The organism is Deltaproteobacteria bacterium (assembly GCA_016183235.1).
In the GTDB taxonomy this organism is placed as follows: domain Bacteria; phylum UBA10199; class UBA10199; order DSSB01; family JACPFA01; genus JACPFA01.
This window is the reverse complement of sequence record JACPFA010000003.1, coordinates 1-57,671: the sequence shown is the minus strand read 5'-3', so window position 1 is coordinate 57,671 and position 57,671 is coordinate 1. Positions and strand designations below refer to the sequence as shown.

The window sequence follows — 57,671 nt, the reverse complement described above, 5'->3', positions numbered from 1 at the left end:
CAAAGATCGGTACGGCCAATACTGCCCAGAAACAGTGTATCACCGGTAAAAAGCAAAGGTTTATTTTCCGCGACTAAATAAAAAGTAATGCTACCTGGAGTATGGCCAGGGGTATGCAAGATTTCAATTTTATATTTTCCAAATTGTAAAGTGTCACCGTCTTCTACATATTGATTAACTTTGGTGATGGGAGGGGCGGGAAGAAAAAATAAAGAGGCTTGCATGGCCACATTGTCGTATAAAAATTGATCGTCACGGTGTAGGCAAATTTCCCCGCGGCATTGATCTTTAACCAGCTTGGTTGCGCCCACGTGATCAAGATGAGCGTGGGTGTGGAGTAAATATTTTGGTTTAAGGCCGTGCTTTTGAACCAAGGCGATAATCGTTTCTGCTTCATCACCGGGGTCAATAATGATCGCCTCTTTGGTTTTTTCACAGCCAATAATACTGCAATTACATTGAAAGGGCCCTACCGCCAATTGTTCGAAGATCATAGATTCCACTGGCCTTAATACATTGAAAACTTCAAGAAGAAATTTATCTATTTAGTATTTCTGAAAAATTCTTTTGCAAGCGGGAAGAGGCTACTCGAAACCCCTTTGCTCGGGGTTGAGAGAGCCTCTGCCGGATTGCAAAAGAATTTTTCAGAAATACTATTTACCTAAGCTGATTTTCTTCGGGGGCGGGAAGTACAAGATTAACTTGAAGATCAGGCTCTCCATTTTTCCCAGGAATCAACACAAAGAGCTTTTGATACCGCCATTGTTTGCCAACCTTCGTAGCGTTTAAGTAAATAGTGGCCTTGCCTTTAGGGCCTTTGATAGGAATTTCTAGATTGGCACTGCCACTACCGCTCGAAGAGGAAATCTTTCCTCCGGGGATACCGTTTTCTTCAATGGGTGTCCCTAATTTTTCAATAATCACAATCCGGCTTTTAACCTTGCGTAAGGCCTCTTGATAGACATCCGAGGATTTTATGGCATGGGTGACAGCCCAATAAATGATACCGCCTAAGGCGATAAAACTTAAGAGGCAAAGAGTTAAGAAAATGCCAATAATCCATCCCCAACGTATTTTTTTGGGTTTGGTAGGTTGAACGGGCGTGTCCATATTAGAACTCATTTTAAGGGAAAGGTGCCAGGTAATCTAGTCAAAAATAAGTCTTTGACTGGCTGATTTCCCTCAATGTGCTCTTGCATAATTCTTGCCACATCGGCCTTGGTTTTGACCGTATACCAAACACCCTCGGGGTAAATAACCACCGTAGGCCCACAAGCACATTGATCTAAACAGCCCGCCGCATTAGCGCGCACTCTGCCTTTTAAGCCACGCTTGTTGACCTCTTCTTTAAACCATTCGCGGATTTGCTCTGACCCTTTAGATTTACAACAACCTCGTGGATCTTTGGCACTGCGTTCGTTAATACAAATGAAGATGTGTTTTTCAAACATTGATTTTATCTCTCTCCGCACATTTATTACACTTTCCACAGGGTTGTAAACCCTTTGGATTGAGACACGAAAAACTTAGTTGAAGCGGTAGCCTATGAGCTAATTTAACTATTTCTTTTTTTGTTTTGTTGAAGAAAGGAGTCTTAATTTTGATTTTATATTGCAGCCCTTGGGCAATGAGCTTTTCATAAAGTTGAAAGAATTTTTGGGAGGCATCGGGGAAAGGATTCCCTTTTAAAGTTCCCAACCAAATTCCATGAATATTTTTTTGCCGACAAAATAAGGTCGCTTTAGCAAGCATGAGTAGATTTCTTCCCGGTATTTCGACTTGTTGATCGGCAGAAGTATAATTGGGGACCCCTTTGCCTCGATACATCCAGTGGTTAGGATAAAGGTCTTTCAATTCCTGTTTCAAAATCGTCAAAGGTTTGAGACGAGGAGATTTTAGGGCGCTTAAAAATCTTTTCAGCCAATAAATTTCAGCTTTCTCCCAACGCAAACCCTTTTGAATATAAACCGGCCATACTTGAAAACTTTTTTTGAGCGCACAACCGATGAGGATACAACTATCCATCCCACCACTTGCTAAAACGACAATTTTGGAATTCGTTGAGGTCATACCAAGCCCGGCACTTTCCACAAGAGGTTAAAAAATCGATTGATGGAAAGAACCCAAAGATCTTTTTTAATTTGTTTAAATATATGGGGTTCAGCAACTACCTGAAATTTTGCAAGAGGCCTAAGTTTCCCACCAAAATATTCAAGTTCTTTGGTATGCGAACTAGGTTTTATTTTTACTTCAACCAAAAAAACGGGTTTATGATTATTCGTAATAAGAAAATCAACCTCTTTCTTTTGTTTGTCTCTTACATAAAACAGATCAAGATTACCCCAACCTCCATCATTGATCATGTGACAAAAAGATATGAGTTGAATCGCTACAAAGTTTTCAAATCGCGCTCCCTCTTCAGGCACCAGAGTCCAATCGAGAAAGTATAATTTGCTTTCTTTACGTAAGGAATAGGGGATTCGTTTATGATAAGGGGGGATTAGAAGAATGATGTAGAGTTTTTCTAGGGCATGAATCATTGATTTTACGGTATCATGAGAACAGAGCAAATCTTCCCTCAGGGAATTTAGAGAAAGAGGAGAACCAACCTTATGGGGGAGAATTTCAATAAGGTGTTCTAGCTTTAGGAGGTCTGTGATACGACTCAAATCTCGTAAATCTTCTCGAATAAGTCTTTGTAAGTATTCCCGATGCCACAGGGTAAGAGAGCGTTCTGATTGTTTTAAAAAGATTTCTGGGAACCCTGAAAAGACAAGAAGATTTTTGATAGTTTCAATGCTGCAGGGAGTTGTTCCCAAAATTTCTTCATAGTGGGTGTTGAGTGTGGCAGGAGATACTACTTGAGTTTCTTTTTTTTCGGCCTCAAAGGGGTGAAGTGGGTAGAGGTGAAGCAGATGATAGCGGCCCAACATGCTATCCCCTGTTCTTTGTAGTATTTCAAGTCGAGCACTTCCTGTGACGAAAAAAGAGAACTGATCTCCCAAAGTATCAAAGTAACCCTTTAAAACAGTTTTCCATTGAGGAATTTTATGAATTTCATCTAAAATAATACGACAATTTCCCCCCTTTTCCCTTGCTTGTGACTCAAAAAATTTTGAATCTTTTCTGAAAGAACGTCGAGTTTTTTCGTCATCCCAATTGTAGTAAAGATAACCGTTAAGAGAGGCGTTTCCCCACTGTTTAGCTAGGGTTGTTTTCCCTACTTGTCTAGGGCCTGCCAAAATCATCATCTTTTCGGAGATGGTTGGGTCTGTTAAAAGGGAGTTTAGAGTTCTTGAAAGCATGTCTTATTTTATGGGTATGCCAAAAAAAGTAAATACTTTTTTTTGGGTATGCCAAAAAAAGTAAAATTAATCTGTTGTCATTATGGCGAGTACAATCCTTAAGGTCATTAGCTACCTTTGTTAAGGCCTTTGGGTTGGGGCAAATTTTAGCAGAGTGAATTATGTATAAAAATAAATCAAAATATACTTAATTATTTGAATTTATTGAAAAATCTTCAAGGTGTTTTAACAACTGGTTGTTGATTTGAGTCGATAATATATCCAATCAATGGGGGGGAGAAAAAGTAGATGGTATGGGTATCCGTCAAGTATGTTTGCCAGAGCTTGAGAAAGTTCAAGTTGATGCTGAAATCTTGAGAAACTCCACAATTCATTCCTTAGGTTGTGTGGAGTTTGAACTGCCACCAGTGAGGCAGCTAGATATTTATAGCTCTGAAGAAAATCATGCGGCCACTTTAAAAATTGAAGATTATCAAGATCGCTTGATCCAGCAATTTCCCAGGCAAGCAAATGAAATTTTATTGACCTCGAATTCTGCTGAAGAAAAACTATCCCAAGTAACTTCCCTTTATCATTTCTACCAACAAGCCTTATGGGCACCCCATGAACAAATCCTCCATGGGCTTACCTCTTTTTATCCAGCGGATGCCTTGAGATTTACCGAAGCAGAAGGGAATTATTCTAACCATGATTGGTTAAGTGGGGGAGGGGTTCAAGACCCCTTTGGCAAACCCTATGATCCAGGGATGTGCGGTGAAGATGAAATTTGTTCCGTGGGTCATTTTGCAAGCAACCAATCTATTCAAGCAAAAGTTGATTATTATTTTCAGTCATTATTAAACATTGCTGGTGAAGATCATGTGTTTACTTATGAAGATTACCAACGAGATCTGTTGTCTGAGCATTCAGTATTAAAACAAATCTTTGTTCAAGATTTTGGTTTAAGTGATATCCCTTCCTATCATAAAGTTGTAAATGTTATGCCATTACTGCAGAAATTAGCCAGTAACACCTACCCTTCAAATGTGTTGCGCCTTTATCTTCGTGCCTATCTAGACCCTCGAATGGATGAAGCCCATCTTGAAAAGTTATTACCTGTCTTTTCATGGGAACCCCAAGCCAGTTATTTTTTTACTGATTCTGATCTAAAAGAAAGAGACCCACACTTACAAAATCCATTTCATCATCAAGTATTGTATGCCGCTCCCAGTGCAGATGGAAAATTTATTGAGCTTTTTATGTTCATGGCCGATGCGGATGATGCCGAAATAACTAGCTTGGGTCACCGGTATTTTCCTTGCTATGTGCGATTGCCTTTAGATGGAGATTTGAATCATTTTTCGATAGCCGCGCCTTCTGATTTCAATGCCTATCGATCACATATTCTGGCGGCTTTGATGAATCATGGTTCTGGGGAGCTTCGGTTGGTAGCAACCAATTTATGGCAGGAATGGACAAAATATGCGCGAGCAATCGAGTTGGAGTTAATGGGTAATCCAACAAATTTTAAATCAAAAATTCATATGATCAGAGAAGACGGATTTGGAAGGGTTTTGAAAAGTATTCCAGATCATTTAGCCCTAGCTTTACCTAATTTGGCCCCATTACCCACTTTGGAAATTCAAGGTGCTTTGGAGGATAAATATCGTTTAAGGATCTTTATAACCCCTAAAAATAGGGCATTTCCTGGTAGGGAACGTTTGCGAGTCAGGATGGGGATTTATGAAGACGAGCCCTATTTTGTAACCAATCCCAATGGAAATCGGATCCCATTCCAAACGACTAAGGTCTATGAATCGCAGTCCTATGCCTATTCCATTTCCCGAGTGATCCATCGTGTGTTGACGCCCGTATTAGAGAGGAGCCCACTTTTAAAATTTGCCCTTAAAAAAAGTCGAATCAATATTCTAGTGGCTAAAAATAAAGATGAATGTGATGCCTTTGAACACCAAGTTAATTTATTTACTAGTGGGATTGAGTCGGATTGTAACCCAAGCACCACTTACTATCGCGGAGAATTTTATATCATTATTCCTGAAGCGGCTTTATATGGAGATGATGCCCATGTTATTTTTATTCACGAACTGGGTCATACACTCGATGAAGTCATTAAAGAACCTGATCAAGAAATCATAACTCCTTGGGTTGATAAAATTTTTTTTGAACATACTTACTGGGCTACAAATGCTGTTGCCTCTGATGAAGGTCATGTAGTTGCAGGCCTCCACCGGTTTTTGGTTGCCAATCCTAAGCAAGCCCCGTCGGTTTATGCCTTGGTTCATAGTAATGAATTGTGGCCAGAAATGATTACGGCCTATATTCGCAGCAAAGTTCCAACGTTCGTGGATCCTTACGAAGGATTTCGCACCAGCAAAGATAGTTTATTGAATTCCAAGGCAGGTAGACGCATTTATGTAACCTTGGCATTTTTCGAGCACCTTATTGAACACTATTCCTTACCGGCGCTTAATTCACAAAATGAAATAAGTGAAGAGCTAAGACAAGTTGCCACACGATGGCCCTACCAAGCTTTCAAGTCAGATATTTATTTGCGAATTGACCAATGGTTGAGTGAACATAATGAGGAGATTGATCATGATCAATTGGGGGACTTTTTTGAAACTCTAGCGAATGACAAATATTTGCCAGAATACGCCAATGCTTGGCCAGCCAGGTAGCCAGGCGATCCGGATGAAAAACCATTGCCCCCACTGGCTAGTACGACGGTTGATAGACAAGAAAGTTTCATGGTTAATTTAAAATAGATCGAATAACCCTATCGGCCGTTTTTTTAGAAACAGCACGTAATAATAGAATAACGTTGGGCCTCTCAACAAAGTAGAAAATGCGATAAGAATCGTTGGGTGTGTCTACACGTAAATGGTAGAGGGGTAGCTTTGTACCTTTAATTCTCTTAATGCGTTTCTTTTCAGGGAAAGGGTTCTGTTTTAGTTTCAAAATTTCTTTGGAAATCTTCTCAAAGCAAATTTGAGGGATGCGATCGAAATCTTTCTGAATAACTTTAGTCAGATGAAGTTCAAAGACCATGTGGGATTTTATTTACGTCTTTGCAAGTAGGTTTCGAAAGTGCTTGTTTTTTCCTTATGATATTCCTTCTTAGTCTTTTCTGCGAGGGTTTCCAAATCAAAATGTTTAGCCAAAATCAGATCTTCAAGTTCCTCACCCTCTATATCTAATATCAATTTCACGGGTTTACCATTTTTAGTGACAATGACCCAATCATGGATATTGACATATTTTGAAGTGTTCTGACTAAGTTCTTTAATGCCTACAAATTCCATAACATGCTTGCCTAACAAGAAGTATATACAATTATCCGTACCTTTGTCAAACTATACTAAAAAGTATACTAAAAAGTAACGAACTTTGGTTTGTGGACTCTATCTGATCATGCATCGTGTACAAATAACAGCCATAATATACTCAACTTAATGAATTTATTAAAAAATCTTTAATGAGTTTTAACAACTGGTCGTTGCTTTGAGTCGATATAAAAGTAGGGGGGTTAAAGGAGTATGGTTTATGGTTAAGGGATGTTCCCCCTCCAATGATATTCGGTACCAGAAGTGTGAAGTAGGTGGTCAGGTTTATGAAGTGCGCAACAATGCTGAGCTTAATGCCTGTCGCCCTGATGTAGAAGATCCTGCTTGTAGCATTTTAAGACAAGATGAAAGCCCTTTGGGGAGGCCAGATTTTTTACAAACTCTACAATATGGGGCAAGTGTTTCAAGTGTTTATGGTCAAGACCCTCATTGGCAAGATTACCGATTATTTAAAGGCGATAGACGAGAAGCAACTCCACAAGATTTAGAATCTATCGAAAAATACACGAAAGAAGCCATCGATGCTCTGAAAGATCCAAGTGCTGAAGGCGATCTTTTACGAGAGACCGCCTTAAATCACTTAATTAGTCATTTAAAAATTTACGATAGTTATGTTGTGACAGCCTATTTTAAAGCAGATCCTGATAAACATGACTTTGATGATGATGGCTATACAAGGTTTAGAAAGATTGATCCTCAGGTAGGATTTCTGCTTCATCACTTGGATGTGAAGCATCAATTGGATGGACTTTATCGGTCTTTATCAATTGGCGATATCGATATTACAAATCATGGAACTGATTTTGAGGGGCTTCTTGAATACGTCCAGCAAGAACGCTCAACGGTGGTTCGGGAAGCCGATATGCTTGATTTGAGAGCCTTAACTTCCCTTTACGATAAGGATGTTACAAACCTAACTTTTTTGGCGAAATTTCAAAAAGTTAGAGATCAAACCGTGACTCGTGAAAATGCAAGGGATCTGAAATGCACCCTAGCAGAGTTAGAGGGTCAATTAGATGTTTTACGAGGTTATGATAGCCCTCTGTCTTCTTCATTAAATAAAGTGAGCGAATTCATGGTTGCAAAAAGAAAAGAAGTTGATAGCTTGATTCAACAAATGGAAACTAAAAGTCGGCCCAAGCGTCGCAAATAGCCTTGAATGGCTTGAGGTCCCCTTGAATGAGTGACAAACCAAACCTTTGGGTATTATAGGCATCTCATGAAAATTTTAACAATGATAGGGGGGATTTTACTTCTTCTGCAAGTGAGGGTTTTAGCGACTCCGGTTGAAGATCCACAAGCCAAGGCCATGGTTACCACCATGATCGAGCACTTACGTGGGCAGATCAATGTTTCCCTTCATGAAATGACCGTGCAGCGCCCTACTTGGAGTCGTACCCTTAAAATTAAAAGTTGGGATGATCGAAAAAACAAAAAGGTTTTCCTTCGCATTTTGGGGCCAGCGCGAGACGAGGGCACTTGTTTTTTAAGGCTGGGCTACAACTTGTGGAGTTATTTGCCGAATGTTGAAAAGGTCATGAAGATTCCCCCTTCGATGATGCTGCAATCGTGGATGGGTAGTGATTTTACCAATGACGATCTAGTTAAAGAGTCCAGTTATATCGATGATTACACCCATCAAATTTTGAATGAAGAAAAAAAAGAGGGCAAAACCGTTTTGCAAATCGAGCTTTTACCCAAACCCAATGCACCCGTGGTTTGGGGTAAGGTGGTGTTTTGGATGTGGAAAGAAGAGTTGCTGCCCTTAGCGCAATCTTTTTATGATGAAAAAGGTAAGTTGATCAAACACATGAAGTTTACGGAGTTTAAAAAGATGGATGGAGTTTTACTGCCCACCGTTTGGGACATGGAAAATGTAGCCAAGGGGGGCGAAAAAACTTTATTAAAACTGCTGACTATTGATTTTAATCCCACACCGCCAATCGCCGATTGGATTTTTTCCCAGCAACATTTTACCAAAAAAGAGTGATGGTATTTCATGATTACTCTCAAAAACCTTTCTAAAACCTATCATTCCGATGGAATTGCGGTGGAAGCGCTCAAGAATATCAATTTGGAAATCAAGCAAGGTCAATTTGTAACCCTAGCAGGGCCCTCGGGTTCGGGCAAATCCACACTCTTGCATCTTTTAGGGGCGCTGGATCACCCTACCGAAGGCAAGATTTTGATTGATGGGCAGGATCTATCTTCTCTCAACAAAAACCAGTTGGCAGAATTTCGTTTGCACAAAATCGGTTTTGTTTTTCAGGCCTATAATTTAATTTCGGTGCTTACCGCTTATGAAAATGTTGAGTATGTGATGTTGCTGCAAGGGGTTGCGCTCAAGCAACGCAGACAAAGGGCTGAAGAATTACTCGTGCGGGTGGGGTTGGCTAATTATATTCATACTCGCCCTATTCATATGAGCGGAGGCCAACAACAGCGCGTGGCGGTAGCCCGGGCCATTGCCGCTAATCCAGCCCTTGTTTTAGCCGATGAACCCACGGCCAATCTCGACTCCAAAACCGGGGCAGATTTAATTTCTCTCTTTCGAGAATTGGGAGAATCTTTTGCCATGACCTTTGTGGTGGCCTCGCATGACCCGATGGTGATTGAAAAAACTCAAACCTTGATTCGTTTAAAAGACGGTGAAGTGGTGGAGGATCGGTGACGATTTTTTTTAAAATTGCTTGGCGTAATATCCTGCGCAACAAACGCAGATCTTTTATTACGATTAGCGCGGTTTCTTTTGGATTAGCGGCGGTAATTTTTTTGTGGAGTTTTGTAGATGGCTTTCAATATCAAATGAAAGAAGGGATTAAGAGCCTTATTACCGGCGACATTCAAATTTATCCCAAAGGTGCCGAAGGTCTTTACAATGTTAATATTTTTATCGAAGACCCCGCAGAAGTGCGAAAGATTTTAGCCGAAACCCCTGGCATTGAAAAATATGTTGAAAGAATTTTAACCTCAGGGATTATTTCTTCAGCCAATAATTCTATGATGACCTTTGTGGTGGGGGCGGATCCAGCGACCGAAAATAAATTTAACCCCAAAAATTATCTAACCGCAGGCCGCGATATTACGACCGCTGATGAGCATGAGACCGTGATTGGCGAACCCATGGCCAAACAGCTCGAAGTGGGTTTAGGCGATAAGGTCGTGGTGGTGATGCAAGATCGCTATGGGTCATTGGTGGGCGAATCTTTTCGGGTGGTGGGGATTTTTAAGACGGGTTCGGATCAAATTGACCATTCCACAGTTTATTTGAATCAACCCATTGTGCAACGCATGTTGGCCTTGGAGCAGCAAAAAACCAAGATCATCATTCGAACTTATCCCGATCTTCCCATCAAGCCCATTCTTGAAACACTTCGCGCAAAACTTGACCTTAGCAAATACAAAGTTTCGCCTTGGGAAGAGATTGCACCCATGCTTTCGCAATTAGTCGAATTTCAACAACGCATGATTTTTATTGTAGTGGTGATTGTGCTGAGTATTTTAGGGACCGGAGTTTTGAATACCCTCATGATGTCTTATATCGAGCGCATTCGAGAATTTGGTTTGATGAAGGCGCTTGGTACCAAAGACCCACAAGTGGCCTTATTACTTTTTCTAGAAACACTGTGGCTTACCTTTGTGGGTACAGTCATGGGAGCAGGCCTAGGCATGGGCATTGCCGCTATTTTGGCAAAAAGGGGGATCGATCTTTCTCGTTTTGGAGAAACCTTTTCTAACTTTTTTATTGGCACTACTATTTATCCAAAGATTCATTGGGAACACGTGGGGCTAGCCATTTTAGTTGTGCTTTGTGCTAATCTCTTAGCTGCTTTTTACCCAGCCTGGAAGGCCGCTAAGTTAGAACCGATGGAAGCCATGAGACAAGTGGGATGAAAAATTTATTTTTCTTCTTTTTGTTTTTTTTACCGCTTTCCTTGCAGGCCCGGCCCGTTATTGATCAAAAAGATTTTTCACTCTCTCTCAAAGGTTATTACAAAAATCTGTTTTTAAGTTCGCGCGGGCTTTTAGATGATGACCTATTTGTGGGGGATGTTAATCGCTTACGGCTGGAATGGGATAGTCAATTTTTAAAACATTTTTTCCTAAAAGTTATTTGGGATAACGAGTTAGTGGGTGGGGACTGGGTTAACAGTTTTCAATTCAATGCCCGTCAGGCCCTGCGAGAATCGGGATATTTAGACTTACATTGGGAGCCCAATCGAGAACCCAATTTTTCCTATAGCCAAAATCTTTATCGTGCTTATTTGAAAATGGATTTTGGAAAAACTTCTTTAACTGTAGGAAGACAAAAAATCGATTGGGGCTCGGCGAGGATTTTTTCGCCAGCAGATTTGTTTACCCCTTTAACCCTTTTTGACGTTGAAAAAGAAGAAAAACCCGGGGTGGATGCGGCCAACCTGCTCATCCGTATTGGCGACTCAACAAAACTCAATTTAGTTTATACCGCAGATAATAATTTTGATGAATCACGACTGGGTTTGCGGGTAACGCAAACCATTCGTCATTTCGATGTGGCTCTCTACGGGGGGCGATTTTTGCAAGATTATATCTTTGGCATAGACACGGCGGGAGAGATCAGTGGATTAGGCATTCGCGGGGAGTTAAATTATAATCAAGCCCAGTTTAGTAAAAATTTTATTCAAGCTAGTCTAGAAGTTGATTATGGGTTCCCCAATTCTTTTTATATATTAGGGGGATATTTTTATAATGGCCAGGCCACAAGCGTTATTAGACCGCTTTTTTTGTTTCATGAAAATTCGGCTCAACCCATCAAAACACAAAATCCACATTTTTTAGATGTTCAAATGCGCTATGACTTTACGCCCTTATGGAAAGGAAATATTTTAGTCGTCTATGACCTCGTGGGGACGTCTTTTTTTATCAACCCTGAAATTACTTATCAGACATTTTCTTGGTTAGACCTAAGCGCCGGGGCTTTTTTCCCCTTCGGGCGTGCAGTAGGCGAATTTACTCAACTCCCTAATCTTTACTATTTCGAAACCCAAGTGTCATTCTGAATAATAATGTCATTGTAATCCATGTCATTACCCGACTTGATCGGGTAACCCACGATAGCGTGGCAATCTTCATTTTCATTCTTCAATTCATTTACACATTGCCGCACCTAAAAAGTTTTACTGAAGTGGGCTAAAGGGTAATTTGAGAACTCGCACCCGTGAAGCCTACTCGGTCCAAAAAATCCTTTATTTTTATTGAATTAGAGTATTCCTCTGTCATCCTCTAATTCAAAAAAATAATAGGATTTTTTGAACCTCCTACGGCTTCACTCCTGTGCTAAAAGTTCTCAAATTACCCTCTAGCCCACTTCAGTAAAACCTTTTATATCTCTGCAAATATTTGAGAAATATAAAAAGAGAGCGAAGTGACTTTGAAGGTGAGGTGGTTTCGCCGACCCATCGCGGAAGCGGCGGGGCCCCCATGCGGGCTAGCCGGCATGGAAAGCCGAGGCCCCCGCCTCTGGCGGGGGAACGCGGAAGGATTCCATGCCGGCTAGCCCCATGAGGGTCGCCGCTGGAGCGCCGGGTCGGCGAAACCACCTCACCTTCAAAGTCACTTCACTCTCTTTTTAGGTACGGTGATTTGCAGATGAAATAGAGGATTCTTTACAATTCCTTGACCTCTTAATTCTAAGTGTGCTCATGGTTGGGTTATGCAATTAAAAGGTGTGAGAGTACTTATTACGGGGGCAGGTCGGCGAGTGGGGAAGGTCTTGGCTTTAACGTTGGCTCAATCGGGCGCTAGGCTTGTTGTTCATTATCATCGTAGTCGACATGAGGCTCAAATGTTGCGAAAGCAAATCCTTGCCCAAGGAGGCGAAGTTGTTTTGGTGCAAGGTGATTTGTCTAAAGAGGCAAGCCTGCAACTATTAGCCCAAAAGGCTTGGCAGGCGTTCGGTGGGCTGGATGTTTTGATTAACAATGCCTCCAATTTTTATCCGACTCCTTTGGGAAAAACAAAATTTTCGGAATGGGATGACCTTTTTGCCGTCAATGCCCGCGCTCCTTATTTTTTAAGTCAAAGTTTGGGGCTTAAAATGAAAAAGCGAGGTAGGGGGAAAATCATTAATATAGCAGATTGGGCGGCGTTAAGGCCTTATACAGGTTATATTCCTTATTGTGCGGCCAAAGCTGCTTTGGTAGGGTTGAGCCAAGGCCTGGCCAAAAGCTTGGCCCCTGAAGTGCAGGTGAATACGGTATTGCCGGGGCCCGTGATGTGGCCAGCCGATTTGGGTTCAAAGGTGAAAAAAGAGGTTTTGGCCAAAACTCCCTTGAAATGTATCGGTCGGCCAGAAGATATTGCTAACACGGTAAAGTTTTTAATTGAAGGAACGGATTATATGACAGGGGCGCTGGTTCATGTAGATGGAGGGAGGAGCATCCTTTAGCAAACGGGCCCGGCCCCGGGCCTTCCCCCAGCAGTGCTCGTCCACGAAACGTGGACTCCGCGCTGGTGGGGGGCCCCCTGCCCGGGTCACCCGTTTGCTAAAGGATGGTCAAACTATGTTTAAAGTCGTTAAAATTATGGAGTTTTGTTATGGGCATCGCTTGCTAGACTATGACGGCAAGTGTGCTAATCTGCATGGCCATAATGGTTTGGTGGAAATTGAAATTCAAACTAACCAGCTCGATGCTCGTGGGTTAGTGGTTGATTTTGGTGAAATCAAAGCGATCGTTAAAAAGTTTTTAGATGAAAATTTAGATCATAAAATGATTCTAAGTAGCCAAGATCCTTTTGTGGAAATTTTGCGTGCCCAAAAAGAACCTCTGTATGTTATGAAAGAAAATCCTTCTGCCGAAAATATTGCAAAATTAATTTTTGATTATGCCCGTGAAAAAGGTCTGCCAGTGAATGAGGTGAGGTTGTGGGAAACCCGTAGTTCTTGTGCGAGTTACCGGGAAGCGTCATCCCGGACGAGCCTGCCCCGGACTTGATCCGGGGACCCGGGATCTATACAGTAGATTGCGGATCGGAGTCCGCAATGACGGAGACTCTATGAAAATCTACACTAAAAAAGGTGATCAAGGGAAAACCTATTTGTTTGGGGGTGGGCCGTTTCCAAAAAGTGATGCCCGCATTGATACTTATGGGGAAATTGATGAACTCAATTCGGCAATAGGGTGTGCCCGGGCTTTTATCCAAGATCAAGAATTGGCGACTCAATTGCAAACGATTCAAGAATCGCTATTTACCATAGGTTCTGAACTGTCCACCGTATCGGCCAATGAGAAATTAGTTTTTAGTTTTTTACAAGAAGCCCCCGTGGTTCAGTTAGAACATTGGATCGACGCCTTTGATGTTAGGCTAAAACCTTTGAAAAATTTTATTCTCCCCGGTGGTAGCCAAGGGGCAAGTTTTTTACATTTGGCCAGAACTGTCTGTCGTCGAGCTGAACGTAAACTCGTGGCCTTAAGCGAAAAACAAACCGTACGGCCTGTTTTAATCAAATATTTAAATCGTCTTTCTGACTATTTGTTTGTAGCGGCACGGATGACGAACCACGATGCTAAGCAAACAGACATTGTGTGGAAGGGACTTTAAATCTTAATCTGTCATTGCGAGGTCATACAAGGGTCCTTCGCAAAGCCTCAGGATAAACTCAGCAATCCCACCGGTTAGACAGAAGAGATTGCTTCGCCCTTCGGGGCTCGCAATGACAGCAATTCCATATTATCAAATGGCTCATTCCGTTTAAAATCAGGCCGATAGGTTTCTGCGCTTTCAAACTCTTGTAAAAATCCATTTTCCATCTTCAGTTCTTCCAACAAATCAACCACTTCCCAATATTCATGCTCACGAATTTTTCTCGATAATAAGGGTACGCGCGTTGCTTTGTTAGTCGGATAATATTGGCTCATGATTGAAATGTTAACTTGCGGAGATAAGTTTTGAGCGATCCAAGTCAAACTTTCACGACTATCGGCCAGGCCATTGGGCAACACCAAATGGCGGACAATCAAGCCTCGCTGGCTGAGCCCCTGTTTGTCTAATTTTAATAAACCCACCTGGTTAAACATTTCTTGAATAGCCTGGCGAGAAATCGCTTGGTAATTTTGAGCTTGGGAATATTTAATGGCATTTTGATCATTGGCATATTTGAGGTCAGGCAAATAAATATCAATCACACCACGTAACATTTTTAATGTTTCTAAATCATCATAGGCATTGGTGTTATAAACTAGGGGGAGCCGCAAGCCCTGCTCGCAAGCTAACACCAGAGCTTTCATGATTTGGGCCACAAAATGCGAAGGCGAAACCAAATTGATATTGTGGCAGCCTTGATTTTGCAAATCGATCATCATGTCGGCCAATTGTTCAAAACTAATTTCACCCGGCCGCTCACCCTTTTGGGTGTGACTGATTTGCCAATTTTGGCAGTACACACAACGCAAGTTACAACTGCCAAAAAAGATATTCCCCGAACCATGGCTTCCCACCAATATGGGTTCTTCTCCAAAGTGGGCAACATGGCTTGCCACTAAAGGGCGATGACCTGATTGGCAAAAACCCTCAACATTTGCCAAACGATTGGCTTCGCAATGACGTGGACAAATCACACATTTGCTTAAGCGCTGTTCAAGCAAGTCAGCACGCCTGTGTAATTCGCCGCTGTGGAATAGGGTTAAATAGGAGGGTTTATGCATACTAAAATGGAAGATTGCTTCGTTTCACTCGCAATGACATCTGTTTATACAATAACGGTATTGCGGCTTTCTGCCCGTTGATGAGTGCTGGGTTGGTCGTTATCAACGAAAGCAAGTTCTGGATGATCATCTTGTGGGCTGTGGCCATCACCGCGGCCTTGATCGCCGGTACCTTGGCCATCGGATTCGCGGGTAGCTTCAATATAGGCATGGCTACTCGAAGAAGCTCTAAAAGCCGACAAGGCGGAAGCTGCAGTAGGTAAATTTGAAATGCCCATCATGCCAGCCAAGCTGGAAACCAAAGGATTGGAAGCCAAGCCTCGGAGATAAACATTTTCAGTAGGCATTGTTTCAAAACCGAGGGTGTAAGTCCCGCGATCTGAAAGACCAGAATTTCTAGGATTTGCTAAAGGAACATAAGTCACAGCAGGTTCAGACACATTAGGATTGGCTGTTACAGGGGCGTAAGAGGCATAGGTGGGCACAGTCGTGTTAACAGAAACATTTTCTCCAACACTCGTGGTAGGTGAAGCTGGTGAAGCAACAACAAACTGAGGGTTTTGTGCCACCAAAGCACTGACTCGTTCAGCAAAGACCTTAGCTTCGGCAAGAGGTCCTTCAAAATAACGACCAGTGAGATCGGCGATGGCTTGGCCCAACACAGCTAATGTAACTTCTCGTTTAAAATGATCGCCAAAAGGTATTTCGACAATGCGAGCAGCGAGTGAAGTAGGATTAACCGCAGCAAGGGCACTAGCCCCAAAACGATTATTGGAAATTACATCTTCAAATGTTTCGACGATAGCAGAGATGGCTTTGGAAGATACATGAGCATTTGTAGCTGAATCTGGGGTGGCAATCGTAGGGCTTGATTCAGGATCAAGAACTGGGGCTTCATCCGAGCCTGCTTGGGTTGTATAGTGGATAGGAGTAGCACCTTGAGGAACTAGAGCAGCTACGGTTTTGTTGGCAGCTTCTTTAGATTCTTGTTTTTCAGCTACAGTTTCTGCAACGTTGCTTTGAATCGAGTGAAGATAAGCTTGCACCGAACCAGCGACATCAGTCCTTTGTGCTAAACTAGCCAACACGGCTTGAGCAGCAGAAGTTCCATAGCTTGCAACGACGGCAATAAACCCTTTAGCGACTTCAGGATCGGTAGAAGCACAATAATCGCCTACCAAAGCTAAGGCAGCTGCATCACCTTCGAGGGCTTGGGTTAAAGCTTTAAAAGCAAATGCAGCATTAGTGTTAAGATCTTCGGGAGAGTAATCAACGGGGCTTAGGGCAGCGGAGATTTGTTCAAAAGTTCCGTAGCGGAGGCTTGCTAAAGCTGCGCTGCGTTCTTCGGGATTTAATTGGCCTAAATCTTTGAATGCTCGAGCAAGGATTTCGTTGGTGATGCCAAGTTCAGGCTCTGTCCCTGTCAGTGCACCGCAGGTCTGAAAACGAGGTTCAGCCGCTAAAGCAGCATCTAACGCTTGAATATTAGCTGTAAGTTTTCTTAAAGATTCTGTATTGTCGGTCACTTGAACTCTCTTACCCATGAAAAGGTTCCCCCTGAAAAACTCGTTCTTGAGAAAAGTTATCGGGTGGGGTACCCAGTTTGTTGTGGTAATAATTAGGGATATCTTAAGTTTTTTTGACGTTTTGTGTCAATAAGGAACTGAAAAATAAAATTAAATAATTTCAAACAGTTATGAGCCAGCATTCACCCTCTAAAAAATTAATTTTATTTGATATCGATGGGACCCTCCTTTTAACCGGCGGGGCTGGCAAAGCGGCCTTTGACCGTACCTTTCATGAACTGCATGGTGTTTTGGAGGTATGGCAAGGGATTAATCCCGATGGAAAGACAGATCCTCTCATCATCGAAGAGCTTTTTCTCAAACAATGGGGGCGAAAGCCCAAAGCCCATGAAGAAAAGGCCGTTGAGGCAAGGTATTCCTTTCATATGGAACAGGCCTTACAACAGGCCCCCAAATTTCGTTTGATGGCCGGAATATCGGAGTTGTTGTTAGCGCTTAAAGATCGACAATTGGGTTATTTGGGTTTGGCGACAGGGAATTATGAAGCCACGGCTTGGATGAAGTTAAAAAGAGCGGGGCTGGAAAGATTTTTTAATTTTGGGGGTTTTGGGAGCGATACGAGAGATCGTTTGGCTTTAACTCGCTTAGCCATGGAGCGAGGTATGGCCCATTTGGGTAGTCGTATTCATCCTGAAGATGTGTGGGTTGTTGGAGACACGATTCACGATATTCGCTGTGGCAAGCTTTTAGGAGCCACTACAGTGGCAGTAGCAACGGGCTCGACGCCTTGGGATATTTTGCAAAAAGCCAGGCCGGATTTCTTGCTAGAGAATTTTGGGGATTTAGAAGAGAGTTTAACAATATTTCTATAGTTGCTGCTCAAAAATGCCAAGATACAAGGCGCTTGCGAGCATGCAAGGAGGCGTACTCACAGTACGTTGACGAAGCATGCGAAGCAAGCAACGCAGTAGATTGGCGTTTTTCAGCAGCAACTAAATTTCGGGGCCGCGTTTGATGAGCCTCATACGCACATCGGTTACAATGTCTTTATCATCGAAAATGATCTCTAATTCCACTGGGTTTTTACCTCGCAAGAGCCTTCTGCCGGGATGATCCATTTTTACCAGTGTGTCTTCAATCGGGTAACGCAAATCATAAGACCATATCCAATAATAAACCCATTTTTCTTGTTCACTTGGGTAATCAAGCCCAATAAGGTTGGGACCCGATAGAAGTTTTAAAATATCTAATTGGTTAGTCTGACCAATTTTTATTCGGTTTAAGAATTTTTTTGCGGGTTGGGTAGGATACCAGGAAATAAGTTGGAGGTGTTGTTTAACATAAGTGGAATCCGGTTGAGCGTAATCGTCGGTAAAAACGATTTCTTCGATGCGGGCATATTGATTGTTGGTGGTGGTTTCGGAGAGTGTCACCAAGCCGCGTTCGCGCATGTATTTATTATGCCAAGCCCAAGAATCGGCATGGGACATAGTGGGCCAGAGGAATAAAGAAGTTAGGAAAAGACAAGCAAAAATTTTCATGGTTAAAACCTTTTGTTTAATACGGAAAATCGCTTCGGCCATCATGGATCCCGGCTCAAGGCCGGGATGACATGGAACTTGCAACAACAACCCTCCAGATTTTATTCTTTAGCAGCAGGGGTGTCAAACAATGTTTTTATTGGTTTCGAGTTCTGTGAGCATTTCGTTTAAACTATCGCGAATTGCGGCTTCTTGAATGATTTCTATCCTGCCACCATACAAGTTACGCAAGGTTTTGACTAAGAGGTCAAAATGGCCGTTGATCTTTTCTAAATCGGTGTCGCTTAGGCGATCCCATTTGTTTTGAAGCTTAAGTTTTAATTCGGGCCATTGGGTTTCGAGGCGATTGGGTAAAGACATGTTGCTCAAATACTCCTACAAGATTTTGGTGTCAACATAAACGGGGTAATCAGAAATTAAGTAAAAGAATTGGGGTGGGCTTGTTGAGGAGGCCATCGCGGAAGCGGCGGGCCCTTCATGTGGGTCAGCGGGCATGGAAAACCGCGGCCCGCCTGGCGGGAACGCGGAAGGCTTCCGTGCCCGCTGACCCCATGAAGGTCGCCGCTGGAGCGCCGGCCGACGAAACAAGCCTGCCCCAATTCTTTTACTTAATTTCTGATTTAATGAGTGGATTTTAACAAATCTTGAATAGCTTCGGTGCCAGAGCTTTTGGTGGGGGCACCGTTTAAGGTGTTGACGTCGAGTTGAGACAAGTCGACTTTGGGGGAAAAGGCCTCTTGAATGAATTGGCTCACAGTTTTTTCAACGGATTGATCTTTGCTGCCAACTTTAATTTCACTTTCGGTGCAGTGAATGGCCGAGTGGTAATCGTCTTGCAAGCATAGCGAAAGTGCATGCTCATTCGAACGAATGTGTAATTCAATGCCTTGACGGTTAGATTGCAAGCGAGGGCTTTGCTTTAATAAATTCAAAGCTTTTTTGGTGTGTGTGCCTGGCTCAGTGGTGAAGTGAACAGGAATGGGGATTTGATAAAAACGTAAGTAAAGGGGATTGGATCGCAAAATTTCAATATAAAGATTTTTTTGCGAAGCCAGCTCACCTTGTTTGCCATTGGCAACGGCCAATAGCGTTTTGAGTAAATCCCTTAGCATGGCTTCTTGGGGTGGAAATTTGGCTAGAGCCTCTTCGCTTAAGCGGATGGTTTCCGAATAATTATGTTCATAAAAATTAACTTGGGCCTTAAGGGTCAGATAATAGGGTTCGCTTTTGTCCAGCAACCCAGTTTCATGGGAGAGACTTTGTTCAATAGCTTTAAGAAAAGGCCCTGAGCCTGTCACCTCTAATAGGCCACCAACGAGCCAAAAGGGTATGGTGCCACTGATGCCGGAGTAAGAAGGATAGGGCGTAACTATTAAGGCAAGGTGATCTTTGACCTGTAATAATTTTTTTAATTTTCTTGCGACCGTAAAGCGAGTGAAGCGAATTTCTAAAAGATGAAAAAATGTTTTGAATTTTTCTCGATAACTAAGTTGTGGCATTTGAGCTGCTAATTGTTCTTCATAAAGTTTTAGCATGAGATAGTAAAACCCTTCGTGGGTGAATTCATCAAATTGAGGGGTCACACTGGTATTGCCCGTGCGATCAGGTAATTCGTAGCTTTCTTTGGCAAAACGATAGGCCTCTTCCATACGGCCCAGCGCCAATAATAATTGTGATACTCCTTCTAAAAAATCGCCGCGGCTTAGTTCTTCTTCTAGGCCGCTAAACCCACGGTGTACGTTGGCAGCTTGAGTAGCGGCTGAAAGGGCCTCAGCATAGCGTTGTTCGAGGGTATATTGAGAGACAAGATGTTCCCAAACGGAACCATAAAAATCGGTGGGGTAAAGGGCCCCTTTTCTAGCGATTTGTTCTGCACCTTCATGATCGAAAATAGCAAATTTGGCGATGTGGGTGTTGGAATAAATGACCATCGATTCTGATTGCGCAGTGGCTTCACTACAAACTTGGTCGCTTTTTATTCGGTCGTTGAGGTCGGCGGCAATGGCGCATAAGGCATTGAGGGCGATCGATTTGTTTTCAGGTGTATCAGTTGCGATGACTTGTTCAGCCACCGCCGTGGCCTCTGCATGGCGATGTAATTTTAAAAGTGGCCAGATTTTTTGAACTTCGAGTTTAGGATCATACAAACTATCATAGTGGGCAATCATATCAAGAGCCTCTTGCGGGCGGTCGAGGTTGGTGAGGGCCTCGATTTTTTCTTGATAGGCAATCGAATGCCATTTCACACAGTTGGTGGTAAGCGGAGTTACCCCGCATTGCGCTTCGGTGTATTCAATGGCCTTATTATAATAAAGTAAGGCGCGGGTGGTGTTGCCTTCATCCGTGCGAGTGAGTAGCCCCAACATTAAATAAGCCACCGGGCTTTTTGCATCTTTGGCCATGACTTCTTGAATCAGTTTGCGGGCCTGAACGTCTTTGCCTTTTAGATAAGCTTCGTAGCTGGCCAGTTCTTCAGAGTAGACTTTGAGGTCGCCTCCTTCGGCATGACAAAGTTGACTGGTTAAGATGATAAAAATGGAAAATAAGATTAAGATGGATCCCGGCTCAGGGCCGGGATGACGAGGTGTCGTAAACCTCATGGGGTACCTAGTAAGTTTTGAATTTGTTCAGAACCAATGCCTTTGGTGGGGACGCCATTTAAGGTATTTACATCGAGTTGAGAGAGGTCAATTTTTGGGGCAAAGGCTTCAACCAAAAACGATTGCACTCCTTTTTCTACTGTGAATTGCCCATTTTTATCGTTTTTAACATCGCTGCGAGTACAATGAATCATCGAATGATAATCGTCCATCAAGCAGATAAAAATAAAATCTTCACCCGATTGAATATTAAGATTGATACCATGCGCATCATTTTTAAAACGAGGGCTTTGTTTGAGTAATTGATAAGCGGTATTTGAATATTTTCCAGGTTCCACCGTAAATTTTACGGGAAGTTTCAGTTGAAAAACCCGCAAAAAACTTGGGGTGGAACGAAGCAGTTCAATGTATTGGCCTTTCATAACCTCATATTGCCCCAATTGATAATTGGAGTAGGCCAGCAAAGTTTTTAGTAAATCACGTTGCAATCTTTCTTCAATCGGGAGGTTCTCTAGGCTGATTTTTGCCATTTCTACAGTTTTAGAGTAATCGCCGTTTAAGAATCTTTCTTGAGTTAAAGCGGCTAGATAATAGCCTTTGCTTTTATCCAGCAATTCGGTTTCGCGAGCCTGGGAAGTTTGGAGGGCGTGTTCGAAAACTCCGTCGCCAGTAATTTCACATAAGCTCCCTACCAACCAATAGGGTAAAGTTTCTAAAGGGCCTAAAGACGGTGGGTAGGGCGTGACCAACCGAACTAACAAATCTTGTTCTTGCAACAATTTTTTGATTTTCTTTTGCAGTAAATAACGGGTGAATTTGATTTCGAGTTGTTTGCCCATGGTTTTTAATTTTTCTTTCCAGGTCAGTTGAGGATAGGCCTCGTTCAAATATTCGGCATAGGTTTTGAGCACCATGGAATAATAGGCATCATTCATGAGTTGGTCAAAGCGCGGGTTGCCACTCACTTTCCCGGTGCGGTCGGGCAATTCATGACTTTCGTGAGCCAGCCGATAGGCATCTTCAGGGCGCCCGAGGGCGAAAAGCAATTGCGAGATGGCATTAAGAAAATGGGCCCGGCTTAATTCTTCTTTTAAACCACTAAACCCGCGATGAACTTCCGAGGCCTGTTTAGCAGCCGAGAGGGCTTCTGAAAATCGATTTTCTAAGGTGTATTGGTAAATGAGAATTTCCCACGCACTGCCATACATGTCATTGGGCAAAGTAGTGCCATGGCGGGCCACTATTTCAGCGGCGGGTAGATCAAAGATCGAAAACTTTGCAATGGCGGTGTTATATTGAATCACCATCGAATTAATTTTACCACCGGCTTCGGTGCAGACTTGATCGCTTAAAATTCTTTGATTGCGTTCAGAAGATAAAACACAAAGGGAATTTAAACCATGAAGTCGATCGGCCGTGACTCCTTCTTTGAGTATTTTGTTGGCAAAAACTTCAGCTTCGTCAAGGCGGCGCATTTTGATTAAAGGCCAAATCTTTTGTTGATCAAGTTTAGGATTATATAAAGTGTCATAGTGCATAATACTTTCATAAGCCTCTTGAGCGCGATCAAGGCTCTTGAGGGCCTCGATTTTTTCTTGATAAGCAAGCGAATGCCATTTGACACAATTGGTGGCTAAGGGAGTTTTTCCACATTGGGCTTCGGCAAATTCGATTGATTTTTTAAAATAATGCAGGGCGCGGGTGGTGTCGCCCTCATCTTCGCGCGTGAGTAAGCCTAATACAAAGTAAGACACCGGGCTTTTGCTATCTTTTTTAAGCACATCGTTGATCAACGTGCGGGCCTTGACATCTTTGAATTTTAAATAAGCATTATAGGCGTCTAACTCTTCGGGATAGACCTTCATGTCTTGTTCTTTGGCGTAAAGGGGTAGGGTGAAGAAAAAGAACAAAACAAGTGAAAGATAGACAAATGGATGCCGGATCAAAGTCCGGCATGACGGCAAAACGTCATTCCGGGCTTGTCCCGGAATCCATCTATGACATGAGCCGTTCATTTCTTTAAAGTACTCCGTGCTAAATGTTCCAACACTGGTTTTGCAGCTTGATGAATGATTTTTTCTTTTTCGGTAACGCCATGTTTGAATTCCAAACGATGGATGAGTAAAGGGATGAGGAGGGCCTCAATATCAGAGGCTGAGATGAAGTCGCGGCCATCCAGCACAGCCCTGGCTTGTAGGGCGGGGATCGCCAATACCATGGCGCGAGTGCTGGCCCCTTGTAAGATGCTCGGTTCTTCGCGCAAGGCCCTAAAGATATCGACCAGACAAGCCATTACCGCATCCGAAACCCGCACGTTTTCTCGAATAAATGCCCGCATATTGAGAATCTCTGTGCGGCTTACTTTGGGGAGATCGGGCGCCAAGCGATCGGTGTTCCATTTGGTCAACACTTCAAATTCAGCGTCGCGGGTGATGTGCTGCATGCGTACTTTGAAAAGGAAACGGTCGAGCTGTGCCACGGGCAGGGGATAGGTCCCCACTAGATCAAGGGGGTTTTGGGTGGCGATGACGAAAAAGAGGTTATCAAGTTTGTGGGTGGTGTTATCAACGGTTACCTGTTTTTCAGCCATGGCTTCTAAAAGGGCGGATTGAACTTTAGGTGAGGTGCGGTTGATTTCATCGGCCAACACAACATACGAAAATAAAGGCCCCGCCCGAAAATAAAATTCATTTTTGGTAGAATCAAAAACCATAACTCCGGTGATGTCGGAAGGAAGCAAGTCAGGGGTGAATTGAACTCGGCGAAAATGGGGAATGTCATCTTTGACATCATCAAAGATGGATTCTCCTAAGGCCTTGGCGAGTGTCGTTTTACCGGAACCTGGGTAATCTTCTAATAGCACGTGGCCGTCGCCTAAAAGGGCATAGAGGATGATATCAATGACGTCGTCGCGTCCCTGCACCGCAGCCTTCATGCGGTCGTGTAAAATGCGGGCGGTTTCTCGCACCGTATCTAAAGAATTAATTTTAGCAGACGGGTTCCATTTTGAAGCGGCTACCTGATTCATGACTTGACTCCTTTATTTAATTCGAATCCATGACAATGGATTGATGATCGTAAGGATCATCTTCCACCAAACTTTTTTAGCTTTTATTTCGGTTTTAATTTCTTTCATGAGTTGATGCAAAGATGCTTCGGGCAAATGGGGCGGTTTGCCTAATTTTAATTGTAAAAAACTCCAGGTGAGTTTTTCTAACGCTGGGATTTGGGCGGCTAGCCGCATGGCAAATTCTTCTCGGGATTCTCCAAACGGGCGACGTACTCCTAAATAAAGTAAACGGTCTAAGGTGCTACGATAGGCTTTGCGTATTTTGTCGCGAGGTTCGCCCCAATTCCATCCCCATAAGCGATACATCTTAAAGGCATAGCAAAAACTAAGCCCAGTGACTGCCAAAGCTAGTAGACCTTTCCAAAGGTATTGGGCCAAACTTTTAAGCCAGGCTAATTTTTTTTCTAATTCTTTTTTTTCTTCTTTGGTGACTTCATCTTCCGGGGGTTTATTTTTGCCGGTTTTAGCGATTTGCCCTAAAGTGGTTTGTAAAGATTGACTGGGTTCAGATGTGGGAGGGTCCAAAAAGTTTTGTAGAGGGATGTCCATGACAATCCAGCCAAAGGGTTCTAAATAAATTTCGGGCCAGGCATGGGCGTCTCTTTCCATGAGCGCTAAATTTTCGCCTTTTTCGCGGCGCTTATTAGGCGCGGCATAGCCGGCACCTACCCGCGCGGGGATCCCTAAAGTACGGGCCAGAAAAACAGCAGCATGAGCAAAGTGCACGCAATAACCGGTGCGATTGCCAAATAAAAAAGAAGCGGTGGGGTCTTGAGCGTCGGCGTGGTCGCTTTGTAAACTGTAATAACCATTTTTTCCCAAGTAGTAGACAATGGCTAACATCCTCGCAAAGGGTTTGTTGCGATATTCGGGTTTAAGCGTTTTAATAATTTCATCAGCGAGGTCTTTATAACGATTGTCTTTGGGGACTTCCAAATACAGCTTCATTTTAGCTTCGTCCCATTGGGGGATTCGCAAATCATTTTTAAGTAGGTTTTCTAAATCGGTGTTGGGTGCCCAAGAATAAACCTGATACGCCCCGGTAAAAAAAGTTGGGTTGGGATTATCCAAGCGCCCCATCTCCACCGCATTGGCCAAACCAAAGGGCTTGGTGGGATCGACTAATAAAAAGATTTTGGTAGGTAGGTAAAAATATTCTTCAGGATTTTTATAGTAAGTGGTTGCAACTTTGCTGGAACCTTTTGTGGGCAGGCTCAAAAAAATATCTTTGTCTTCGGAAGATTGCACTAAACGATGACCATTGAATTGACTAAAGGCCGTTTGGCGAAAGTAATAAACCCCCAGCGGTGACGTGTAATCATCTTCAAACTGCACAAGGGCAATGGGCAAATTTTGATTTTGACTGGCATAACTATTTTTAAAAGGCATTTCGTTGGGGTTGTTGCGCCCCGAACCGCCTTGAGATTGCCCGCCTTGGTTTCCATCTTGATTGGGGTCTTGTCCACCCTGATTACCTCCGTTTTTTCCAGAAGAGTCTTGGCCCTGGCCGCGGTGCAAGCTGCGTGGGTCATTGGCGGTTAGGCCAAAGGTGTCGTCGCGTGGAATCATGTTGATGTTTTTGTCTTTGAAAATCAAAAATACGCTTAACCCGATGATGAGAATCATCAGAACTTGTGCCGTCGCTCGCAAGAAGCGGCGGGTTTTAATCATCATCATGGCAGCGCCGGTGAATAAGAGCGCACCAATCACCAATAAAATAATGACGGGGTTAATGCCCAAATCCCACGCAAAGTCAGACAAGTAACGTGGGCGATGCAAAGAAAAATCTCGATGGGTCGAGAGCTTCCAGACGAAGAAGCCGGCTAACAAGCTTGCCTCTAAAACATTAAATACTGGCCAATAAAGGGCCAGCGCCCGTAGACAAAATAAAAACCCAAACGTCGTGAGCCCAATATTGACGAATTCACTCACTTTGAAAGTATTTTCTACGCCAATGGCATGAGCTAAACTTTCTGAATTTAACAGCAGACTTTCTAGGCCTATGCCTAAAAACAATAGGCCTAATCCAATGGCAAATACGGCAATCGGTTTTAGGTGGGTGCGAATAATCCAAGGAACTTGTGTTGCAGCACTGATGGCACCCAATACGCCAGCCACGGTTCCGAGCGGGCTGGTAAAGTCTCTTAAGGTTGCCCCCGTGACGACCGTGTAAAGCATCACCTTGAGTAAAAATAAAAACCAAGGTTCTCGGTATTGAGGGGTATTCATGGTTATTCCAATTGTTGATGGGGTACTAAGGTTCCAGTTTTATAATCAACGACATCAACATTAATACGGTGCCCGCGCAAGGCTTGAAAAATATCTTTAGACCTTTGAGTTTGACGTTGAAAGTGTTCGTCGGTTTCTAAAAAATAACTCTTCCAGTGTTTTTTTAATTTTTGATCGCGAAAGCCATCGATCGAGATCAACACCGTCAGGGGTTGGCTGCGGTTTTTGGCCAAATGCAAAGCCGTTGCAAGCCACGGCCCTGGTTCTGGAGGTGCAAAGATAATGCAGTTGGCTTTGTTAGTGTCGGGATCTTTTGAAAAGAAGGATTCTAGGTTGTTGGCAGGTGTTGGGGCATGACTTGAAGTGATGATCATTTTTTTGGCTTGAGTTTTTTCAGTGGTGGGCAAGTTGTGCCCATCGGTAGAAAAAACAAATTCTTCACCCAACAAACCTTTTTCTAAGGCATACCAAGCGGTTTGGGCAGAGGGTTCATCGCGGGGGCCGCTAATAAGATAAGCAAAAGTTTTTTTACGATGGGAGATGGCCTTTTCAGGGGTGCGCACCATCAATTTGCGATTGCGCCCATAGACTCGCCACAAGATGCGGTTGACAGGGTCCCCGGGCCCGTAGCGCCTCATCTCAATATAATCTCCCACGGGTGAACCCTCGGGGTGAGAAATTTCATCACCCATCGAAAATAATTTCAATGCCTCGTTGATCCCAATGCGTTGAACGTTGGGTCGTATCAATACAGTTTGGTTTAAAGTAAAACGCCACGCAAATTTTACTAAGCCCAATAAATCTCGAATATAAATTTGGCGAGTGACTTGGGTTGCTTCGACACGTCTTTTGGCCAATACATATTCATGCAGTTGGTTCCAACGTTGCTCGAGGTTGGCTTCGATTTGTTCAGGGGAAAGCCAGCGAATGGAATATTCTAGGCTGGGTGTAAAAAACAAACGTTTGAGTTTAAAGTTAGTCCAAAAAGTAGTTTGAGTCTCGCCTTGAATGGGTTTGAGAGATTGTTTTTTGTAGGAGAAAAAGAAAAGGAGGATGCCAATCAAAAGTTGCAAAAGTGACACCGCCAAAAGAATGCCAAGGCCTATGCACAAAACGAGCAATAAAAAATCTTGGCGGCCGGCAACATAAAAACGCCATAGTGCGTAAGTGATGAGCGTCAAAAAGAGCCCCAACCCACTCAAAGGTATAACGCCCCACAGGATTTGTAACAGACCTTTTGCATAACCTATTGCGCGGCCTAATGACTGCATGATTCTGTCATTGCGAACCCTTTAGGGTGAAGCAATCTCCTCTGTTTAACCGGTGAGATTGCCACGCCCGTTGGGCTCGCAATGACACCATTACTATGTTGGACATAAGTTACGATTATAAGGGAGCCGCGGTTTTAAAAAAAGGAAAACCCTATCCTTGCCCCCAGGCATTCGCCTGAGTTAAAGTACCATTGGGTTATGCAAGTAGTAAAGTAAACCCCAACAAAAAGAGATGGCCACAGATGATTCCTAAGAGTTTTCGAATAGTTAGCGATTCTGGCATCATTTTTTGAGTCCTTTTAATGTTTATTTGCTTTTTAGAACCCACTTAGACGTTTAAGGTTAAATAAGTGGTTCATTATTTTAACTTTTTTGGAGCGCACTGAGTCCTAATCAATAGGGGTTCTGTGTGTTTTTATTTTGGAAGAGGATCGAAAATACATTGAAGCCGTGTTGGCAGGTAGCCAAGAAGCCTTTGAACCCCTGGTTGAAAAATACCAGCGTTCGGTTTTTTTCACCGCTTTACGGTTTTTGAGAAATCAGGAAGAGGCCGACGATATTACCCAAAAGGCCTTTCTTCGCGCTTACCAAGCTTTGGGTAGTTTTCGCTTTGAATCCTCTTTCAAAACATGGCTAACGACGATTGCGGTGAATTTATGCAAAAACGTGGTGCGTGCGCGACGCATCATGGTGGAGGTGCCGGAGGCTTTGAGTGACGGTTCCGAAGAACGACGACAAGAGGCAGAAGAAGCCGGGGATCGCAAAAGCCAGTTAAAAAAGGCTTTAGAAAATTTGCCGGAGCGACAAAAAGAGGTGGTGATGTTGAGAATTTATGAGGAGATGCCGTTTAAAAAGATTGCGGAAGTTTTAGAAAGTACAGAAACGGCTGTCAAAGTTAACTTTCACCATGCCATGAAAAGTCTAAAAGAGTGGATACAATGAAACCGGAATTTTGGAACCAACAAAAACAGCAAATCATGGAGTCGATCCGTGATTTAAACGAATATGGGGCCTTGATTGAAGAATTAAAGGCCTTAGATTCTGAGTTGCAAGATCCCGGTGAATTGTTCTTTGCACGCCAACGGCGCGCCATCATGAAACAAATTGCCGAAGAGCCGCAACGCATTACTAAAATTACTCGCAGCTGGCAATATTTTGCCAAACCACTCTTGGCCATGGCTGCAGTTTTAATTTTGGCCTTAACTTTACAGTTTGATTTTTTTAATCGGCCCGGTGGCAATCAACGCGAATGGTTGGCAACCTTACAAACTTTGCAAGAAACGGGCTGGTTTGAAGAAGATCAAGATCTGCCCCTAGAAGAATTGAACGATCAGCAACTCGACAAACTAGCCTATAATCTTGCAGGAAAGATCGACCTTTCTGGATCAGCGGTAGACGAAGAGCTGGATATCCCCGATTTACAAGATGACGAATTAGATGTTTATATTAAATTTCTAGAAACTAAAGTCGGAAGGGGGACCTAAAGTGAAAAAGTGGATTGGGTTTTGGTTGATGGTTGTTTTGAGTGTGGTGATGATTCCAGGCTGGGTGATGGCTGAACCGGTAGACAAGCTAGAGAGGGTCAATTCGCTCATTGCCACCCGGATTGCCGATGTGTTGGATTTAGAACCTCACAAAGCCGATCGCTTGCGGTTTGTATTGAAAAAATATCAATTAAGAAAATTAGAATTGCGCCGTCAAACCGCTGACCTTACCCGACAATTGCAAATGGCTACCAAGGCGGGCAATAAGCAAGAAACCGAGCGCATCTTAAATGCCATTCGCCAAAGTCGTTCCGAACTCAAAGGCATTGACGATGCTCAGATGCAAGAATTGGGGCAGTTTTTAACCCCTACCCAACAAGCTAAATATTTGTTGGTCGTTGATGACATTCGCAAAGAGATTCAAAGTTTGCGCCGGGGTGGCCTGGAGGGTGACACGGGAGGTAATCGCAAGAATGTACCACCACCTTATCCTGGTGCTTATCAAGAACATGGGCAGGATACGATTCATTTGGGTAACCCGTGGGGATATTAGGACGATCATAAATCTGTCATTGCGAGCCCAACGGGCGTGGCAATCCCATCGCTTAAACAGAAGAGATTGCTTCGTCCTGCTGGGCTCGCAATGACAGACAGTTTGTCACAGCTTCCATTTTGAGTTAACATAATGATCATATGTCGGAATTTCAGCCTCAAATTTTTGGTAAGTATATTTTGTTAGAAAAGATTGGGGTAGGTGGTACGGCCGAAATTTACAAGGCCAAGACCTATGGGGCCAAAGGTTTTGAGAAGATTGTAGCTATCAAAAAAGTCTTGCCCGAATTTTCCAATCAAGCTGATTTTATTAATATGTTGGTGAATGAGGCCAAGGTGATTGTGCAACTCTTTCACCCCAACATCATTGAAGTGTACGACCTGGGTTGTGAAGCCGACTGTTATTATTTTGCCATGGAACTTGTCGAAGGGGTTGATTTAAAGAAATTATTGCAACGGGTGCAGGCTCGGGGGTTAAAATTAAGCTACGATGTCGTGGCGTTCTTGCTCAGCGAAGTTTGCACCGGGCTGCATTTTGCCCACCATAAAAAAGATGCCAATGGACAGGCCTTAAGTATTATTCATCGCGACATAAGCCCCCACAATATTTTGGTTGGATTTAACGGCGAAATTAAAATTACCGATTTTGGTATTGCCAAGGCCGCCCTATCAGCCAACCTCACTCAAACCGGCGTGTTAAAAGGTAAATTAAGTTACATGTCACCCGAACAAGCAAGTGGCGGGGTGGTGGATCACCGGGCAGATATTTTTGCAACGGGTTTAGTGTTGTATGAATTGCTGGCCGGGAAAAAATTTTTTGATGGTGAAAGTATTGGCGAAGTATTGTCGGCGATTGTGAATATAGCTATGCAAGCAGATGCCTTGCCCCAAGATGTCCCCTTAGAACTCAAAAAAATTGTAGTTCGAGCCATGGCCAAAGATGCCAAACAACGTTATCAAAATGCTGGCGACATGGCCGATGATCTTTTGAAATTTTTGCATTCCAATTATACCGGGTTTAGTCGTAGGCGATTTACCAGTTTGGTAGAAGATTTATTTCGAGAAGACATTAAAATTCTTCAGGAGAAAACCACCAAGATCGCTGAGATTACCTGGACTGGTTCACAATCTGCACTAGGGGATCGTTCAGTCTCTTTTGTTTCTAATATTTCAGTAGTGACCGATGTTAAAGGTAAAAAATTTCGAAGTTCAATGCGTTGGTGGATAGGCGCGGTGTTGCTCATGATATTGGGTGGAGGGATAGGGCTTTGGCAATGGCAACCGTGGCAGCAAGCGCCCATGCTGAAGGGCGGGGTTCCGTCGATCTTGGTTGCGCGTTTAGATCGATTCATTCAGCCTAAAATAAAACTGTATCTTTATTCGAAACCTGCCGGGGCGTGGGTATTTCTCAATGGAGTGCAGACAGTTTATCTGACCCCCGCCAGTGTGGAGTTAAATCCTAAGATGAATTATCGGGTGCGTTTGGAAAAAGAAGGCTATGAACCATGGGAAGGCGAGCTTACTGTCGAAAAGCCCGACCAAATCAAAGAAGTCATGCTTAAAAAAATCCCACGCTAACCATGTCATTCTGAATCCAGCAGCGCTCCCTGTCATTGCGAGCGGTGTCATCCCCGCGGAGGCGGGGATCCATGATGGAAAAACAATCTTCCTTTTTATTCTTCAATTCATCTGCAAATAGAGTCACGTTTTTTCGAGGTAGGGAGAGGCCAATTCAGAGCCCGCGCCCGGTCGGCCTATGAGGGCCTCTGTCATTGCGAGCGAGCCCCATTGGCGAGCGTGGCAATCTCCAACATTTTAAAACTGAAGATTGCTTCACCCCTAAAGGGGTTCGCAATGACAGAAACTATCATAGGCCAACCTCTTGGTAAAAGGCTCTCAATTAGCCTCTCCCTACCTCGAAAAGACTTTGTTTCAACTAATCTTTTAGCATTTCAATCAGTGTTTTAATTAAATCAGGGTGGGAGCCGAAGATGGGGGAAATTTCGATTTTGACGCTCGGGTATTGTTTTTGTTTAAGCGCAACAATTTTCGGAATGTCTTCTTGGCTGTGGCGCCCCTCTACCAGAAAATAGAGGAAGAGTTTAATGCTTTCAGCCTGCCCTGCCACGGCTTGGTCAATGGCCTCGGGGATTGAAGGTGAGGCTAGGTCTAAAAAGGCAGCGATGATTTTGGATTTACCAAGCTTTTGCTGCAAAAATTTGGCTAAATCAACCATGGCAGTATTGGCAGTTTTCAGTCGAGAGCCGTGGCTTACTAATAAAATCCATTGCGATGAGTTTTTCATGATCTTAAGCTACTTTTTTAAAAACAGCCTTTTCAAGTTTTTCTATTCTAGTCAAAATGCCAACGGGTTTTCCAAATAATGTATTTCGTAAGAGTTGGTTTAAGATGGATTGGTATTTCCCGCCCATCTGCCTGGCCATGCCCTGTAGGCTTTGCAAAACATCTTGATCAAGATAGGTCGTAATTCTTACTTTGGCCTTAGCTAGATCAGTTTTGGATAAAATAGGACGGGCAATCTTTTTAAGTTTCGTTGGATCAGGTATTTTTTTCATAAAATTTTCTCCATTTTCGCCAATAAGCAGCACCAAAAATACGGATCACTTTTTTTCGCCACGGATATCTCACTGTTAATACGCACCCTTGATAGGTTTTACCAACAGCATAATAACGATCTTCTTCACTAGAATGAGATTCATCTTCAAGGTGGATAACCTTAGGATCTGTAAACACCTGCAAAGCCTCATCAAAGGTAACCCCATGTTTTTGAATATTCTGGAGCTCCTTTTCAAAATCCCACTCAAAAGTGTATGTCATATGTTATTATATGTATAAATATGTATATTACAAGCCTTAAAACGTAGATAAATATTTTATAAAAATAACGCAACTTGTCATAGGCTTGTACGAAATAAGTGTTTGCGCTCGCCACTCGCCTTATTTCTCTTGCCCCAATTTAAGCCTGGGAGAAAATTATGGTTCGACCGACATTAGATATTGTAACGATTGGTCAATGTAATCCAAACATCGAAACTGCAAGTGATGCCTGTACCCTCAATGGTTCAATGGACGCTATTTTTGAAGCCCCCTTTGGGGACATGGGGGTAGAGCACCTTGTACTTAAAGATTTGAATTTATTGTTATCTTTTGAAGTAGGCTTTGGCGAAGATTTGCCCGAAGGCTATTTGCTGGGCACCAATGGGGACTTTGTGGGTGAGCTCGATGAAACGGTTCGCCGTTACGAAGCAGCCTTAGGTTACAAAGCACATGGCGCTGATTTTAAGTTGGGGATTACCGACCCTGCTCGTTATATTTTTCCTTCGAATACCACTCGTGATGAAAATCGTTTGTTTTTAAATGGTGGTATTTGGCGGCCTAGAACCTTTCAACTACCGGCCTCACTCGTTATGCCTGGGTTTGGGGGGAGCTATGATGCCGATTTTCTGATCGTAGCTGCTGGTTTTGGCTGGGATGCCTTTGGTTCCCAAGATGTGATGAGCTTTGCCCGTTTGGGGGTGCCTTGGGCTCGCGGTTCGCATTGGGAAGGAGCAATTCATTTTGTCGTTGTGAATACTCACGGCAGCACTCTCGATGAAGAAAATCAAGTTAATGTGCCCCATGGCGGCACGACGGTGGGTGGTTTTATCGAGCAACAATTGGGTGAGCATATGCGTTTTGGCCTCCAATTAGGGTATATTTTTGATGAAGCCAACAAAGATTCTTTTGGTCTCAGCCCGCAATTATTAGGTGTTTTTGGTGAGAATGTTTTTGGCTTTGCCTACGCCTATGATCAAGGGGACACTTTGATCCCAAATGCAGAAACCGGTGAAGGTGAAGAGGGGCATGTGCAAGCCGTTGAGTTTTTTTATCGCCGCGATGTTCAGGTAGGTGAAGAAGTTAAGTTGGGTCTTACCGCTGGGTTACAAACCTTGTTTCAACCTAACACCGATGTGGCTTGGGTCCCAGGCGCAAGAATTTTTGCCCTATGGTAGATTGTAGAATCAATGGGGGAGGAAGAGATTTCCTCCCCATCGATTCCAAGGAGGGCTACCGGGTGATTGCCCCGAAATAAACTCTAAGGTCTCTTAAGTTCAAGCGTCGTGGATATAGCCCAAAATTCCACCATACACCGCATAGGCCGCCAGTGTGCCTACCGCTGTGGCAGCAGATCCCAAAAAGAATCCAAGGTGAAGCGCTGGCGCAATGGCAACAACGCTTACCAGCCACATCATTACGCCATACAGAATCCCAGCGCGATACGATGTGCCCGGAAGCCGCCCATGAAAGGCCCGACTGTAAAGTACCGCCATGATGACCCCAGCGCCAAAGAACGCGAGGTAACCATAAAGGGTATTTTGCCCAAACCGATCACTAAAGGTGTTAACCCAAAAGTGAATGGGTAGGCTGAAATGTCGGCCCAACAGGGTAAAGACTGCCATGGCTAAGGTTGCCAAGAACCCCGCTACCATTAATTTAGTAAAAGACTTCGACATACTTACCTCCTCCACCAGCAAAGTCTCTGACGCAACCCGTCACGTAACTTGCTGATTCTATTCTATTATATTAAAATTATCGGAAATCTCAATAGACGAATTGCCAGCAAATATGCATGAATATTGTATTTGCTGCAACATGTCTATAATTATGCCTGAGAAAGCAATGAGTTATAAGAAAGGCATCAGCAAGATTTTAAAAAACAAATTCTTTTTACCTTTTTGTAAATTACCCTTATAATGAAAATTCAAAAGGGGGTATGCTATGAAGAATTTTCTGGGTTTCTTGGCCTTATTATTGATTTTTAATCCTTTGGCCTATGGGGAAGAAAAAATTCCTAAAAAAGTTATCATTGATTCAAAAACAATCCAAAAGGGTACTAATCCCGTAAAAGTTAAAGTGGGTATCCCAAAAAATTGTGCTTATCCCACAATAGTCCAAGATGGGAGTTGCAAAACTCCACCTCCACCTCCACCTCCACCGCCTCCACCTCCCATCCCTGAGCTGGGTGCGTGTAAAGATGTTAAGGCACCGGTTGAAGAATGCCCTGGGGTTATTAAAGTAGGTCCAGGTAAAACCTATGAGCATACTTACGATGCCTTTGTCGAAGGTCATCAAAACTGTCCTTTAACGGTAATCTCTTATGGTGAAGGCGATACAAGAATTACGACTGGGCATATGAATGATAGTGTCAAAGTAAGAGGGGATGGAGCGCATCTCATCAATACCTGCGAAGGCGATGACGAAGTCCGTGCGGGTGGAGGGGTGGCTGAAATTTGGACGTCCCAGGGTCAAGACAGCATACAAACTCACGGTGGGGGCAGCGTGATTCATACCGGAGAAGATGGTGATGAGGTTGAAGCTAACGATGGGGCAAAAGATGTGATTTATACGCATGGGGAGGGTGATACGATTGATGCCGATCCCAACGATGAAATTCATCCTTAGGGGTCTCTAAAATTTCTTAATTTGGCGAAGGGCTTCATAAAGCACGATGCCTACAGCGGTTGATAGGTTCAGGCTACGAATGGGTCCGTACATGGGAATGGTGTAAACGTGTTCAGCATATTTTTTTAATAGTGAGGCGGGCAGGCCTTGGGTTTCAGAACCAAAGATTAAAAAATCATTCGCAGTATAAGTTGCTTGGGTGTAAGGGCGTTGCCCTTTCGTAGAATAAAAAAACATGCGTTGGGGCTGAGTGTTTTTTAAAAAATGCTCAAAATTGTCGTGGTAAAAACAAGTAAGGTCTTTCCAATAATCGAGCCCGGCACGTTTTAATTCTTTATCACCAATCGAAAAACCTAAAGGCCCAATTAAATGTAAAATTGTTTGGGTGCCCACACAGAGGCGAGCAATATTACCAGTGTTGGGTGGAATTTTGGGTTGGTGAAGGACAATGGGCATGAATCTTAGATGTCCATTTCTAGTGTGAAGATCCAATTGTTAAACAACAAATCTTGTATGGTGAGGCCGCCATTCACATAAACTCGTGTGCCAACCCTTAATTGGTTTTCGAAAAGATGATAAGTTAAGGCAATTTCAGTTAACAAATCTTCAGGGCGCAGTTCTTTGTTAACGGTCGAACTTTGAATCATAGGAAACTTTGATTGAATCAGTAGTGTCGAGTCAAAGTAAGCGAAAGAAAAATCAAGGTTTCCCCCCACCAAGAAGCCAGCGTCAATGGCGAAGGATTTATTTTCTTCCGCAGAAGAATTCTTTTTTTGCAAGTAGTCGGCATAGCCTCCGGTAATTAAACGCAGTTTCCAATCAGGTCGGGTGAGAAAAAAATCCTCTGGCAATACAGCACGCATTGCCGTGACCACCTGCTCCGTTGCCCATTGGTTGAGAGGTTCGTGGCTCCAAGTAAGGGTGGCTGAATGTAAGGTGTCGTGGATTCGGTCAGCACCCACATAGCGTAAAGTAATTTGATCGAAACTGCTTTTGAAGGTCAATCCCTTATTGGCTATGTTACCAAGATCGGCAGAATCTGTTTGAGGAATAGAAGGAAACATTAGGAGAGACAATTGAGTGTCGGTGGGTTGATCAATGAGTAAGAAAAAATCGGGATGAGACTCGGGTTGTGCAGGAGGCACGGGACTGGCTTTACAAGGATCAAAGGGGTCTTGAAAAATCATTTCGTCTGTAGAACGTGTCGTGGGCAATTTTTGACAGGGGATAGGAGGGTCAGCCATAGAAAGACCTCTAGATTTTAACTATAGTTACGACGATAAAAACGCGACAATATCCAATCGACCAAACGGGGCGCGATAAAATTCATGCCCCGGACCCAAGGGTTGGTGAAGTTGATAAAATGTTCGCGCGATCCTTTTAAATAAGCTCGATAGGTCTTGCGGGCGACCTTATCAGGGCTATCCGAAAAACGTTTGTTAGCCGGGGTGGGTTGCCAACCGCGCTCAATGGCATTTTCTGAAAAAGGTGTATTGGTAACACCTGGGTAAATATTCAAGCAATGAATCCCTAAAGATTTAAGTTCAGGGCGGATCGATTCAACCAAACCATTGAGGGCAAACTTGCTGGCACAATAAATACTCATGAGCGGCACCCCACGGTGGCCGGCAATTGAAGAGGTATTAATGATCGTGGCTTTGGATCGGCCCGATAAAAAAGGGGTGAATTTTTGAATGAGATCTACACAGGCAAAAAAGTTAAGTTCGAACAATTTTCGTATTGAATCAAAATCGTTTTTCACTAAAGGCCCATAAATGCCCATGCCTGCATTGTTGATCAAGACATGCAAATCTTGAAAGTAAGTGGTAAACCAATCTAAAAGGGCTTGCCTACCTGAGGCTGAAGTTAGATCGGTTGCAAAATAATCAGCCTTCGCGCATTTCCCTTGTAGGCTTGAGGCAAGCTTTTTTAATTTGTCTTCACTGCGGGCCACTAAAATTAAATGATGATTGGGTTTGGCAAAGGCCTTGGCAAGGCTTGCACCAATCCCCATAGAGGCGCCGGTGATGAGAATTATTTTAGTTAAAGCCATAATTTTAACACTATCATACATATATGGATCCCGGATCCCCGGCTCGCTGGCCGGGGCAGGCTTGGTCCGGGATGACGTAGCGCCGTCATGCCGGACGAGCCTGCCCCGGACTTGATCCGGGGATCCAGCATCCATTCATTCACACTCGCAATGACAATGGTGTTGTGTTAAAAGATAATTCAAATGATATCAAGAGGCATATTAACCGTCCCATCATAGTATAGACATCTGACTTCAGCTCATGGCCTGCGACTGCGTCAGATTTCGCAAAAAGTGCTCAACGTAGCTATAGCTACGCCTTCGCGCTTTTTGCTCATCTTCCTTGTCTCGGCTCATGATCTTATGTCATATGTCCATACTATGATGGGACGGTTAATAAATTTTTTTTTATTCATGGGCTTGATGTTTTGCAGTTTTACTCTTGATGCCGAAACCTCAGTTGAGTTGGGTAAAAACGTGCAAAGGGTTTATGAGGGTATTCAAGACATGACTTTTTCTTTTGAGCAAACCACCTATATTGAATCTTTAGAAAAAGAGATTAACAAAACCGGCAAATCCCAACTCAAACGCCAAAATAAATTTAAGATCGAATACACCGGCCCCCGTGGCAGGATTTATTTGGCCAATGGCAAGAAGATTTGGTTTTACCAACCCGGCGATACTCAAGTGAGTGTGGTTAAGATGAATCGTGCTAATCTAACCCCCGAGGCCTTGAGTTTTTTAGGGGGCTTGGGTAACCTGACTCGCGAATTTAAAATTGACAACCTCGATCAAAAAACCTTTAAGCAAGTGCTGGGCTTAGACTCTAAGTTGAAGTGGTTAAAGCTTACCCCCCTGAATCCCGATACTTCTTTTCAAGAAATTTGGATGGGTTTTGAGGGCAAAAGTTATTTAACTAGGCAAGCCGTTTTTTTTAACAAATCGGGGAATCGCACCCAATATTTTTTTAGAGACATTGCCTTTAATTCTGGTATTGCGGACGAGGTGTTTGAATTTAAAGAAAAGGGAGTTAAAGAGATTAATCGCAATTCTATTGATTAGGAGCCCCTATGCCATCCTTTGATGCAGTGTCTGAAGTCAACAACCAGGAACTTGATAATGCCGTGAATCAAGCGATCAAAGAAATTCAAAATCGCTATGATTTTAAGGGTTCTAAAACCCAAATCACTTTAGAAAAAGATAAAATCGTCATTATCAGTGACGATGATTATAAATTAAAGGCAGTCAAAGATATTGTATTGGCTAAAGCCGTGAAACGTAGCATTGCCCCCAATGCCTTAGAATTTGGCACGCCCGAGGGGGCCAGTGGTGGCACCTTACGTTGTGAAGTCAAAATTCTACAAGGGATTCCTACCGAAAAGGCCAAGGCCTTGGTGAAAAAAATCAAAGACGCAGGGCTTAAAGTTCAAGCCCAAATCTTAGAAGAAAAACTAAGGGTGACAGGCAAGAAAAAAGATGATTTGCAAGAAGTGATGGCCTTGTTGCGCACCAATGAATTAAATGTGCCACTCCAGTTTAATAATTTTAAGGATTAATTCGTCATTACTGTCATTGCGAGCAGCAGCGAAGCAATCTCTCGTAATGTGTGAGATTGCTTCACCCCTAAAAGGGGTTCGCAATGACAGTAATGACAGCCTCGATCGTGGAATTTAGCCTTGAAAACGTCCCACAAAGGGGAGTAAACAAACGAGTTCCCCAATTTTTGGAATTAGTTGAGGTATGAGTCATGCATCCTATTCAGGAAGAGCTGAAAAATCATGGGCTTTATGACCCAAGCTTCGAACACGAAGCTTGTGGGGTGGGCTTTGTGGTCAACATGAAGGGTGGCAAATCTCATAAGATTGTTACCGATGGGGTGCAAATTTTATTAAATCTTGCCCACCGTGGGGCCTGTGGTTGTGACCCTAAAACCGGTGATGGGGCGGGCATTCTTATTCAAATCCCGCATCGCCTTTTCAAGGCACAAGAAAAGGCCTTGGGGTTTTCTTTGCCGGAACCTGGCAACTATGCCGTGGGCATGCTCTTCTTGCCCCAAGATCCCAAAGAGCGTGCGCAATGCGAGCAAATTTTAACAAATATTATTCAAGAAGAAGGGCAGGTCTTGCTGGGTTTTAGAGATGTGCCAACCGATAATTCTGATTTGGGCAAAGAGTCTAAAGCCGTCGAGCCGGTGGTTCGCCAGGCCTTTATTCAAAACAAATCGCCAAATCTTGGGCAAGATGCCTTTGAACGCAAACTCTATTTAATTTCTAAACGGGCTGAGCACGAAATCCATGGTTCTACTTTAAAACAAGCTAAATTATTTTTTATCGTGAGCCTAAGCAGTCGCACCTTGGTTTACAAAGGCATGTTGTTGGCCGATCAACTTAAGGACTACTTCCCAGATCTTGAAAATCCAGCGTTAGAAAGCGCCTTAGCCTTGGTGCACTCGCGATTTAGCACCAACACATTTCCCGCTTGGGGCTTGGCCCACCCTTATCGTTATTTGGCTCACAATGGTGAAATTAACACCTTAAAGGGTAATCGCAATTGGATGGCTACTCGCCAACAAATGTTTCAGTCAGAATATTTTGGCGCAGACATCAAAAAATTATTTCCCATCATTACTCCCGATGGCAGCGATTCATTTTCGTTAGATAATGCCCTCGAACTTCTCCATATGGGAGGGCGAAGCTTGCCTCATGCGATGCTGATGCTCATCCCCGAGGCATGGCAAGGTAATCCTGGTATGGATCCTAAAAAGAGAAATTTTTACGAATACCATGCCACCACGATGGAACCGTGGGATGGGCCAGCCTGTGTGGCCTTTACCGATGGGCAGGTGATTGGCGCGGTGTTAGACCGCAACGGGCTTAGACCTTCGCGGTTCATGGTAACAAGCGATGATGTTTTGATTATGGCCTCCGAAACCGGGGTTTTAGATATTCCCGATGAAAAGGTGGTGCAAAAGGGGAGGCTCCAACCTGGCAAAATGTTGTTGGTTGATATTGCCAAAGGTCGATTGGTGAGTGACGAAGAAATTAAACAAGAACTGGCGCAAAGCCATCCTTATGATGAATGGGTCCGTCAGGTTGTGGATTTTAAAGATCTGCCTGCGGCAAAACAAAGTGGCGCTCCAACCGATTTTAACAGTTTACTGACTCGGCAAAAGATTTTTGGTTACACCACCGAAGATTTACGCATGATCCTCCAGCCCATGGTAGAAGCAGGTCAGGAGCCTATTGGTTCTATGGGCACCGACACGCCCATTGCGGTTTTGTCAGACCAAGCCCCGTTGCTTTTTTGGTATTTTAAACAACTCTTTGCGCAAGTGACGAATCCGCCCATCGATCCCATTCGCGAAGAATTGGTGATGTCGCTCGTTGGCTATTTAGGTTCAGAGGGGAATTTGCTGGATGTGGGTTCTAGTCATTGTCATCGGATTCGTTTGAAAGAACCACTGTTGTTTAACCCGGATCTTGAGAAATTGCGTGAAGTAGCTACTAATGGGTTTAAGTCTAAAGCCTTACCCATTTTGTTTGAAAAAAATGACGATGCTAAAATACTTCATAAAAATCTTAGAGAAGCCTTGGCGAATTTGTTTGCTCAAGCCAAACGCGCTATTTTGGAAGAAAAGTGTAATCTCATTATCATCAGTGACCGAGGCGCTGATGCAAAGCATATCCCCATTCCTTCTCTGTTAGCAACCTCAGGGCTGCATCATTTTCTCATTCAGGAGCGTTTGCGTACTTACTGTTCTATCATTGTTGAGAGCGGCGAGCCACGCGAAGTGTCGCATTTTGCCTTGCTCATTGGTTATGGTGCCAATGCCATCAATCCTTATTTGGCTTTAGAATCTTTAGAAGATCTGCAACGCGAAGGTTACTTAGATCCTAAATATAAAACCCCAGAAATTTTTGAAAAATACCGTAAGGCGGTTAATAAGGGTTTATATAAAGTTTTTTCTAAAATGGGCATCTCGACTTTTCAAAGTTATAATGGTGCCCAGATCTTTGAGGCCATTGGTTTAAATCGCTCAGTGATCGATCAATATTTTACGGGCACTATTTCTCGTTTAGAAGGCGTGGGTCTTGAGGTGCTGGCCAAAGAGGCTTATTTGCGCCACCGTGTGGCCTATCCCCAAGTGGCTATGAATGTCGCTGAACTTCCGGTGGGTGGGCAATACCATTTTCGGGTTCGCGGTGAATATCATTCTTGGAATCCTGAGAGTGTGGCGATCATGCAACGGGCCGTGCGAGAAAATCGTTATGAAACTTTCAAGACATTTTCACAGATCATCAATGAGCAAAATCAACATCTTTGCACCTTACGGGGTTTGTTAAAATTTAAACCGCAAAAATCAATTCCTTTAGCAGAGGTTGAACCGGTTAGTGAAATTGTCAAACGTTTTGCCACGGGTGCCATGTCTTTTGGCAGCATTAGCAAAGAAGCCCACGAAACTTTAGCGATTGCGATGAATCGCATCGGCGGCAAAAGCAATACCGGTGAGGGTGGGGAAGAACCCGAAAGATTTATTCCCTTACCCAATGGTGATTCGAGACGTAGTGCCATTAAGCAAGTGGCCAGCGGGCGTTTTGGTGTAACCACCCATTATTTAGTGAATGCCGATGAGTTGCAAATTAAAATGGCTCAGGGTGCAAAGCCTGGCGAAGGGGGTCAGTTGCCGGGCCACAAAGTTGATCGGGTCATTGCACGAACTCGCTATTCAACCCCGGGGGTTGGGCTTATTTCGCCACCCCCGCATCACGATATTTACTCGATTGAAGATTTAGCTCAGCTTATTTTTGATTTGAAAAATGTCAATCCTCAAGCGCGCATTACGGTAAAATTAGTGGCGGAATCAGGAGTAGGGACGGTCGCGGCTGGCGTGGCCAAGGCTCATGCCGACATGATTTTAATTTCAGGCTACGATGGTGGTACCGGAGCAAGCCCGCTTTCTTCGATCAAGCACGCAGGGATTCCCTGGGAAATTGGTTTAGCCGAAACCCAACAAATTTTAGTTGCACAAAATTTGCGTAGCCGAACCGCCATTCAAACCGATGGCCAATTAAAAACCGGCCGTGATGTGATCATTGCAACTTTGTTAGGGGCCGAAGAGTTTGGTTTTGCCACGGCACCGCTCGTGGCTACCGGTTGTATTTTGATGCGCAAATGCCATCTCAATACTTGCCCCGTGGGCATTGCCACACAAAATCCTGAATTAAGGAAAAAATTTACCGGGACCCCTGAGCACGTCATTAATTATTTCTTTTTTGTAGCAGAAGAAATTCGAGAACTGATGGCTCAATTGGGTTTTCGCCGCTTGGTGGATATGGTGGGAAGAACCGATGTGTTAGATGTTGACGCAGCGGTTAATCATTGGAAGGCAAGAGGTCTTGATTTAAGCCCAGTGCTCTATCGCCCGCGTGCAGCCAGTGAGGTGGGCACCCATTGTCAGATGAAACAAGACCATGGCATCGACAAAATTTTAGATCATGAACTTATTGCCAAGGCCCAACCCGCCATTGAAAAGGGTGAATTTGTGCAGTGGGAAATGCCCATCCGTAACATCCATCGTACCACGGGTGCCATGCTCAGTGGAATTTTAGCCAAAAAATATGGGCCGCAAGGGCTACCCGATGCAACCATCAAAGTTAAATTCAAAGGTTCGGCCGGCCAAAGTTTTGGGGCTTTTTTAATGAGCGGGGTTGAATTTACGGTTGAAGGCGATACCAACGATTATATGGGCAAGGGTTTGTTTGGGGGCCGCATTATTGTTTATCCACCTAAAGATTCGAAGTTTGTGCCTGAACAAAATATTATTGTGGGCAATGTGCTATTGTATGGTGCTATCCGTGGAGAGGCCTTTATTCGTGGCTTAGCGGGCGAGCGTTTTTGTGTGCGCAACTCAGGGGCCACGGCCATTGTCGAAGGATTAGGCGATCATGGTTGTGAATATATGACGGGTGGTCGCGTGGTAGTGATTGGCCCGGTGGGGCGTAATTTTGCAGCGGGCATGAGTGGTGGGGTCGCTTATGTGTTAGATGAGCAGGGGGATTTTCGCTCAAAATGTAACTTGGAATTGGTAGCGTTAGAAACCCTTGATAGTAACGATGAAAAATTTGTGAAACAGCTTATCATGCGTCATGAGCAATATACTGACAGCACAGTGGCAAAAAGAATTTTAAAAGATTGGGATCATTACCTAGCGAAGTTTTTGAAGGTCATGCCCACCGACTATAAGCTGGCCTTAAAAGAACTAGAAGAAGAAGGCGAGACAGATACAAAGGTGGCTTAAAGCAATGGGAAAGTTAACAGGATTTTTAGAATTTCCAAGGGAATTACCCCCTGAAGAGCCGGCCAAACAACGGGTCAAGCACTACCACGAGTTTGCTCAAAAATTATCCGAAGAAAAAATTCGCGAGCAAGGGGCACGTTGTATGGATTGTGGCATTCCCTTTTGCCACACCGGTTGCCCGCTGGGTAATATTATCCCTGAGTGGAACGATTTAGTTTATCGCAACGAATGGGAAGAGGCCTCCATTCGTTTACATTCCACCAATAATTTCCCGGAAGTTACCGGGCGGGTCTGCCCCGCACCTTGCGAAACCGCTTGTGTGTTGGGAATTATTGAACCGCCGGTGACCATCAAAAATATTGAAAAATCTATTGCCGACAAAGCCTTTGGTTTAGGCATCATTAAACCCGTGCTGCCTATCCGTAAAACGGGCAAAAAAGTGGCCGTGATTGGTTCGGGGCCTGCGGGGTTAGCTTGTGCTCAGCAATTGGCCAGGGCTGGCCATGATGTGACCGTGTTTGAAAAAAGCGATCGGATTGGTGGTTTATTACGTTATGGGATCCCCGATTTTAAAATGGAAAAGGCCATCATCGATCGTCGCATGGCCCAAATGCAAAAAGAAGGGGTACAATTTAAAACCAATGTTCATATTGGGGCGCAACTCAAGGCCGATGAATTAAAAAAGCAGTTTGACGCCGTGGTATTGGCCATGGGGGCCGAAGCTCCTCGCGAATTGCATATTCCAGGCCGAGACTTGCCCGGGGTTCATTTAGCCATGGATTACTTAACCCAAAATAATAAACGCGTTGCTGGTGATAAGCTTGATACTGCTCAAGCCATCTTCGCCAAAGACAAAGTTGTGATTGTCATTGGAGGCGGCGATACCGGTTCGGATTGTGTGGGTACTGCCAACCGTCAGGGTGCCAAAGAAGTTCATCAGTTTGAAATTATGTCGCGGCCACCCGAAGCCCGTGATCCCAGCACTCCCTGGCCTTATTGGCCTTATATGTTGCGTACTTCTTCTTCCCAAGAAGAGGGTTGCGAGCGACAATGGAGTTTGTTGACCAAAAAATTCTCAGGGGAGGCCAAAGTCGAAAAGTTGCATGGGGTTAAAGTCGAGATGAAAAAAGATGCTTCGGGCAAAATGCAATTGGTAGAAATCCCAGGGAGCGAATTTGAAATAAAAGCCGATCTCGTGTTGCTTGCCATGGGTTTTGTGTCGCCCGTTAAGAACGGGTTACTTGAGCAGCTCGGGGTGCAATACAATGAAAAAAGTGCAGTGAAAATCAACAGTCAACGCATGACATCCGTTCCAGGAGTTTTTGCAGCTGGCGATGTATCGCGGGGGGCATCACTCGTGGTATGGGCCATTGCCGATGGGCGCCAAACTGCCCGTGAAGTAGACAAATACCTCATGGGTTCCACCGACCTCTTATAATAATACTGTCATTGCGAGCGAGCCCCATTGGCGAGCGTGGCAATCTTCCTTTTTATTCTTCATTTCATCTGCAAATAGAGTCACGTCTTTTTGAAGTAGGCTCAAAACCACTGGAGAACTCGCGCCCGGTCGGCCTAGAAGGGCCTCTGTCATTGCGAACCCCTTTAGGGGTGAAGCAATCTTCAATTTTAAAATGTTGGAGATTGCCACGCTCGCAAACGATGCTCGCTCGCAATGACAGAGACCCTCATAGGCCGACCGGGCGCGGGCTCTCCATTGGCCTCTCCCTACCTCGAAAAGACTTCGCACAAATATTTCTCAATTTCATTTCCGCATCTTGACGTGCGAAAATCTTTTTGTAAGAGTTCTGCATCATGCCAAGTGTAAGTTCTTCGACAAAAAAACCTTCCGTGTGTTTGGTAACCTTGGGGTGCTCCAAAAATCTTGTCGATTCTGAAATGATGTTGGGGTTTTTAAAACAAGAAGGGTTTCATCTTTCTACTCAGCCCGAAAAGAGCGATGTAATTGTGGTGAATACCTGTGGTTTTGTCGAAGATTCCAAACGCGAATCGATCAATCAAATTTTAGAAATGGCAGAACACAAAGCTAAAGGGCGAGCTAAACTATTGGTGGCTTCGGGGTGTTTAACGCAGCGCTATTTAAAAGAGCTCGAGTTAGAAATTCCCGAAGTAGATTTATTTGTGGGCTTGGGTGAGTTTAATAAAATTGGCAAATTGCTCAAACAAAAATTGGGCGGCAGTGAAATTATTGCTCGCAGTTATGTAAGCGATAAGCAAATTTTGCCTGACCCTGATGCCCCCAGGGTTTTATCAACCCCGCGGCATTACGCTTACGTGAAAGTTTCTGAAGGTTGCAATCATCGCTGTAGTTTTTGCGTGATTCCTCATATTCGTGGCAATTTACGCAGCCGCCCCATCGATTCAATTGTAGAAGACATGCGCCGTCAGCATGCAATGGGGGTCAAAGAATTTAATTTTATCGCCCAAGATTTAAACGAGTATGGTTTTGATTTAAAAGACCAAACCAATCTCACACGTCTCATTGCTGAAGTTGAAAAAATTCCCGGCAAATTTTGGGTGCGATTTCATTATATGTATCCGTTAGAATTTACCGGCCCACTTATTGAAGCCATCAAAAATTCTTCTAAAGTTGTTCCCTACATTGATATGCCCTTGCAACATGTGAGTGATCGCATTTTGCTTTCTATGAAGCGAGGCTCAGGTTCTCGTTACATTCGCCAATTATTGGCCAAACTTAATCAGGCCATTCCTGAAATTACATTGCGCACCACTTTTATTGTGGGTTATCCGGGCGAAACCGAAACCGAGTTTCAAGAACTTTTAGATTTTATCAATGAAGGGCATTTTGCACACGTGGGTGCTTTCAAATATTCCGATGAAGAAACCACTGCTGCAGCCAAATTACCCGGTCGTATTCCCGACGAAGTCAAACAAGAGCGCTACACTCAGCTTATGCAGGCGCAAAGCGACATTTCATTGGCTAAAAATCGTGAAAAGGTAGGCAAAGTTTTTGAAGTGCTTTCCGAAGGCGTAAGCCCCGAGCACGAATGGGTCATGCAAGCCCGCTTAACCTGTCAAGCCCCTGAGGTTGATGGGGTGACCTATCTTTCGGAATGTGTGCCTGGTTCAGCCCAACAAGGCGAATTTCTTAAGGTCAAAATCACCGAAGCCCATGAATATGATCTGGTCGCCCAACCTGTCTCTTAAAATATAAATAAAATCAAATACTTAACACTAACAACTTGCCTTAACCCCAGGTAATCTTTAGAATACTTATACGTCATCCCGGCCTTGAGCCGGGATCCAGGCGTTTTAAATTTTATGGGGCACCTTAAAGGGGGTTAGCGTGAAAGGGTCAAATTATTTCCGATTTTCTTTAGTCTTAGCAGCTTTAATCCTACAAATAACAATTAATGGTTCTATCGGTTGTGGCGGTGGCACCACAACGACTGGCAGCACCGGTTGTACCGATTGCGATTTCTTTGTCGTTGAAAATTTTGATGGAACTGCTGATGCGGGCAAACTTTCGCGAGTTGACCCCAGCGTTCCGAGTAAAGAAACCGTAGTGAGTGGCCTCACCAACCCCATTGATTTTGTGGTGGCAACCAGTAGCTATGGCTATTTATCCGCTTGCCCCGGTGCCCTTGATGGCACGAGTGGAGGGCAAGTATGGCGGGTGGACTTTGAAACTAATACCAAAGTCACTGTTGCCGATACCACCTCTCTTGTTTGTCCTAAAGGAATTGATGTTCAAGCCAATATTACGGGTACTAATTATGGTTGTAGCGCAACCGTGCAAGACGTGGTTCTCATTGCCGATGAAGGTCCCACGGATGGCGGTACCATTTGGGCATTATGTGTTACTGATGCAGAGCTTCATGGGATTGTAGCCAGTTCGGTTTTAGAAAATCCACGAGGCGTTGCTTTTCAATCAGAGAGTGTCTTTGTGGCTGTAGGCAAACAACCCAGCGATTCCACCGTGGGGGGCTTAACACAGTACAACGTTGCAACGCTTACCGCAGATCTTCTCTCCGATTCCAATTCATGTCTTGGTGCAACCTGTTATTCTTCCAACCTCAAAGATATGACCATCGATTCCAACGGAAGTATTCTTATTGTCGATGCCAACCTAACGGGTGTTGATGGGATGATTTTTAGACACGTATCAGGTACCGGCACGGCTCTGGTGCAAGACGGCCTCGATAATCCCCGAGATATTTTGCCGACTGGCAAAGAAAATTATCCTTATTTTATTACCGAATACACTCAAGGCAGTGTGATGAATTGCCCATTATTGACAGGTTTATCAACCTCGACATGTTCAAATCTTTTGGGTAGCTCAGTGAGCCTGGATCACCCCGAAGGTATTGCTGACGTGCCATAAAATAAATAGTCTGTCATTGCGAGCAATGTCATCCCCCGGCTTGACCGGGGGACCCATGATGCCGAGCGTGGCAATCTTCCTTTTTATTCTGCCAATTTTCGTCACGTCTTTCTGAATCGGGCAGAGACTCCCTCAACCACAGCGAAGTGGTTTCGGGTAGCCTCTTCCCGCTTCAGAAAGACTTCGTGCAATTAATGATAATGCTATCCATGTCATTGCGAGCGCAGCAGGGCGAAGCAATCTCCTACCTCCTAAAATAATTATTTACCTAAAAATTTAGGCAGGTTAAGACTGCCTTCCATGCAAATTTCCAAAGCCCGCATCGACGAACTCAAAGAAATCGCCCGCCACTTAAGGATCGATTGTCTTAAAATGCTTCATAAGGCCAAGAGCGGTCATACCGGTGGGCCGCTAGGCATTATGGATATGATGACGGCGTTGTATTTTGAAGTCATGCGGCAAGATCCAAAAAATCCCACTTGGCCCGATCGCGATCGTTTTATCTTAAGCAATGGCCACACTTGTCCTGCCCTTTATGTTATTTTGGCCAAGCTTGGGTATTTCCCAGCAGACGAGCTCAGTCATCTACGTCAATTAGGTTCTGCCTTGCAGGGCCACCCTAAGCTTAAAGTGGAGTGGGGCATTGAAATGTCAACGGGTTCTTTGGGCCAAGGCATGTCGGTTGGCAATGGCCTTGCCTTGGCGGCTAAACTTGATCGCAAAGACTATACGGTTTATTCCATGCACTCCGATGGTGAGGCCCAAGAAGGGATGTTTTGGGAAGGTGCCATGTTCGCAGGTTTTAGAAAACTCGACAACCGCATTTGCCTACTCGATTGGAACAACATTCAGATCGACGGTTACAACGATCAAATCAAAGACGTTTCTCCCTTAGATGAAAAATTACAGGCCTTTGGTTTTCATGTGCAAGTGATTGATGGCCACGATATGGCACAAATTCTGTCAGCATTGACCGAGGCCAAACAAATCAAAGGCAAACCTAAAATGATCGTAGCCAAAACTATTTTAGGCAAAGGGGTTTCAATTTTTGAAAATAAACCTAAGTATCATGGCGTAACCCCGAGCGATGAAGAATTAAAAATTGCCTTAAAGGAATTATCTTGTCATCGCGAGGAGCCCGTAGGGCGACGTGGCGATCTCAAATTAGGAGAAATTTAATGGAAATCGCAACCCGCGACGCCTATGGCAAAACATTAGCTGAAATTGGGGCAGAAGATCCGCGGATTATTGTGCTCGATGCTGATTTGTCTTGTTCCACCAAAACACAAATCTTTGCGCAAAAATTTCCCGAACGTTTTTTTAATATGGGGGTGGCTGAGCAAGACATGATGGGCACGGCAGCCGGGTTAGCCCTAGCTGGCAAAATTCCCTTTGCCTCAACCTTTGCGGTCTTTGCAACCGGGCGGGCTTGGGAAGTCGTGCGTAATTCAATCGCTTACCCTAAGTTAAATGTAAAAATTTGTGCTTCACATGCTGGCCTAACGGTGGGTGAAGATGGGGCGAGCCATCAAGCCATTGCTGATGTGGCTCTCATGCGCGCCATCCCTAATATGACTGTCTTAGTTCCATCGGATGGCCCTGAAACCGAAGCCATGATTCGAAAGATCGTTGATTATCCCGGGCCTGTGTATGTGCGCTTAGGCCGAGCCAAAGTGCCCGTGATTCATGAAGGGGGTTGCGATTTTTCCATTGGCAAGGGTCAAGTGTTGCGGGAGGGCAAAGATTTTGCCATAGTAGCAACGGGTTTAATGGTGGCCTATGCCTTGCAAGTGGCTAAAAATTTAAGTCAGCGGGGCATTGAAGCAACGGTGGTGAACATGTCAACCATCAAACCCATCGATGAAGCGTTACTAAAACAATTGGCCCAAAAATTTTCTTTGTTGGTGACCGTAGAAGAACATTCGATTATCGGTGGTTTAGGCTCAGCTGTAGCTGAAACACTCTCCGAAGTTCAACCCGTAAAAATTAAGCGTATCGGAGTGCGTGATCAATTTGGTCAATCAGGCACTTATCAAGATGTATTGCATTATTATCAACTAGATCCCGAAGGAATTGAAAAACAAATTTTAGCGGTCTTATGACATTTGTCATTGCGAGCCCAACGGGCGTGGCAATCTCACCGGTTATACACGGAAAGATTGCGGAGCCTGCCCTGAGGTTTTACGAAGGGTCTCCTCGCAATGACAAGAGAGAGTTCATGAAAAAAATCATTCTTCAATTGTTATTAATTTGTTCTATTAGCGTTCCCCCTTTAGCCCACGCTATTCCCTCTAAACTCTACGAGCCACTCTCTCTCTTCGCCAAAATTTTATATTTAGTCGAGAGCGATTATGTTGAACCCGTCGATGAGCAAAAGCTCATCGAGGGTGCCATTCAAGGCATGCTCAACTCCCTCGATCCACATTCAATTTATTTATCTCCGGAATACTTTAAAGAACTACAAGTCGATACCACAGGAAAGTTTGGTGGTATTGGCATTGAGCTGGGTAGCAAAAATAATATTTTAACAGTCGTTTCCCCCATTGAAGATACTCCAGCCTTCCGTTCGGGGATTAAAGCAGGTGACAAAATTATTCGCATTAACGGCAAGAGCACCAAAAATATGCCCATTCAAGAGGCCGTGCGTTTGTTGCGAGGGCCGCAGGGTTCCAAGATTACTTTAACCATTTATCGCGAAGGCGCCCCCGACTTCAAAGAAATCCACATTACCCGCGAAATTATTCGCATTAAAAGCGTCAAGTTTGAAAAATTGGAAAATGGGATTGGATTGATTCGTTTGGTGGCCTTTCAAACCGATACAACTTCTGAACTCAAGCGGGCCTTAAATGAACTCAAAACGCGAGATAGTGATTTTAAAGGATTGATTTTAGATTTGCGCAACAACCCAGGCGGTCTTTTAGAACAGGCCGTACAAGTGTCCGATTTATTTTTAACCTCAGGCGTTATTGTTTCAACCAAGGGTAGGCGACAACCCGAAGAAGTGCATGCTGCGGTGGCCGAAGATACTGAGCCCCATTATCCCATCGTGATTTTGATCAACAAAGGTTCAGCCTCGGCCTCTGAAATTTTGGCTGGGGCCTTGCAAGACCACAAACGAGCGACCATCATTGGCGAAACTTCTTTTGGTAAGGGGAGTGTGCAAACGGTCATTGAGTTGGAAGGTCAACGTGGTTTGAAACTCACCATCGCTAAATATTATACCCCCAGCGGCAAATCGATTCATGGCATAGGCATCAAGCCTAATTTTTATGTCACCAATCCTAAAGAATTTGAACAAGCCGTAGAAACCCAACCCCAAACTAAGTTAGACCAGCAACGCCTTGCCGCCATTGCCTATCTTACAACTCACAAAATTCCCAGAGAATGGGTGAGCAAAGCCCCCAAAGGCAAGAAGAATCACGACGATAATGGTGAGTAGTGACATTGTGAACCCTAAAAAGATCACACGAGAAAATTATTCATTAAAAATCGAATGGGCCGATGGGCATCAAAGTGAATTAACGGTGAGTTACCTGCGCCGCAAGTGCCCATGCGCTCAATGTAAGCAACTGCGTGGAGCATCTCATGATGGTACCATCGAAATAGACGAACATTTAACAGAACCAATCCATTTCAAATCTTATCAACGCGTAGGCCATTACGCCTTGCAGTTTGAATTTTCCGATGGGCATAAAGATGGGATTTTTAGTTTCGACTATCTGCGCAAGCTTTGCATCTGCGATCACTGTCATCCCCGCGAAGGCGGGGACCCATGATGATGAAGCAATCTTCCACTTTAATAAAGTAAATATTTCTTCCGAACAGCTTTAAACTTTTCAATTTCTTCTCCAAACCCCGCACACATCTCCTTCAACGTAGCCCCTCGTTCAATTTGTTCACGAAACTCAAGCCCCCCCATTAACAAATCAATCGCTGGTTTATCTTCGACAAATTCATAGGCTCCTACGCGCCAGGCAAAATTTTTGGGCCACAAATCATGAATGGCTTTAATAACCGCCATCCCGGTTAGCAAAGGCAAAAATGAACGGCGCCGTGTCACATGGATTTGTGCGCCACCACAAACGACACCTGCATGTTTTTGAAATTGAGGTTTAAAAAAAGCCGGTCGAAATTTTACACTAGGTAATCGAAATTCGTTAAGCCGATTCACTAACTTTTGTGGGTCGATAAAAGGTGCACCAAAAATTTGAAAGGGCAGCGTGGTGCCTCGGCCTTCTGAAATTTCGGTGCCTTCTAATAAACACATGCCTGGATACACCACGGCGGTGTCTACTGTGGGCATGTTAGGGCTGGGCGCCACCCAGGGATAATCTAATTCATCAAAATAACGGCGCCGATGCCAACCCTTCATGGGTATTACGGTTAATTCACATTTCTTGTCATTGCGAGGCAAGCCCGCCGAAGCAATCTCAGTATTAAAAAATTGTGCCAGCTCTCCAATCGTCATTCCATGCCGGTTTGGCAGGTTATAGGCCCCGACAAAAGAATGATAACCAGGTTTAATTAAATTACCTTCTAGATGATGCCCGTTGATGGGATTAGGCCGATCCAACACACACACCTGCGTTTGGGTAAGGCTCGCCACTTCCATGCAAAAGGCCATGGTGTAAATAAAGGTGTAATACCGTGAGCCAACATCTTGCAGGTCAACCACTAAAACATCTAAATCTTCTAACCATTCTTTTTTGGGCCGCAACGAAGCTAAATCTTTGCCATACAAACTTTTGACTTCACAACTTTCCACCCCTTCCATGTCTTGGGCTTCACCATGCAGGCCATGTTCAGGGCCAAATAATCGCACCACATTAATATGTGCGGCTTTCAAAACTTCGATGGCGGAAAAGAGTTTTTTATTGATCGAGGCTGGGTGACAAAGCAATCCCACTCGTTTGCCAGGGAGTAATTTTGGAAATTGTTTCAACAAACGATCAAGGCCGGTGAGGATCATTGAAAAATTCCTAGTTTAAGATTTTGAGAACGATCGTTAAGCTCTAACCATTTTGCTGGTAAACTTTGATATTGAACATCTAATTTTGCAAGCCCGGTACGCAACAAGTGTTCTTGGAGGGTGCTGCCATCTTCGGCCATTACAATGGCGTGCGGTTCTTCAGAAGAATCCACTGGCTGTAAGGCTAAAAAAGACAATTTCTTACCGTGTACCCATGTTTGATTTAATTTTTGTAATTCATCGACAACTTTTTTTTCTTCATCAGGGCTATAGGGCACCAAAGCATAGAGCGGAAATTTTTGCACCAGGTCGGTAAAAATTTTATCAAATAAAGGGTCTTTTGCTTTTCGCATGACAAAAGAAAGATTCATTTGCGCATCAATATTTTTGCCGATGATCGTAGCAGGGGAGGGAGAAATTTCATGATTTAGTTGTTTAGCCAAGTGTAGATAAATGTCGTGACGAGCCTCGTAAGAATCTAGTTTGTAAGTACTTAGCATGAGTTCTTTGAATAAAAAGATGAAAGTATCATCGTCAAAATCTCGGGTCGTTTTTTTAAATTCACTTAAATTAGTTAACACATTTTCTAAATCGGTCTCAGCTTGGTTGTAAAGTTGTAGCACTTCATGATTAAGCCGCCGGTTGGTAAGCGTAGGTATATTTTCGGCATCCCGCAGATAGGTTTGCGTGGCGATGAGCAAAGAATTGGCACAATCAAAAAGTTGGTCAAACAAAAGTTGATCGGGCAATTGAGGGTCATCGAGACGCGCCAACATCCCTTGCAATATATTTTTAACCTCGTGTAAACGATCCCTGGCCTCTTGTAGCGAGGCATAGTCTTTCCCAAAACGATAAATTAAATCCCCCCGGTGATAATTCTGAAAGGCCTTAGCCAGGGTTAAAATTTCATGTTTCGTCATTTCAACTAAGGGGTTGGCTGGTTTTTTATAAAAAACGAAATAACCAATGCCTATGGCAATGATCAATCCAATAAAGAATAAACCTAGTGTCTTCTTTTTCATGTTTGTGGTGCAATCCATGTCATCCCGGGCTTGACCCGGGATCCATGATGATAAAGCAATCTTCCCTATCTTTAAAATTTCTTAACTACCCGAAACTTCTTGTTCTTAATGACGATAACAGGTTAGATGGTCAAGGCAAATTTATAGAGGGATCTTATGAAACTTATTAAAAATACAATGATTTTCCTGAGTCTCTTCGTGGGATTTAGTTTTACTTCCCATGCCCAAACCTACGGTTATTACGGAGGCTTCAACCCCTATCCGCTCGCTTATTATGGTGCCTACGGCCCCTCAATTTGGAGCCAAATGTCTAAAACCGATAAAGCCTATGTGGCCGTCAATACCTTCTTTAATACGGTTGATTATGCGGTTGGCACTTATCAACGCCACCAAGCCTTTGAACAACAACTCATGCAACGCAACCAACAAATCGAAGATTATAAAAGCATGCAAAATTACTATTACCAGGGCATCCCACCATTCAGCCCCTACACCCCTGCCGGTAAACCTCGTAATCCTAAAATTACCTGGGACGACGTAGAAAAAATTCGGCCTTAATGTCGTGTATCCTCGTCATTTTCCAAATACAAACACACCAATCAAGATAAGCACCGCAATCACCACCCGATAATACGCAAAGATCCGATAAGAATATTTCTGTATAAAATAAAGTAGATACTTAATTGCCAACATGCCTGATAACGCACTCATGATAATGGCAAGCGTGGCATTAAAATCGGGGTGAAAGTCTTTGAGCTTCAATACCACCGCGCCAGCGGTGATGGGGGTAGAGAGTAAAAAAGAAAACCGAGCTGCCGAAACCCGATCAATTTTTAACCCCCGTGCCATAGTGATGGTAATGCCCGATCGGCTTGTCCCTGGGATTAAGGCTAGCACTTGTGCAGTACCGATCAAGAGGCCATCTTTCAATTTCATATCTTTCATTGTTCTCGATTGCGGCAAGTAGCGATCGATTACCGCGAGCAAAATGCCGGCTAGAGCTAATTGGGTAGCAATGAGGATGGGGCTGCGGAAAATCGTTTCAGCATAATCTTCTAAACATAATCCCCCAATGACCCCTGGAATAGTAGAAAGAATAAGATACCAAATCATCTTTTCTTCGTAGCCATAATTTTTAGGATTTTTTTTAAGAGAACGCACCCAGGCCTGGCCTAATCTCCACCAATCTTTATAAAAATAGAGCAGCAAAGCCAGCAAGGTTCCAAAGTGCAGAGCGACATCAAAGGTGAGCCCCGGATCTTCAAAGTGCAATACCCAGGGCAATAAAATTAAGTGCCCCGAACTCGAAATAGGTAAAAATTCACTCAAACCCTGGATAATTCCCAGTAAAATGGCATGAAAAGGAGTCATGAAATCTTTAATAAATTCAAAATGTTATATTTGTAAAGCATAAAAAGTCACACAAAGCCAAGTTTACCCTTCAATCTATGCTTATTAGTTGTCATAATTACAGTTGTCGTCGTTCCCCTGTCATCCCGTCATCCCGGGCTTGACCCGGGATCCATGATGATGGGTATGGACTAAAAGCCGATAGGGAGATTCCAATGAAGAAAAAATTATTTCTTTTAGGTTTGAGTTTGTTCCTCTTAGGTGGAACCATAGCTTGCACCGAAGCTGAGCAACAGGTTACGCCACCCGACGATCACGATCAACAAAAAGTTGATAACAATGCACCAGATGGCAACGTGAACGTGTTACCCCCGGGCGTAAAACCAGAAGACGCCGGCCCCTCAACCGAAAGCGAAGATCCACTATTGAATTTATAATAGATGTCATTCTGAACCCAGCAGGGTGAAGAATCTTCCATTTCAGTCTTTCGTCATCCCGGGCTTGCCTGCCCTGGACCCCGATCCGGGGACCCGGGATCCATCATCTCCCAACCTCAAACACGTTCGAAACAATCTCCCCCGGCATCTTTGCATAATCACGCTTATTACAAAAAGTAATTTTGATTTGATATCGCCCAGCTTCCAATTTTTTTTCAGGCAAATGAATAGATAATTGCCTTCCCTCCGATCGATTCTTCAACGTCATACAAGCATTCAAGTTTGTCATATCACTTCGCAAATCAAGTTTAAGAGATTTATTTTTTGACTCTACCGTTACAGTTTTATTAACATCAATCGGATAATTAGTGACCCGCATAAATTGCAGATCAATTTTTTCACCCAAAAAATAAATATCTTGGGTGGTTTGAATGATAATTTTTTCATTTTCTTGTGGCGCTTGGGATTCTGTTTTCGAGGTGTTTTGATCCCACCAGCGCGCCGGGCCCGTATCAAGATGAAAATGCTGTGACCCGTAATATCCAATCCCACAACATTGCCAATCTCGCACGGTGGCAAATATTTTTTGCGAAGAAGCACCTTGCAAATATAAATCCGCCGCCGCCCCTTCAATATGCATGCTACTCATGGCCGCCAGTTTGCCTTTTTTTCGCAAGCTCTGATTTGCATTGGGGCTACGATACCCCGAGCGTATCGAGAAGGCCCCATGATTAAATTGCTCTTGCAAATAATCGAGCATTTCAATGAAACGCAGCGAAAGCCTTTCATAAGGCAGGGCCCAAGGCGCCCCAAAAGCCCGGTGAATTTCCTTTAACCCTGGTTCAAGATAATTCCCTTGCACATCCCGAAACCGAATCTTACGATCAAGCACCAAAACTCCATCCCCAGCATAAAAAAACCGGCTTTGCTTTATCGAAAAACCTTGAGCCGCTCCACTTATAAGTACAACTAAAAAAATAACGCAAATAAAGCGTATTTTAAACATGTACCCCCCTAGCAAAGCCGCCCCACAGAATCAATACAATGCCACAAAACCCCCTTGAGTCCCGCTATGGAACCATATATAGCAGGCAACGAGGGAGCAAAGTGCCATGTCAAGCCTATCATGTCATTCAGAGCCCAGCAGGGCGAAGAATCTTCCGTTTTACTTCTGTTTTCTTCTTCTTTTCTTCACTTCCTGCACCACCCCCTCAACACCCCATGACACCCTATCCATACCCATCCCCAGCCGATGGAGCCAAGACCTAAGCGCTCAAGCCACCCCCTGGCTAGCCGCCCAACTACGCGTTTACGAATTGCCCACCCAAACCAAAGTCCACGATACTACCATGCAGGTCGATGAAATCACCGGCACCGTCAAAGCAAAGAGCTTCAAACTCCCCGGCGGCAAGACGTATAAATTCATCATCGAGTTTCAATATTTAACCCCAGGCCAGCCAATCGCCTTTGCCTACGCTGAAGTAGAAAAAGAGATCGGCGATGGTAACCCCGAAACCGTAAGCTTCACCAGCTCAGACATTCGTTATGAAGTCGACAAACAAGACCCCAATATCAGCGCATCGATAAGCCAAGGCATTTTGCCCGATTTAGACCCCGACAACGATGGCTGGAGTACTTACCAAGAATTGAAAGACAAAGTCAGCCCAACCGATAAGACAAGCGTCCCCCAACCACCAACCCTCAAGATCAGCACCGATCCCCAGCAAGGGCCCGATCTCATCATCACCCTCGATGGCGAAGACAACGCGCATGTGGAAGACATGAAGCTCACGGACCCGATCTGCGGAGTTACGAAACTGAGCGAGGTAACGGGAAGCGCCAATGGCAAAGTGACGAAACAAATCATTTATCGTTTAGATCTATTGAGTGTGAACAAAGATTTAACAACCAGACTACTACAGGGAACCATTAGTGATGGGGTAACGACCATACAATCCACTGGCGTGGATAAACAATTTGATAAACCCAGCGGTAATGAAAATCGCCCAGCCTTTGTTTTTACAGAACCTGAAGAAAATGCCGAACTAGAAGGGACTATCCAATTAAAGGGCATTGCCTGTGGAAGAGAAGAAATCCTATCAATAGGGGTTACTGCCAATGGTGAAGAACT

General features: G+C 43.9%; 57 protein-coding genes (1 of these 57 running past the window's edge). 29 read left to right on the top strand and 28 right to left on the bottom strand.

What is annotated here, in order from left to right; translation table 11 throughout:
* From HYU97_00645 to HYU97_00625, 5 genes are all read right to left on the bottom strand, one after another.
* A protein-coding gene (locus HYU97_00645) for an MBL fold metallo-hydrolase (protein MBI2335261.1) crosses the window boundary here: on the bottom strand, window positions 1–494 show its 5' portion. 145 nt of this gene lie to the left of the window's left edge; the window shows 494 of its 639 coding nt (coding positions 1–494); its start codon is at window positions 492–494; its stop codon lies beyond the left edge, outside the window.
* 163 nt (window positions 495–657) lie between these two features.
* Window positions 658–1,122 (bottom strand): hypothetical protein, encoded by a 465-nt coding sequence (locus HYU97_00640; protein MBI2335260.1) that lies wholly within the window; start codon window positions 1,120–1,122, stop codon window positions 658–660.
* Window positions 1,119–1,451, bottom strand: a complete 333-nt coding sequence (locus HYU97_00635; protein ID MBI2335259.1) for a (2Fe-2S) ferredoxin domain-containing protein — start codon at window positions 1,449–1,451, stop codon at window positions 1,119–1,121. The genes HYU97_00640 and HYU97_00635 overlap by 4 nt, the downstream gene beginning before the upstream one ends.
* Window positions 1,444–2,070: a 7-cyano-7-deazaguanine synthase gene (locus HYU97_00630; protein ID MBI2335258.1), complete on the bottom strand. Its 627-nt coding sequence runs from the start codon at window positions 2,068–2,070 to the stop codon at window positions 1,444–1,446. The genes HYU97_00635 and HYU97_00630 overlap by 8 nt, the downstream gene beginning before the upstream one ends.
* Entirely contained in the window at window positions 2,067–3,242 is a 1,176-nt protein-coding gene (locus HYU97_00625; protein MBI2335257.1) for an ATP-binding protein, read from the bottom strand. The genes HYU97_00630 and HYU97_00625 overlap by 4 nt, the downstream gene beginning before the upstream one ends.
* Window positions 3,243–3,598: 356 nt before the next feature.
* On the opposite strand from HYU97_00625, the gene HYU97_00620 reads away from it, so the two are divergent.
* Window positions 3,599–5,983 (top strand): hypothetical protein, encoded by a 2,385-nt coding sequence (locus HYU97_00620; protein MBI2335256.1) that lies wholly within the window; start codon window positions 3,599–3,601, stop codon window positions 5,981–5,983.
* Window positions 5,984–6,056: 73 nt separating this feature from the next.
* On the opposite strand, the gene HYU97_00615 is transcribed toward HYU97_00620, so the two are convergent.
* A complete protein-coding gene (locus HYU97_00615; protein MBI2335255.1) occupies window positions 6,057–6,353 on the bottom strand; it encodes a type II toxin-antitoxin system RelE/ParE family toxin in 297 nt (98 codons plus the stop codon).
* 8 nt (window positions 6,354–6,361) lie between these two features.
* Entirely contained in the window at window positions 6,362–6,607 is a 246-nt protein-coding gene (locus tag HYU97_00610; protein ID MBI2335254.1) for a hypothetical protein, read from the bottom strand.
* A gap of 241 nt (window positions 6,608–6,848) precedes the next feature.
* Here HYU97_00610 and HYU97_00605 point away from each other — a divergent pair, with 241 nt between their 5' ends.
* The 8 genes from HYU97_00605 (at window position 6,849) to HYU97_00570 (ending at window position 14,230) form a co-directional block, all read left to right on the top strand.
* Window positions 6,849–7,802, top strand: coding sequence for a hypothetical protein (locus tag HYU97_00605; protein MBI2335253.1), 954 nt, complete (start codon window positions 6,849–6,851; stop codon window positions 7,800–7,802).
* Window positions 7,803–7,868: 66 nt separating this feature from the next.
* Window positions 7,869–8,639 (top strand): outer membrane lipoprotein-sorting protein, encoded by a 771-nt coding sequence (locus HYU97_00600; GenBank protein MBI2335252.1) that lies wholly within the window; start codon window positions 7,869–7,871, stop codon window positions 8,637–8,639.
* Between the two features lie 9 nt (window positions 8,640–8,648).
* Window positions 8,649–9,320 carry an ABC transporter ATP-binding protein gene (locus HYU97_00595; GenBank protein MBI2335251.1) on the top strand — a complete coding sequence of 224 codons (672 nt, stop codon included), beginning with the start codon at window positions 8,649–8,651 and terminating at the stop codon, window positions 9,318–9,320.
* Window positions 9,317–10,543, top strand: a complete 1,227-nt coding sequence (locus HYU97_00590; GenBank protein ID MBI2335250.1) for an ABC transporter permease — start codon at window positions 9,317–9,319, stop codon at window positions 10,541–10,543. Before HYU97_00595 ends, HYU97_00590 begins: the two co-directional genes overlap by 4 nt.
* A complete protein-coding gene (locus HYU97_00585) occupies window positions 10,540–11,688 on the top strand; it encodes a hypothetical protein (GenBank protein MBI2335249.1) in 1,149 nt (382 codons plus the stop codon). The genes HYU97_00590 and HYU97_00585 overlap by 4 nt, the downstream gene beginning before the upstream one ends.
* Window positions 11,689–12,341: 653 nt before the next feature.
* Complete coding sequence (locus tag HYU97_00580; GenBank protein MBI2335248.1) at window positions 12,342–13,076, top strand: SDR family oxidoreductase; 735 nt, start codon at window positions 12,342–12,344, stop codon at window positions 13,074–13,076.
* Between the two features lie 115 nt (window positions 13,077–13,191).
* The gene (locus tag HYU97_00575; protein ID MBI2335247.1) at window positions 13,192–13,623 is read left to right on the top strand and encodes a 6-carboxytetrahydropterin synthase; all 432 of its coding nucleotides are present in this window, start codon (window positions 13,192–13,194) and stop codon (window positions 13,621–13,623) included.
* Between the two features lie 61 nt (window positions 13,624–13,684).
* Window positions 13,685–14,230 carry a cob(I)yrinic acid a,c-diamide adenosyltransferase gene (locus HYU97_00570; protein ID MBI2335246.1) on the top strand — a complete coding sequence of 182 codons (546 nt, stop codon included), beginning with the start codon at window positions 13,685–13,687 and terminating at the stop codon, window positions 14,228–14,230.
* 74 nt (window positions 14,231–14,304) lie between these two features.
* Here the strand turns inward: HYU97_00570 and HYU97_00565 are convergent, their stop codons facing one another.
* Window positions 14,305–15,333 carry a radical SAM protein gene (locus HYU97_00565; protein ID MBI2335245.1) on the bottom strand — a complete coding sequence of 343 codons (1,029 nt, stop codon included), beginning with the start codon at window positions 15,331–15,333 and terminating at the stop codon, window positions 14,305–14,307.
* Window positions 15,334–15,377: 44 nt separating this feature from the next.
* Complete coding sequence (locus tag HYU97_00560) at window positions 15,378–16,877, bottom strand: hypothetical protein (GenBank protein ID MBI2335244.1); 1,500 nt, start codon at window positions 16,875–16,877, stop codon at window positions 15,378–15,380.
* A gap of 152 nt (window positions 16,878–17,029) precedes the next feature.
* Between HYU97_00560 and HYU97_00555 the strand changes: the two genes are divergently transcribed.
* Window positions 17,030–17,731 (top strand): HAD hydrolase-like protein, encoded by a 702-nt coding sequence (locus tag HYU97_00555; GenBank protein ID MBI2335243.1) that lies wholly within the window; start codon window positions 17,030–17,032, stop codon window positions 17,729–17,731.
* Window positions 17,732–17,851: 120 nt separating this feature from the next.
* Here HYU97_00555 and HYU97_00550 read toward each other — a convergent pair whose 3' ends face one another.
* The 7 genes from HYU97_00550 to HYU97_00520 all read right to left on the bottom strand — a co-directional run bounded on the left by HYU97_00550 (window position 17,852) and on the right by HYU97_00520 (window position 27,570).
* Window positions 17,852–18,487 (bottom strand): hypothetical protein, encoded by a 636-nt coding sequence (locus tag HYU97_00550; GenBank protein MBI2335242.1) that lies wholly within the window; start codon window positions 18,485–18,487, stop codon window positions 17,852–17,854.
* Window positions 18,488–18,523: 36 nt separating this feature from the next.
* Complete coding sequence (locus HYU97_00545; protein ID MBI2335241.1) at window positions 18,524–18,760, bottom strand: hypothetical protein; 237 nt, start codon at window positions 18,758–18,760, stop codon at window positions 18,524–18,526.
* A gap of 260 nt (window positions 18,761–19,020) precedes the next feature.
* Window positions 19,021–21,000 carry a hypothetical protein gene (locus HYU97_00540; GenBank protein MBI2335240.1) on the bottom strand — a complete coding sequence of 660 codons (1,980 nt, stop codon included), beginning with the start codon at window positions 20,998–21,000 and terminating at the stop codon, window positions 19,021–19,023.
* Entirely contained in the window at window positions 20,997–22,910 is a 1,914-nt protein-coding gene (locus HYU97_00535; protein ID MBI2335239.1) for a hypothetical protein, read from the bottom strand. The genes HYU97_00540 and HYU97_00535 overlap by 4 nt, the downstream gene beginning before the upstream one ends.
* Window positions 22,911–23,011: 101 nt before the next feature.
* Window positions 23,012–24,028 (bottom strand): AAA family ATPase, encoded by a 1,017-nt coding sequence (locus HYU97_00530; GenBank protein ID MBI2335238.1) that lies wholly within the window; start codon window positions 24,026–24,028, stop codon window positions 23,012–23,014.
* 12 nt (window positions 24,029–24,040) lie between these two features.
* Window positions 24,041–26,299 carry a transglutaminase domain-containing protein gene (locus HYU97_00525; GenBank protein ID MBI2335237.1) on the bottom strand — a complete coding sequence of 753 codons (2,259 nt, stop codon included), beginning with the start codon at window positions 26,297–26,299 and terminating at the stop codon, window positions 24,041–24,043.
* A gap of 2 nt (window positions 26,300–26,301) precedes the next feature.
* Window positions 26,302–27,570: a DUF58 domain-containing protein gene (locus HYU97_00520; protein MBI2335236.1), complete on the bottom strand. Its 1,269-nt coding sequence runs from the start codon at window positions 27,568–27,570 to the stop codon at window positions 26,302–26,304.
* A gap of 420 nt (window positions 27,571–27,990) precedes the next feature.
* Here HYU97_00520 and HYU97_00515 point away from each other — a divergent pair, with 420 nt between their 5' ends.
* The 4 genes from HYU97_00515 to HYU97_00500 all read left to right on the top strand — a co-directional run bounded on the left by HYU97_00515 (window position 27,991) and on the right by HYU97_00500 (window position 31,184).
* Window positions 27,991–28,512 carry a sigma-70 family RNA polymerase sigma factor gene (locus HYU97_00515; protein MBI2335235.1) on the top strand — a complete coding sequence of 174 codons (522 nt, stop codon included), beginning with the start codon at window positions 27,991–27,993 and terminating at the stop codon, window positions 28,510–28,512.
* Complete coding sequence (locus HYU97_00510) at window positions 28,509–29,054, top strand: hypothetical protein (protein ID MBI2335234.1); 546 nt, start codon at window positions 28,509–28,511, stop codon at window positions 29,052–29,054. Before HYU97_00515 ends, HYU97_00510 begins: the two co-directional genes overlap by 4 nt.
* A 1-nt stretch (window position 29,055) precedes the next feature.
* Window positions 29,056–29,607, top strand: coding sequence for a hypothetical protein (locus HYU97_00505; protein MBI2335233.1), 552 nt, complete (start codon window positions 29,056–29,058; stop codon window positions 29,605–29,607).
* 140 nt (window positions 29,608–29,747) lie between these two features.
* Window positions 29,748–31,184: a serine/threonine protein kinase gene (locus HYU97_00500; protein MBI2335232.1), complete on the top strand. Its 1,437-nt coding sequence runs from the start codon at window positions 29,748–29,750 to the stop codon at window positions 31,182–31,184.
* Window positions 31,185–31,542: 358 nt separating this feature from the next.
* Here the strand turns inward: HYU97_00500 and HYU97_00495 are convergent, their stop codons facing one another.
* Genes HYU97_00495 through HYU97_00485 form a run of 3 tightly spaced genes read right to left on the bottom strand, consistent with a single transcriptional unit; the run spans window position 31,543 to window position 32,444 of the window.
* Window positions 31,543–31,911 carry a CbiX/SirB N-terminal domain-containing protein gene (locus tag HYU97_00495; protein MBI2335231.1) on the bottom strand — a complete coding sequence of 123 codons (369 nt, stop codon included), beginning with the start codon at window positions 31,909–31,911 and terminating at the stop codon, window positions 31,543–31,545.
* A gap of 4 nt (window positions 31,912–31,915) precedes the next feature.
* On the bottom strand, window positions 31,916–32,182 hold the full coding sequence (locus tag HYU97_00490; protein MBI2335230.1) for a hypothetical protein: 267 nt from the start codon (window positions 32,180–32,182) through the stop codon (window positions 31,916–31,918).
* A complete protein-coding gene (locus HYU97_00485) occupies window positions 32,166–32,444 on the bottom strand; it encodes a BrnT family toxin (GenBank protein ID MBI2335229.1) in 279 nt (92 codons plus the stop codon). Before HYU97_00485 ends, HYU97_00490 begins: the two co-directional genes overlap by 17 nt.
* 158 nt (window positions 32,445–32,602) lie before the next feature.
* On the opposite strand from HYU97_00485, the gene HYU97_00480 reads away from it, so the two are divergent.
* A complete protein-coding gene (locus HYU97_00480; protein ID MBI2335228.1) occupies window positions 32,603–33,619 on the top strand; it encodes a hypothetical protein in 1,017 nt (338 codons plus the stop codon).
* A gap of 99 nt (window positions 33,620–33,718) precedes the next feature.
* On the opposite strand, the gene HYU97_00475 is transcribed toward HYU97_00480, so the two are convergent.
* Window positions 33,719–34,120, bottom strand: coding sequence for a hypothetical protein (locus tag HYU97_00475; GenBank protein ID MBI2335227.1), 402 nt, complete (start codon window positions 34,118–34,120; stop codon window positions 33,719–33,721).
* Window positions 34,121–34,385: 265 nt separating this feature from the next.
* Here HYU97_00475 and HYU97_00470 point away from each other — a divergent pair, with 265 nt between their 5' ends.
* Window positions 34,386–35,069 (top strand): hypothetical protein, encoded by a 684-nt coding sequence (locus HYU97_00470; GenBank protein ID MBI2335226.1) that lies wholly within the window; start codon window positions 34,386–34,388, stop codon window positions 35,067–35,069.
* Window positions 35,070–35,075: 6 nt separating this feature from the next.
* Here the strand turns inward: HYU97_00470 and HYU97_00465 are convergent, their stop codons facing one another.
* Genes HYU97_00465 through HYU97_00455 form a run of 3 tightly spaced genes read right to left on the bottom strand, consistent with a single transcriptional unit; the run spans window position 35,076 to window position 37,143 of the window.
* The gene (locus HYU97_00465; protein ID MBI2335225.1) at window positions 35,076–35,525 is read right to left on the bottom strand and encodes a tRNA (cytidine(34)-2'-O)-methyltransferase; all 450 of its coding nucleotides are present in this window, start codon (window positions 35,523–35,525) and stop codon (window positions 35,076–35,078) included.
* A gap of 5 nt (window positions 35,526–35,530) precedes the next feature.
* Complete coding sequence (locus HYU97_00460) at window positions 35,531–36,313, bottom strand: hypothetical protein (GenBank protein MBI2335224.1); 783 nt, start codon at window positions 36,311–36,313, stop codon at window positions 35,531–35,533.
* A gap of 17 nt (window positions 36,314–36,330) precedes the next feature.
* Window positions 36,331–37,143, bottom strand: coding sequence for an SDR family NAD(P)-dependent oxidoreductase (locus tag HYU97_00455; protein ID MBI2335223.1), 813 nt, complete (start codon window positions 37,141–37,143; stop codon window positions 36,331–36,333).
* Between the two features lie 339 nt (window positions 37,144–37,482).
* Here HYU97_00455 and HYU97_00450 point away from each other — a divergent pair, with 339 nt between their 5' ends.
* The 4 genes from HYU97_00450 (at window position 37,483) to HYU97_00435 (ending at window position 44,837) form a co-directional block, all read left to right on the top strand.
* Window positions 37,483–38,163 carry an outer membrane lipoprotein carrier protein LolA gene (locus HYU97_00450; protein ID MBI2335222.1) on the top strand — a complete coding sequence of 227 codons (681 nt, stop codon included), beginning with the start codon at window positions 37,483–37,485 and terminating at the stop codon, window positions 38,161–38,163.
* A gap of 8 nt (window positions 38,164–38,171) precedes the next feature.
* Complete coding sequence (locus HYU97_00445; GenBank protein ID MBI2335221.1) at window positions 38,172–38,657, top strand: YajQ family cyclic di-GMP-binding protein; 486 nt, start codon at window positions 38,172–38,174, stop codon at window positions 38,655–38,657.
* A 191-nt stretch (window positions 38,658–38,848) separates the two neighbouring features.
* The gene (gene gltB / locus HYU97_00440; GenBank protein MBI2335220.1) at window positions 38,849–43,399 is read left to right on the top strand and encodes a glutamate synthase large subunit; all 4,551 of its coding nucleotides are present in this window, start codon (window positions 38,849–38,851) and stop codon (window positions 43,397–43,399) included.
* 4 nt (window positions 43,400–43,403) lie between these two features.
* Window positions 43,404–44,837: a glutamate synthase subunit beta gene (locus tag HYU97_00435; GenBank protein ID MBI2335219.1), complete on the top strand. Its 1,434-nt coding sequence runs from the start codon at window positions 43,404–43,406 to the stop codon at window positions 44,835–44,837.
* On the opposite strand, the gene HYU97_00430 is transcribed toward HYU97_00435, so the two are convergent.
* Window positions 44,832–44,990 carry a hypothetical protein gene (locus tag HYU97_00430; GenBank protein ID MBI2335218.1) on the bottom strand — a complete coding sequence of 53 codons (159 nt, stop codon included), beginning with the start codon at window positions 44,988–44,990 and terminating at the stop codon, window positions 44,832–44,834. The genes HYU97_00435 and HYU97_00430 overlap by 6 nt on opposite strands.
* A 221-nt stretch (window positions 44,991–45,211) precedes the next feature.
* On the opposite strand from HYU97_00430, the gene rimO reads away from it, so the two are divergent.
* The 6 genes from rimO to HYU97_00400 all read left to right on the top strand — a co-directional run bounded on the left by rimO (window position 45,212) and on the right by HYU97_00400 (window position 51,538).
* The gene (gene rimO, locus HYU97_00425; GenBank protein ID MBI2335217.1) at window positions 45,212–46,585 is read left to right on the top strand and encodes a 30S ribosomal protein S12 methylthiotransferase RimO; all 1,374 of its coding nucleotides are present in this window, start codon (window positions 45,212–45,214) and stop codon (window positions 46,583–46,585) included.
* Window positions 46,586–46,724: 139 nt separating this feature from the next.
* On the top strand, window positions 46,725–47,762 hold the full coding sequence (locus tag HYU97_00420; protein MBI2335216.1) for a hypothetical protein: 1,038 nt from the start codon (window positions 46,725–46,727) through the stop codon (window positions 47,760–47,762).
* Window positions 47,763–48,062: 300 nt separating this feature from the next.
* The gene (locus HYU97_00415; protein ID MBI2335215.1) at window positions 48,063–48,941 is read left to right on the top strand and encodes a transketolase; all 879 of its coding nucleotides are present in this window, start codon (window positions 48,063–48,065) and stop codon (window positions 48,939–48,941) included.
* Window positions 48,941–49,864, top strand: a complete 924-nt coding sequence (locus tag HYU97_00410) for a transketolase family protein (GenBank protein ID MBI2335214.1) — start codon at window positions 48,941–48,943, stop codon at window positions 49,862–49,864. The genes HYU97_00415 and HYU97_00410 overlap by 1 nt, the downstream gene beginning before the upstream one ends.
* 116 nt (window positions 49,865–49,980) lie before the next feature.
* Window positions 49,981–51,201: a S41 family peptidase gene (locus HYU97_00405; protein MBI2335213.1), complete on the top strand. Its 1,221-nt coding sequence runs from the start codon at window positions 49,981–49,983 to the stop codon at window positions 51,199–51,201.
* On the top strand, window positions 51,191–51,538 hold the full coding sequence (locus tag HYU97_00400; GenBank protein MBI2335212.1) for a DUF971 domain-containing protein: 348 nt from the start codon (window positions 51,191–51,193) through the stop codon (window positions 51,536–51,538). The genes HYU97_00405 and HYU97_00400 overlap by 11 nt, the downstream gene beginning before the upstream one ends.
* Window positions 51,539–51,558: 20 nt before the next feature.
* On the opposite strand, the gene HYU97_00395 is transcribed toward HYU97_00400, so the two are convergent.
* A complete protein-coding gene (locus tag HYU97_00395; protein MBI2335211.1) occupies window positions 51,559–52,731 on the bottom strand; it encodes a DUF1343 domain-containing protein in 1,173 nt (390 codons plus the stop codon).
* On the bottom strand, window positions 52,728–53,753 hold the full coding sequence (locus HYU97_00390; protein ID MBI2335210.1) for a hypothetical protein: 1,026 nt from the start codon (window positions 53,751–53,753) through the stop codon (window positions 52,728–52,730). The genes HYU97_00395 and HYU97_00390 overlap by 4 nt, the downstream gene beginning before the upstream one ends.
* A 156-nt stretch (window positions 53,754–53,909) precedes the next feature.
* Between HYU97_00390 and HYU97_00385 the strand changes: the two genes are divergently transcribed.
* Window positions 53,910–54,311 carry a hypothetical protein gene (locus HYU97_00385; GenBank protein MBI2335209.1) on the top strand — a complete coding sequence of 134 codons (402 nt, stop codon included), beginning with the start codon at window positions 53,910–53,912 and terminating at the stop codon, window positions 54,309–54,311.
* Between the two features lie 15 nt (window positions 54,312–54,326).
* Here the strand turns inward: HYU97_00385 and HYU97_00380 are convergent, their stop codons facing one another.
* Window positions 54,327–55,124: an undecaprenyl-diphosphate phosphatase gene (locus HYU97_00380; GenBank protein MBI2335208.1), complete on the bottom strand. Its 798-nt coding sequence runs from the start codon at window positions 55,122–55,124 to the stop codon at window positions 54,327–54,329.
* Between the two features lie 194 nt (window positions 55,125–55,318).
* On the opposite strand from HYU97_00380, the gene HYU97_00375 reads away from it, so the two are divergent.
* Window positions 55,319–55,540: a hypothetical protein gene (locus HYU97_00375; GenBank protein ID MBI2335207.1), complete on the top strand. Its 222-nt coding sequence runs from the start codon at window positions 55,319–55,321 to the stop codon at window positions 55,538–55,540.
* Between the two features lie 103 nt (window positions 55,541–55,643).
* Here HYU97_00375 and HYU97_00370 read toward each other — a convergent pair whose 3' ends face one another.
* Entirely contained in the window at window positions 55,644–56,546 is a 903-nt protein-coding gene (locus tag HYU97_00370; GenBank protein ID MBI2335206.1) for a DUF882 domain-containing protein, read from the bottom strand.
* Window positions 56,547–56,652: 106 nt separating this feature from the next.
* Here HYU97_00370 and HYU97_00365 point away from each other — a divergent pair.
* Window positions 56,653–57,671: hypothetical protein (locus tag HYU97_00365; GenBank protein ID MBI2335205.1), on the top strand; the 1,019-nt coding region annotated here is incomplete at its 3' end.

Coding starts and splice junctions, on each gene's coding strand:
- HYU97_00405 (MBI2335213.1), top strand. CDS start 49,981: ATGAAAAAAATCATTCTTCAATTGTTATTAATTTGTTCTATTAGCGTT.
- HYU97_00500 (MBI2335232.1), top strand. CDS start 29,748: ATGTCGGAATTTCAGCCTCAAATTTTTGGTAAGTATATTTTGTTAGAA.
- HYU97_00635 (MBI2335259.1), bottom strand. CDS start 1,451: ATGTTTGAAAAACACATCTTCATTTGTATTAACGAACGCAGTGCCAAA.
- HYU97_00560 (MBI2335244.1), bottom strand. CDS start 16,877: ATGGGTAAGAGAGTTCAAGTGACCGACAATACAGAATCTTTAAGAAAA.
- HYU97_00510 (MBI2335234.1), top strand. CDS start 28,509: ATGAAACCGGAATTTTGGAACCAACAAAAACAGCAAATCATGGAGTCG.
- HYU97_00465 (MBI2335225.1), bottom strand. CDS start 35,525: ATGCCCATTGTCCTTCACCAACCCAAAATTCCACCCAACACTGGTAAT.
- HYU97_00540 (MBI2335240.1), bottom strand. CDS start 21,000: ATGAGGTTTACGACACCTCGTCATCCCGGCCCTGAGCCGGGATCCATC.
- HYU97_00520 (MBI2335236.1), bottom strand. CDS start 27,570: ATGCAGTCATTAGGCCGCGCAATAGGTTATGCAAAAGGTCTGTTACAA.
- HYU97_00580 (MBI2335248.1), top strand. CDS start 12,342: ATGCAATTAAAAGGTGTGAGAGTACTTATTACGGGGGCAGGTCGGCGA.
- HYU97_00480 (MBI2335228.1), top strand. CDS start 32,603: ATGGTTCGACCGACATTAGATATTGTAACGATTGGTCAATGTAATCCA.
- HYU97_00375 (MBI2335207.1), top strand. CDS start 55,319: ATGAAGAAAAAATTATTTCTTTTAGGTTTGAGTTTGTTCCTCTTAGGT.
- HYU97_00495 (MBI2335231.1), bottom strand. CDS start 31,911: ATGAAAAACTCATCGCAATGGATTTTATTAGTAAGCCACGGCTCTCGA.
- HYU97_00435 (MBI2335219.1), top strand. CDS start 43,404: ATGGGAAAGTTAACAGGATTTTTAGAATTTCCAAGGGAATTACCCCCT.
- HYU97_00490 (MBI2335230.1), bottom strand. CDS start 32,182: ATGAAAAAAATACCTGATCCAACGAAACTTAAAAAGATTGCCCGTCCT.
- HYU97_00470 (MBI2335226.1), top strand. CDS start 34,386: ATGAAGAATTTTCTGGGTTTCTTGGCCTTATTATTGATTTTTAATCCT.
- HYU97_00430 (MBI2335218.1), bottom strand. CDS start 44,990: ATGACAGAGGCCCTTCTAGGCCGACCGGGCGCGAGTTCTCCAGTGGTT.
- HYU97_00445 (MBI2335221.1), top strand. CDS start 38,172: ATGCCATCCTTTGATGCAGTGTCTGAAGTCAACAACCAGGAACTTGAT.
- HYU97_00390 (MBI2335210.1), bottom strand. CDS start 53,753: ATGAAAAAGAAGACACTAGGTTTATTCTTTATTGGATTGATCATTGCC.
- HYU97_00565 (MBI2335245.1), bottom strand. CDS start 15,333: ATGCATAAACCCTCCTATTTAACCCTATTCCACAGCGGCGAATTACAC.
- HYU97_00630 (MBI2335258.1), bottom strand. CDS start 2,070: ATGACCTCAACGAATTCCAAAATTGTCGTTTTAGCAAGTGGTGGGATG.
- HYU97_00370 (MBI2335206.1), bottom strand. CDS start 56,546: ATGTTTAAAATACGCTTTATTTGCGTTATTTTTTTAGTTGTACTTATA.
- HYU97_00605 (MBI2335253.1), top strand. CDS start 6,849: ATGGTTAAGGGATGTTCCCCCTCCAATGATATTCGGTACCAGAAGTGT.
- HYU97_00610 (MBI2335254.1), bottom strand. CDS start 6,607: ATGGAATTTGTAGGCATTAAAGAACTTAGTCAGAACACTTCAAAATAT.
- HYU97_00555 (MBI2335243.1), top strand. CDS start 17,030: ATGAGCCAGCATTCACCCTCTAAAAAATTAATTTTATTTGATATCGAT.
- HYU97_00450 (MBI2335222.1), top strand. CDS start 37,483: ATGATGGGACGGTTAATAAATTTTTTTTTATTCATGGGCTTGATGTTT.
- rimO (MBI2335217.1), top strand. CDS start 45,212: ATGCCAAGTGTAAGTTCTTCGACAAAAAAACCTTCCGTGTGTTTGGTA.
- HYU97_00415 (MBI2335215.1), top strand. CDS start 48,063: ATGCAAATTTCCAAAGCCCGCATCGACGAACTCAAAGAAATCGCCCGC.
- HYU97_00585 (MBI2335249.1), top strand. CDS start 10,540: ATGAAAAATTTATTTTTCTTCTTTTTGTTTTTTTTACCGCTTTCCTTG.
- HYU97_00615 (MBI2335255.1), bottom strand. CDS start 6,353: ATGGTCTTTGAACTTCATCTGACTAAAGTTATTCAGAAAGATTTCGAT.
- HYU97_00475 (MBI2335227.1), bottom strand. CDS start 34,120: ATGTCGAAGTCTTTTACTAAATTAATGGTAGCGGGGTTCTTGGCAACC.
- HYU97_00530 (MBI2335238.1), bottom strand. CDS start 24,028: ATGAATCAGGTAGCCGCTTCAAAATGGAACCCGTCTGCTAAAATTAAT.
- HYU97_00620 (MBI2335256.1), top strand. CDS start 3,599: ATGGGTATCCGTCAAGTATGTTTGCCAGAGCTTGAGAAAGTTCAAGTT.
- HYU97_00575 (MBI2335247.1), top strand. CDS start 13,192: ATGTTTAAAGTCGTTAAAATTATGGAGTTTTGTTATGGGCATCGCTTG.
- gltB (MBI2335220.1), top strand. CDS start 38,849: ATGCATCCTATTCAGGAAGAGCTGAAAAATCATGGGCTTTATGACCCA.
- HYU97_00640 (MBI2335260.1), bottom strand. CDS start 1,122: ATGAGTTCTAATATGGACACGCCCGTTCAACCTACCAAACCCAAAAAA.
- HYU97_00525 (MBI2335237.1), bottom strand. CDS start 26,299: ATGAATACCCCTCAATACCGAGAACCTTGGTTTTTATTTTTACTCAAG.
- HYU97_00460 (MBI2335224.1), bottom strand. CDS start 36,313: ATGGCTGACCCTCCTATCCCCTGTCAAAAATTGCCCACGACACGTTCT.
- HYU97_00545 (MBI2335241.1), bottom strand. CDS start 18,760: ATGTCTTTACCCAATCGCCTCGAAACCCAATGGCCCGAATTAAAACTT.
- HYU97_00400 (MBI2335212.1), top strand. CDS start 51,191: ATGGTGAGTAGTGACATTGTGAACCCTAAAAAGATCACACGAGAAAAT.
- HYU97_00385 (MBI2335209.1), top strand. CDS start 53,910: ATGAAACTTATTAAAAATACAATGATTTTCCTGAGTCTCTTCGTGGGA.
- HYU97_00395 (MBI2335211.1), bottom strand. CDS start 52,731: ATGATCCTCACCGGCCTTGATCGTTTGTTGAAACAATTTCCAAAATTA.
- HYU97_00455 (MBI2335223.1), bottom strand. CDS start 37,143: ATGTATGATAGTGTTAAAATTATGGCTTTAACTAAAATAATTCTCATC.
- HYU97_00380 (MBI2335208.1), bottom strand. CDS start 55,124: ATGACTCCTTTTCATGCCATTTTACTGGGAATTATCCAGGGTTTGAGT.
- HYU97_00600 (MBI2335252.1), top strand. CDS start 7,869: ATGAAAATTTTAACAATGATAGGGGGGATTTTACTTCTTCTGCAAGTG.
- HYU97_00570 (MBI2335246.1), top strand. CDS start 13,685: ATGAAAATCTACACTAAAAAAGGTGATCAAGGGAAAACCTATTTGTTT.
- HYU97_00485 (MBI2335229.1), bottom strand. CDS start 32,444: ATGACATACACTTTTGAGTGGGATTTTGAAAAGGAGCTCCAGAATATT.
- HYU97_00595 (MBI2335251.1), top strand. CDS start 8,649: ATGATTACTCTCAAAAACCTTTCTAAAACCTATCATTCCGATGGAATT.
- HYU97_00410 (MBI2335214.1), top strand. CDS start 48,941: ATGGAAATCGCAACCCGCGACGCCTATGGCAAAACATTAGCTGAAATT.